This window comes from Arthrobacter rhamnosi (assembly GCF_054510975.1).
In genome coordinates this window covers 339,577-396,812 of record NZ_JBTNDN010000001.1, presented here as the reverse complement: position 1 = coordinate 396,812, position 57,236 = coordinate 339,577, and the positions used below count along the sequence as shown (strand labels likewise).

The 57,236-nt window shown below is 68.4% G+C and carries 53 protein-coding genes and 1 tRNA gene (2 of these 54 only partly in view); 34 read left to right on the top strand and 20 right to left on the bottom strand.

All coding sequences use genetic code 11. The annotated features are described in order from the left end of the window. From ACX80J_RS01835 to ACX80J_RS01810, 6 genes are all read left to right on the top strand, one after another. Window positions 1–900 carry the 3' portion of an ATP-dependent DNA ligase gene (locus ACX80J_RS01835; protein ID WP_459346628.1) on the top strand. 150 nt of this gene lie to the left of the window's left edge, so 900 of the gene's 1,050 nt are visible here — the last part of the coding sequence; the start codon falls outside the window, past its left edge; it ends in the stop codon at window positions 898–900. Window positions 901–953: 53 nt separating this feature from the next. Further along, window positions 954–1,919: a DUF2797 domain-containing protein gene (locus tag ACX80J_RS01830; protein WP_459346627.1), complete on the top strand. Its 966-nt coding sequence runs from the start codon at window positions 954–956 to the stop codon at window positions 1,917–1,919. A gap of 35 nt (window positions 1,920–1,954) precedes the next feature. Further along, window positions 1,955–2,185 (top strand): hypothetical protein, encoded by a 231-nt coding sequence (locus ACX80J_RS01825; protein WP_459346626.1) that lies wholly within the window; start codon window positions 1,955–1,957, stop codon window positions 2,183–2,185. 82 nt (window positions 2,186–2,267) lie between these two features. Continuing rightward, window positions 2,268–2,717, top strand: a complete 450-nt coding sequence (locus ACX80J_RS01820) for an FAS1-like dehydratase domain-containing protein (protein ID WP_459346625.1) — start codon at window positions 2,268–2,270, stop codon at window positions 2,715–2,717. Window positions 2,718–2,719: 2 nt separating this feature from the next. Further along, window positions 2,720–3,160 (top strand): MaoC family dehydratase, encoded by a 441-nt coding sequence (locus ACX80J_RS01815; protein ID WP_459346624.1) that lies wholly within the window; start codon window positions 2,720–2,722, stop codon window positions 3,158–3,160. Between the two features lie 8 nt (window positions 3,161–3,168). Continuing rightward, on the top strand, window positions 3,169–4,248 hold the full coding sequence (locus ACX80J_RS01810) for a UDP-N-acetylmuramate dehydrogenase (protein ID WP_459346939.1): 1,080 nt from the start codon (window positions 3,169–3,171) through the stop codon (window positions 4,246–4,248). A 43-nt stretch (window positions 4,249–4,291) separates the two neighbouring features. Here ACX80J_RS01810 and ACX80J_RS01805 read toward each other — a convergent pair whose 3' ends face one another. Continuing rightward, the gene (locus ACX80J_RS01805; RefSeq protein WP_459343886.1) at window positions 4,292–4,720 is read right to left on the bottom strand and encodes a hypothetical protein; all 429 of its coding nucleotides are present in this window, start codon (window positions 4,718–4,720) and stop codon (window positions 4,292–4,294) included. Window positions 4,721–4,893: 173 nt separating this feature from the next. On the opposite strand from ACX80J_RS01805, the gene ACX80J_RS01800 reads away from it, so the two are divergent. Further along, complete coding sequence (locus ACX80J_RS01800; protein ID WP_459346623.1) at window positions 4,894–5,706, top strand: ANTAR domain-containing protein; 813 nt, start codon at window positions 4,894–4,896, stop codon at window positions 5,704–5,706. On the opposite strand, the gene asd is transcribed toward ACX80J_RS01800, so the two are convergent. The 8 genes from asd to ACX80J_RS01760 form a co-directional block, all read right to left on the bottom strand. Continuing rightward, entirely contained in the window at window positions 5,703–6,842 is a 1,140-nt protein-coding gene (gene asd, locus ACX80J_RS01795) for an aspartate-semialdehyde dehydrogenase (protein WP_459346622.1), read from the bottom strand. The two genes, ACX80J_RS01800 and asd, sit on opposite strands and share 4 nt — an antisense overlap. An 87-nt stretch (window positions 6,843–6,929) precedes the next feature. After that, a complete protein-coding gene (locus tag ACX80J_RS01790) occupies window positions 6,930–7,511 on the bottom strand; it encodes a dihydrofolate reductase (protein WP_459346621.1) in 582 nt (193 codons plus the stop codon). After that, window positions 7,508–8,287, bottom strand: coding sequence for a thymidylate synthase (locus tag ACX80J_RS01785; RefSeq protein ID WP_459346938.1), 780 nt, complete (start codon window positions 8,285–8,287; stop codon window positions 7,508–7,510). Before ACX80J_RS01785 ends, ACX80J_RS01790 begins: the two co-directional genes overlap by 4 nt. A gap of 96 nt (window positions 8,288–8,383) precedes the next feature. Beyond that, window positions 8,384–9,163: a MerR family transcriptional regulator gene (locus ACX80J_RS01780; protein ID WP_459346620.1), complete on the bottom strand. Its 780-nt coding sequence runs from the start codon at window positions 9,161–9,163 to the stop codon at window positions 8,384–8,386. Between the two features lie 64 nt (window positions 9,164–9,227). After that, window positions 9,228–10,196, bottom strand: a complete 969-nt coding sequence (locus tag ACX80J_RS01775) for an NUDIX hydrolase (protein ID WP_459343881.1) — start codon at window positions 10,194–10,196, stop codon at window positions 9,228–9,230. After that, window positions 10,196–12,418, bottom strand: coding sequence for an RNA degradosome polyphosphate kinase (locus ACX80J_RS01770; protein WP_459343880.1), 2,223 nt, complete (start codon window positions 12,416–12,418; stop codon window positions 10,196–10,198). Before ACX80J_RS01770 ends, ACX80J_RS01775 begins: the two co-directional genes overlap by 1 nt. Window positions 12,419–12,493: 75 nt before the next feature. Further along, window positions 12,494–13,465, bottom strand: coding sequence for a mycothiol synthase (gene mshD / locus ACX80J_RS01765; protein WP_459346619.1), 972 nt, complete (start codon window positions 13,463–13,465; stop codon window positions 12,494–12,496). Window positions 13,466–13,697: 232 nt separating this feature from the next. Next, entirely contained in the window at window positions 13,698–14,405 is a 708-nt protein-coding gene (locus ACX80J_RS01760) for a winged helix-turn-helix transcriptional regulator (RefSeq protein ID WP_087076965.1), read from the bottom strand. Window positions 14,406–14,589: 184 nt separating this feature from the next. Here ACX80J_RS01760 and ACX80J_RS01755 point away from each other — a divergent pair, with 184 nt between their 5' ends. The 4 genes from ACX80J_RS01755 to ACX80J_RS01740 all read left to right on the top strand — a co-directional run bounded on the left by ACX80J_RS01755 (window position 14,590) and on the right by ACX80J_RS01740 (window position 17,826). Continuing rightward, the gene (locus tag ACX80J_RS01755) at window positions 14,590–15,342 is read left to right on the top strand and encodes a hypothetical protein (protein ID WP_459346618.1); all 753 of its coding nucleotides are present in this window, start codon (window positions 14,590–14,592) and stop codon (window positions 15,340–15,342) included. A gap of 207 nt (window positions 15,343–15,549) precedes the next feature. Next, window positions 15,550–16,149, top strand: a complete 600-nt coding sequence (locus ACX80J_RS01750) for a heme-binding beta-barrel domain-containing protein (RefSeq protein ID WP_459343877.1) — start codon at window positions 15,550–15,552, stop codon at window positions 16,147–16,149. Window positions 16,150–16,261: 112 nt separating this feature from the next. Beyond that, a complete protein-coding gene (gene ygfZ / locus ACX80J_RS01745; RefSeq protein ID WP_459343876.1) occupies window positions 16,262–17,350 on the top strand; it encodes a CAF17-like 4Fe-4S cluster assembly/insertion protein YgfZ in 1,089 nt (362 codons plus the stop codon). Beyond that, window positions 17,347–17,826: an ankyrin repeat domain-containing protein gene (locus ACX80J_RS01740; protein ID WP_459346617.1), complete on the top strand. Its 480-nt coding sequence runs from the start codon at window positions 17,347–17,349 to the stop codon at window positions 17,824–17,826. The genes ygfZ and ACX80J_RS01740 overlap by 4 nt, the downstream gene beginning before the upstream one ends. A 16-nt stretch (window positions 17,827–17,842) precedes the next feature. On the opposite strand, the gene ACX80J_RS01735 is transcribed toward ACX80J_RS01740, so the two are convergent. The 3 genes from ACX80J_RS01735 to ACX80J_RS01725 all read right to left on the bottom strand — a co-directional run bounded on the left by ACX80J_RS01735 (window position 17,843) and on the right by ACX80J_RS01725 (window position 20,042). Then, window positions 17,843–18,211: a DoxX family protein gene (locus tag ACX80J_RS01735; RefSeq protein ID WP_459346616.1), complete on the bottom strand. Its 369-nt coding sequence runs from the start codon at window positions 18,209–18,211 to the stop codon at window positions 17,843–17,845. Window positions 18,212–18,289: 78 nt separating this feature from the next. Further along, window positions 18,290–19,009, bottom strand: coding sequence for a GNAT family N-acetyltransferase (locus ACX80J_RS01730; protein ID WP_459343873.1), 720 nt, complete (start codon window positions 19,007–19,009; stop codon window positions 18,290–18,292). A 7-nt stretch (window positions 19,010–19,016) separates the two neighbouring features. Beyond that, window positions 19,017–20,042 carry a 6-phosphofructokinase gene (locus ACX80J_RS01725; protein ID WP_459346615.1) on the bottom strand — a complete coding sequence of 342 codons (1,026 nt, stop codon included), beginning with the start codon at window positions 20,040–20,042 and terminating at the stop codon, window positions 19,017–19,019. Between the two features lie 233 nt (window positions 20,043–20,275). On the opposite strand from ACX80J_RS01725, the gene ACX80J_RS01720 reads away from it, so the two are divergent. From ACX80J_RS01720 to ACX80J_RS01710, 3 genes are read left to right on the top strand one after another with little or no spacing between them, the layout of a single operon-like run. Beyond that, window positions 20,276–21,142: a UbiA family prenyltransferase gene (locus ACX80J_RS01720; protein WP_459346614.1), complete on the top strand. Its 867-nt coding sequence runs from the start codon at window positions 20,276–20,278 to the stop codon at window positions 21,140–21,142. Further along, window positions 21,139–22,566 (top strand): phytoene desaturase family protein, encoded by a 1,428-nt coding sequence (locus tag ACX80J_RS01715; protein ID WP_459343870.1) that lies wholly within the window; start codon window positions 21,139–21,141, stop codon window positions 22,564–22,566. Before ACX80J_RS01720 ends, ACX80J_RS01715 begins: the two co-directional genes overlap by 4 nt. A 35-nt stretch (window positions 22,567–22,601) precedes the next feature. Then, entirely contained in the window at window positions 22,602–23,309 is a 708-nt protein-coding gene (locus ACX80J_RS01710; protein WP_459346613.1) for a DUF305 domain-containing protein, read from the top strand. A gap of 106 nt (window positions 23,310–23,415) precedes the next feature. Here ACX80J_RS01710 and ACX80J_RS01705 read toward each other — a convergent pair whose 3' ends face one another. The 5 genes from ACX80J_RS01705 to ACX80J_RS01685 form a co-directional block, all read right to left on the bottom strand. After that, complete coding sequence (locus tag ACX80J_RS01705) at window positions 23,416–24,219, bottom strand: carotenoid biosynthesis protein (RefSeq protein WP_459346612.1); 804 nt, start codon at window positions 24,217–24,219, stop codon at window positions 23,416–23,418. A 148-nt stretch (window positions 24,220–24,367) separates the two neighbouring features. After that, window positions 24,368–26,638 carry a phytase gene (locus tag ACX80J_RS01700; RefSeq protein WP_459346611.1) on the bottom strand — a complete coding sequence of 757 codons (2,271 nt, stop codon included), beginning with the start codon at window positions 26,636–26,638 and terminating at the stop codon, window positions 24,368–24,370. Window positions 26,639–26,892: 254 nt separating this feature from the next. Next, window positions 26,893–27,135: a PspC domain-containing protein gene (locus tag ACX80J_RS01695; protein ID WP_459343867.1), complete on the bottom strand. Its 243-nt coding sequence runs from the start codon at window positions 27,133–27,135 to the stop codon at window positions 26,893–26,895. 106 nt (window positions 27,136–27,241) lie between these two features. Continuing rightward, the gene (locus ACX80J_RS01690; RefSeq protein WP_459346610.1) at window positions 27,242–27,496 is read right to left on the bottom strand and encodes a hypothetical protein; all 255 of its coding nucleotides are present in this window, start codon (window positions 27,494–27,496) and stop codon (window positions 27,242–27,244) included. Beyond that, window positions 27,493–29,145: a PspC domain-containing protein gene (locus ACX80J_RS01685; protein ID WP_459346609.1), complete on the bottom strand. Its 1,653-nt coding sequence runs from the start codon at window positions 29,143–29,145 to the stop codon at window positions 27,493–27,495. The genes ACX80J_RS01690 and ACX80J_RS01685 overlap by 4 nt, the downstream gene beginning before the upstream one ends. 124 nt (window positions 29,146–29,269) lie before the next feature. Here ACX80J_RS01685 and ACX80J_RS01680 point away from each other — a divergent pair, with 124 nt between their 5' ends. Further along, window positions 29,270–30,577 (top strand): ATP-binding protein, encoded by a 1,308-nt coding sequence (locus tag ACX80J_RS01680; RefSeq protein WP_459346608.1) that lies wholly within the window; start codon window positions 29,270–29,272, stop codon window positions 30,575–30,577. A gap of 96 nt (window positions 30,578–30,673) precedes the next feature. Further along, window positions 30,674–31,354 (top strand): LuxR C-terminal-related transcriptional regulator, encoded by a 681-nt coding sequence (locus ACX80J_RS01675; protein WP_459346607.1) that lies wholly within the window; start codon window positions 30,674–30,676, stop codon window positions 31,352–31,354. An 8-nt stretch (window positions 31,355–31,362) separates the two neighbouring features. On the opposite strand, the gene ACX80J_RS01670 is transcribed toward ACX80J_RS01675, so the two are convergent. Next, complete coding sequence (locus tag ACX80J_RS01670) at window positions 31,363–32,598, bottom strand: pyridoxal phosphate-dependent aminotransferase (protein WP_459346606.1); 1,236 nt, start codon at window positions 32,596–32,598, stop codon at window positions 31,363–31,365. 304 nt (window positions 32,599–32,902) lie between these two features. Between ACX80J_RS01670 and ACX80J_RS01665 the strand changes: the two genes are divergently transcribed. The 8 genes from ACX80J_RS01665 to rplL all read left to right on the top strand — a co-directional run bounded on the left by ACX80J_RS01665 (window position 32,903) and on the right by rplL (window position 38,317). Then, window positions 32,903–32,975: transfer RNA gene (locus ACX80J_RS01665), tRNA-Trp, on the top strand. A 153-nt stretch (window positions 32,976–33,128) separates the two neighbouring features. Then, the gene (gene secE / locus ACX80J_RS01660; RefSeq protein WP_225437453.1) at window positions 33,129–33,386 is read left to right on the top strand and encodes a preprotein translocase subunit SecE; all 258 of its coding nucleotides are present in this window, start codon (window positions 33,129–33,131) and stop codon (window positions 33,384–33,386) included. Between the two features lie 104 nt (window positions 33,387–33,490). Then, window positions 33,491–34,414: a transcription termination/antitermination protein NusG gene (gene nusG / locus ACX80J_RS01655; protein ID WP_459346605.1), complete on the top strand. Its 924-nt coding sequence runs from the start codon at window positions 33,491–33,493 to the stop codon at window positions 34,412–34,414. 123 nt (window positions 34,415–34,537) lie between these two features. Further along, window positions 34,538–34,969: a 50S ribosomal protein L11 gene (gene rplK, locus ACX80J_RS01650; RefSeq protein ID WP_087030133.1), complete on the top strand. Its 432-nt coding sequence runs from the start codon at window positions 34,538–34,540 to the stop codon at window positions 34,967–34,969. A gap of 147 nt (window positions 34,970–35,116) precedes the next feature. Then, window positions 35,117–35,821 (top strand): 50S ribosomal protein L1, encoded by a 705-nt coding sequence (gene rplA, locus ACX80J_RS01645; RefSeq protein ID WP_459311669.1) that lies wholly within the window; start codon window positions 35,117–35,119, stop codon window positions 35,819–35,821. 101 nt (window positions 35,822–35,922) lie between these two features. Then, window positions 35,923–37,014, top strand: a complete 1,092-nt coding sequence (locus ACX80J_RS01640; RefSeq protein ID WP_459346604.1) for a GNAT family N-acetyltransferase — start codon at window positions 35,923–35,925, stop codon at window positions 37,012–37,014. Window positions 37,015–37,279: 265 nt separating this feature from the next. Further along, the gene (rplJ, locus tag ACX80J_RS01635; RefSeq protein WP_459346603.1) at window positions 37,280–37,879 is read left to right on the top strand and encodes a 50S ribosomal protein L10; all 600 of its coding nucleotides are present in this window, start codon (window positions 37,280–37,282) and stop codon (window positions 37,877–37,879) included. A gap of 57 nt (window positions 37,880–37,936) precedes the next feature. Then, window positions 37,937–38,317, top strand: a complete 381-nt coding sequence (gene rplL / locus ACX80J_RS01630) for a 50S ribosomal protein L7/L12 (RefSeq protein ID WP_133082401.1) — start codon at window positions 37,937–37,939, stop codon at window positions 38,315–38,317. Between the two features lie 105 nt (window positions 38,318–38,422). Here the strand turns inward: rplL and ACX80J_RS01625 are convergent, their stop codons facing one another. Further along, window positions 38,423–39,622, bottom strand: a complete 1,200-nt coding sequence (locus tag ACX80J_RS01625) for an acetyl-CoA C-acetyltransferase (RefSeq protein WP_459346602.1) — start codon at window positions 39,620–39,622, stop codon at window positions 38,423–38,425. Between the two features lie 78 nt (window positions 39,623–39,700). Next, the gene (gene idi / locus ACX80J_RS01620; RefSeq protein WP_459346601.1) at window positions 39,701–40,309 is read right to left on the bottom strand and encodes an isopentenyl-diphosphate Delta-isomerase; all 609 of its coding nucleotides are present in this window, start codon (window positions 40,307–40,309) and stop codon (window positions 39,701–39,703) included. Between the two features lie 126 nt (window positions 40,310–40,435). Here idi and ACX80J_RS01615 point away from each other — a divergent pair, with 126 nt between their 5' ends. From ACX80J_RS01615 to rpsJ, 10 genes are all read left to right on the top strand, one after another. Beyond that, window positions 40,436–41,497 (top strand): polyprenyl synthetase family protein, encoded by a 1,062-nt coding sequence (locus tag ACX80J_RS01615; RefSeq protein WP_459346600.1) that lies wholly within the window; start codon window positions 40,436–40,438, stop codon window positions 41,495–41,497. Beyond that, entirely contained in the window at window positions 41,498–42,397 is a 900-nt protein-coding gene (locus ACX80J_RS01610) for a phytoene/squalene synthase family protein (RefSeq protein ID WP_459346599.1), read from the top strand. Beyond that, entirely contained in the window at window positions 42,394–44,013 is a 1,620-nt protein-coding gene (crtI, locus tag ACX80J_RS01605; protein WP_459346598.1) for a phytoene desaturase family protein, read from the top strand. Before ACX80J_RS01610 ends, crtI begins: the two co-directional genes overlap by 4 nt. Before the next feature lie 312 nt (window positions 44,014–44,325). Beyond that, window positions 44,326–47,835, top strand: a complete 3,510-nt coding sequence (rpoB, locus tag ACX80J_RS01600) for a DNA-directed RNA polymerase subunit beta (protein WP_301226152.1) — start codon at window positions 44,326–44,328, stop codon at window positions 47,833–47,835. A gap of 187 nt (window positions 47,836–48,022) precedes the next feature. Then, window positions 48,023–51,916 carry a DNA-directed RNA polymerase subunit beta' gene (locus ACX80J_RS01595; RefSeq protein ID WP_301226153.1) on the top strand — a complete coding sequence of 1,298 codons (3,894 nt, stop codon included), beginning with the start codon at window positions 48,023–48,025 and terminating at the stop codon, window positions 51,914–51,916. A 365-nt stretch (window positions 51,917–52,281) separates the two neighbouring features. Continuing rightward, window positions 52,282–52,656 carry a 30S ribosomal protein S12 gene (gene rpsL / locus ACX80J_RS01590; RefSeq protein ID WP_087076907.1) on the top strand — a complete coding sequence of 125 codons (375 nt, stop codon included), beginning with the start codon at window positions 52,282–52,284 and terminating at the stop codon, window positions 52,654–52,656. 1 nt (window position 52,657) lies between these two features. Further along, window positions 52,658–53,128, top strand: a complete 471-nt coding sequence (gene rpsG / locus ACX80J_RS01585; protein ID WP_087076905.1) for a 30S ribosomal protein S7 — start codon at window positions 52,658–52,660, stop codon at window positions 53,126–53,128. A gap of 87 nt (window positions 53,129–53,215) precedes the next feature. Continuing rightward, window positions 53,216–55,330, top strand: a complete 2,115-nt coding sequence (fusA, locus tag ACX80J_RS01580; RefSeq protein WP_459343853.1) for an elongation factor G — start codon at window positions 53,216–53,218, stop codon at window positions 55,328–55,330. Between the two features lie 202 nt (window positions 55,331–55,532). Then, window positions 55,533–56,723, top strand: a complete 1,191-nt coding sequence (tuf, locus tag ACX80J_RS01575) for an elongation factor Tu (RefSeq protein WP_087076901.1) — start codon at window positions 55,533–55,535, stop codon at window positions 56,721–56,723. A 500-nt stretch (window positions 56,724–57,223) separates the two neighbouring features. Further along, on the top strand, window positions 57,224–57,236 hold the beginning of the coding sequence (gene rpsJ / locus ACX80J_RS01570) for a 30S ribosomal protein S10 (RefSeq protein ID WP_026531952.1). The gene runs 296 nt beyond the window's last position; 13 of the gene's 309 nt are visible here — the first part of the coding sequence; the start codon lies at window positions 57,224–57,226; its stop codon lies beyond the right edge, outside the window.

Below are 57,236 nucleotides of genomic sequence, written 5' to 3'. Positions count from 1 at the left end.
ATCGGGAGCCGCGGCTCGAAGATGCTCACCCGCTACTTCCCCGAACTCGTCGACGCGCTGCTCGAGAACCTCCCCGGGCGCTGCGTCGTCGACGGTGAGATCGTGGTGCGCCAGGGCGAGCACGGCGCGGAGAGGCTGGACTGGGAGGCCCTGTCCCAGCGCATCCACCCGGCGGAGAGCAGGGTACGCCTCCTCGCGGGGCAGACGCCGTCGTCGTTCATCGCCTTCGACCTCCTCGGCATCGACGACAACGACCTGACGGGCGTGCCCTTCAGCCGGCGGCGAACGGCGCTCGAAGGCATCGGGGAATCCTTCTCCGCGCCGGTCCACCTGTCGCAGGTCACGCACGACGTCGAACTCGCCCGGCGCTGGCTCGTGGAGTTCGAGGGCGCCGGACTGGACGGTGTCGTGGCGAAGCCCCTCGCGGCGGCGTACGGGCCGAACAAGCGGCTCATGCTCAAGGTCAAGCACCATCGCAGCGCCGACGTCGTGGTACTCGGGTACCGGGTGCACAAGTCCGGCCAGGGTGTCGGCTCCCTGCTGCTCGGCCTGTTCGACGACGGCGGCGAGCTGCGGAACGTGGGCGGCATCTCGGCCTTCTCCGACAAGCGGCGCCTGGAGCTCGTGGACGAGCTGGAGCCCGACGTGATGCGTGACGACACCGGCGAGGTGCAGCTCGGCGCGACCGAGCGCAGCCGTTTCGCCTCCGCGAAGGACGTGTCCTACATCCGGCTGGAGCCCCGGCGGGTCGTCGAGGTGCGGTACGACCAGATGGAGGGCGACCGCTTCCGCCACACCGTCCAGTTCGAACGGTGGCGGCCCGACCGCGAGGCGCGCTCCTGCACCTTCGAGCAGCTCGAGATCCCCGCGGCCTACGACCTCAGCAAGGTGCTCGCCTGAGCCGCCCGGGTTCCGCGGACCGCACCGCCGCTCCGCCTCTCTAGGCTGGAGGGATGAACCCCACCCACCTCTGCAGCGGCGTCGCCTGGCACGCCGCGGGTCCCGTCCTGTCGCTGCACCCGGTGCCTCCGGAGAAGGGGCCCGAGGAACCGTCCGGGGCGCCCGCGGACGGCGGAGCGCGCGGCGACGGGCGATGGGACCTCGACCTCCCCGGGAGGAAGCTGGCCTTCGAGGTTTCGGAGGAGGGGAGGTTCTGCCTGGGGTTCCAGCGCGTCCATGGACGCGACGACCGCACCCGGGTGCCCTGCGCGGACCAGGCGCGGGCCGAACGCGGTTACCAGTGCATCCGGTGCCTCGCCCAGGACGACGTCCGTTTCATGCACGACATCCATCGCTCCGGCATCGCTCCGGCCGGGCTCAAGCGGTACCTCGATCAGCCGCACTGGCTGTACGTCGCGACGTTCGCGGATGGTTCGAGCAAGGTCGGCACGGCGTCGGATCCGCGGAAGCGGGCGCGCCTCGTGGAACAGGGCGCCATTGTCGCGCAGTTCGTCGCCCATGCGGCCGACGGGCGGATCGTCCGGATCCTCGAGGACGAGGTGACCCGCACGGTCGGCCTGCAGCAGGCCGTGAGGTCCGGGACCAAGGCGGCATCCCTGTGCGCGCCGCTGCCCTTCGCGCGGCTCGAATCCATCAACGACGGCTTCGCCCTGGCTGCCCGGGGGCTGCTCGAGGCCGGAATGGGCATCGATGGCTTCGAGGTGGTGCACGAGGAGTTCGACCCGCCGCCGTCGTGGTCCGCCGTCCTCGGCCTGACTGGACTGCAGCCGTACCCGCAGCCCCTCGGGACCGGGCAGCACGGGTTCATCATCCGGGAGGTGGTCGGCCCGTCGGCCCTGGTCTCGATCGAGGGCACGGATCTGGTGTTCGTCGCGGACCTCGCCCGGCTCAAGGGCAGGCGGCTGCGCCTCGGGGACTTCAGCACACCGGTACCCGCCGTGCAGGAAGCCCTCTTCTGAGCAACGCGCCCCACCGCCGGCAGTAGAATCGGATCATGCTGAATACGCCCTGGGAGACCGGCTCGGACCTGTACCGACGGCTGGTGGTCTCGGCACTGGTGACCACGGCGATCGGCATCCTCATCGCCGTGGTCGGTGCCGCGACGGACCGGCCCGGTCTCGTCGTCACGGGCATCCCGATCATCGTGGTCGGCATGGTGTGCCACCTCGCAGGCATGGTCGTCCGCGCACGCGACGTCCGACGCCGCAGGACGGACACGCGCTGACCGGAGCGCCGATCGACGCCGACCCCCAGATTCCGCACCAGGCCTACCCGCAACGCCCGACCCCGCTTCCACCGGAGGATCCATGACCATCGACCCAGACCTGCAGGGACGCAGCTATCCCGCGGGAGACACCTACTCCGTGGGACGCGAGGCCATCCGCGACTTCGCCCGGGCCGTCAAGGCCACCCACGCGGCGCACTACGACGTCGACGCCGCGGCAGCGCTCGGGTACCGGGACCTCGTGGCCCCGCCCACGTTCGCCATCATCGTGGCCCAGCGTGCCGACGCCCAGCTCATCAGTGATCCGAGCGCGGGCATCGACTTCACCCGCGTGGTCCACGCCGACCAGCGCTTCGTCCACCACCGCCCCATCCTCGCCGGGGACGAACTCGTCGCCGAACTGCACGTGGACTCCGTGCGCTCCATGGGCGGCGGAGCGATGATCACCACGCGCGCCGAGATCTCGACCGTCGACGGCGAGCCGACGGCCACGTCCACCTCATCCATCCTCGTGCGCGGAGAGGACCAGTAACCATGGCAGTATCAGCAGCTTCCCTCGAGGTCGGCCAGCAGATCGGCTCCACCACGATCGGCATCACCCGGCAGGACCTCGTGCGGTATGCCGGTGCCTCCGGAGACCTCAACCCGATCCACTGGAACCAGTCCTTCGCGGAGGGCGTCGGGCTTCCCGGCGTCATCGCGCACGGGATGTTCACGATGGGTGCGGCGGTGCAGCTCGTGACCGACTGGAGCGGCGACCCGGCCGCCGTCGTCGACTACCAGACTCGCTTCACCAAGCCGGTGATCGTCGAGGACACGACGGCGCAGCCCGGCGAGCCCGGCGCGGTCGTCGAGGTGACCGGCGTGGTCGGTGCGATCGATACCGAACGGTCGACGGCGCGCATCGACCTCACCGTGACGTTCGCCGGGCAGAAGGTCCTCGTCAAGGCCCAGGCCGTGGTGAAACTCCCGTGACCGTCCCCGTGACGGGCACGCGCCTCGCGGACCTCACGACGGCCCGCGTGGGAGGGCCTGCGCGTACTCTCGTGGAAGCGTCGACGGAAGCCGAGATCGTCGAGGCGGTCCGCGCCGCCGATGCCGCGGGGGAGCCGCTCCTGATCGTCAGCGGGGGCTCGAACCTCCTCATCGGTGACGACGGTTTCGACGGGACGGTCGTCCACATCACCTCCACCGGCTTCACGGTGAACGACGACGACGCCACCTGCGGCGGCGTCATGGTCAAGGTGCAGGCAGGCCAGGACTGGGACGAGCTCGTCCGGTACACGGTGATGCACGCGTTCTCCGGGCTCGAGGCACTCTCGGGCATCCCCGGCTCCACCGGGGCCACGCCCGTCCAGAACGTCGGGGCGTACGGATCGGACGTGTCCCAGACGATCGCCACCGTGCGGACGTACGACCGCGAGACGGACAGCATCAGGAGCTTCACCAACTTCGAGCTGAAGTTCGGCTACCGGGACTCCCTCCTCAAGCAGAGCACCGTCGACGGGTCGCCCCGCTACGTGGTGCTGTCGGTCGAGTTCCAGCTGGGACTGGGCCGCAGGAGCAAGCCGGTCCGGTACGCGGAACTCGCTCGCGCCCTGGGGATCGAGGTGGGCGCCCGAGCCTACGCGAACGACGTGCGCCGCGAGGTGCTGAAGCTGCGGGCCGGCAAGGGCATGGTGCTCGACGCCTCCGACCCCGACACCTGGAGCACGGGATCGTTCTTCACCAATCCCGTCGTCGCCCAGGAGACTGCGGACCGTCTGCCGGCGGAGGCCCCCCGGTACCCGTCCGGCGCCGACGGCCGGGTGAAGCTCAGCGCGGCCTGGCTGATCGAGCACGCCGGGTTCTCGAAGGGCTTCGGCCTGGGCGCCGACGACGGGCACGCTGCGGCAGGAGGGCGGGCATCGCTGTCCAGCAAGCACACGCTGGCCGTCACCAACAGGGGAGGCGCCTCGGCGTCGGACCTCCTGGCCGTTGCAGGGCTCGTGCGGGACGGGGTCGAGCGCACCTTCGGCATCCGGCTGGAACCGGAGCCGCTGCTCATCAACTGCACGCTCTGAGCAGCCCGGCCCACGCCGGCCGGGCCGTTCCGTCCCGGTGCTCCTAGAGCGCGGGGGAGCGTCGTGCCTGCTCAGCGGCGGCGCGCGTGAGGACGACGTCGCCCCAGCTGTCCTCGCGCTGCACGAGCCGCCGCGAGCACAGCCACTGGGCCAGACGGGACGCCACGCTGATCTGGGCGAGGCGATCGTGGAAATCGGGCAGCAGCTGGGGGGCAGCGAGGAAGTCCGGCAGGGCATGCAGCAGTTCCCGGGCGCCCATCACCTGGACGTAGGGGGCGGCTGTGCCGAACTGCCGCTCCAGCTCGAGCAGCTCGCGCTCGTCGGATGCCAGACGGGTGACGGCTCCGTGCTCGAGGTAGTCCCGGAGGTGGCACTGCACCCGCTCGTAGCGCAGGAGGCTCTCCGGGTGCCGCACGTGGCTGCTGCCCGCGAAGAAGCGCTTGAGGATGGTGTCTGCGTTCACGGGGTCCATGCGCACATCCTTCCGCTGCCCACCGACCTTTTCCCGCTCCGCGACAACCGCGGGATGTACCGGCGGGATGCACCGGCGGAATGTCCGGAATACTGGATAGCATCGGATGTTCGTACGACCGCACGTCACGGGACCGGCCCGGTGGACGATCGTCCCGGGCGAGGAGGACTGGAATGGCGGAACAGGGGAGTGGAATGGCCGAGCAGCAGCACGTCGTGCGGCGTCGTCCCGTCGGTGCGGCCGATGCCCTTCGCGCACGTACCTTCGAGGCGACGACCCTGGCCTACTCGCTGATGGACACGGATTTCGTCATCCTGGACGTCAATACGGCGTTCGCGGAGGCGACGGGGATGGCGCGGGATGAACTCGTCGGGCGCCAGGCGTTCGAGGTCTTCCCAGAGAACCCGGTACAGTCCGACGATGCCCCGGCACGCACCATGCGCCAGTCGCTGGAACGGGTCATCTCGACCCGGCAGCGCGACAGCATGCACATCCACCGCTACGACATCCCCGACCCCGACCAGCCGGGCGCTTTCGTGGAGCGCTACTGGAGCCCGGTCAACATCCCCGTGTTCGACGACGACGGGGAGCTGATCGCCATCCTCCAGCAGGTGGAGGACGTGACCGACTACCGTGAGGACCTCGTCAAGGTGCTCGGCTACCTGCAGGAGCCCACGCCGGGAACCTCGAGCGAGACCTCACGCCGCTTCGTGGAGTATGCCGCGACCGCCATGGCGCATTCCAGCCTCTACCACTCGGCCCGCCGTGAGGTGGAGCAGCTGCAGGAGGCGCTCACGTCCCGTGGAGTCATCGACCAGGCGAAGGGCATCCTGATGGTGCGGTACCGGTGCGGGAGCGACGAGGCGTTCCAGCGCCTCAAGCAGATGTCGAACGACAGCAACGTGCGGCTCCGGGATGTCGCCACCGCCCTGATCTACCAGGTGTCCGCGCCGGGCTCTGCGTCCGCTGGAAGCGGGGAGTCCTAGAGGTTCCCGGTGGCGATCATCAGCATCCGGCGGAGCGGTTCCGCCGCGCCCCACAACAGCTGGTCGCCCACCGTGAAGGCGCTGATGTAGTCCGGGCCCATCTCGAGCTTGCGGACGCGCCCCACGGGGATCTCCAGCGAGCCCGTCGCGGCGATCGGCGTCAGACCTGCGAGGGTGTCCGTCTTGGTGTTCGGGATGACGCGCACCCACTCGTTGTCCGCGGCGATGATCGACTCGATCTCGCTGACCGGCAGGTCCTGGGTCAGTTTGAGGGTCAGGGCCTGGGAGTGGGACCTCATGGCGCCCACACGGACGCACAGGCCGTCGAAGGGGATGCGGGTGTCGGTGCCGAGGATCTTGTTGGTCTCCGCACCGGCCTTCCACTCCTCCTTCGACTGGCCGTTGCCGAGGTCGCTGTCGATCCAGGGGATCACGGACCCGGCGAGGGGTACACCGAACTGGGTTGCCTCGAGGCTCGGGTGCCGCTGCTTCGTGAGGATGGCGCGGTCGATGTCGAGGATCGCGGACGCGGGGTCGTCCAGGTTGATGGCCACCGTGCTGTGGAGGGCGCCGAACTGCGTGAGGAGTTCGCGCATGTGGCGGGCACCGCCACCCGAGGCCGCCTGGTAGGTCATGGACGTGCCCCACTCCACGAGCCCGTTGCGGAAGAGCCCGCCCAGGCCCATGAGCATGCAGGAGACCGTGCAGTTGCCGCCGATGAAGTCGCGGATGCCACTGGCGAGGCCGGCATCGATGGCGGACCGGTTGACCGGGTCGAGCACGATGATGCTGTCCTGCTCCATGCGCAGGGTGGATGCGGCGTCGAGCCATAGCCCGGACCAGCCGGAGTCGCGCAGCTTGGGGTACACCTCGGAGGTGTAGTCGCCGCCCTGCGCGGTCACGATGATCGGCAGCTTGGCGAGCGTCTCGACGTCGTACGCGTCCTGGAGCGTCCCGGCGCCCTCGGCGAACGAGGGAGCGGCGCCACCGGCGGCGGACGTCGAAAAGAACACGGGGTTGATGCGGGCGAGATCGCCCTCGTCCTGGAGTCGCTGCATGAGGACCGAGCCCACCATGCCGCGCCATCCCACGAATCCGACGGATGGCAGGGCGGAACTCTCGGGTACTGAAGTCATGCCCTCCAGTTTAGGGGCGAGGATCCCGTCCGGTCCCCTTTGTGACTGAGGCCTCCCTCACGCCTGCCGGGCGCCTCGGTCCGGCAGTCACCGGCCGGCCGGAGCCGGCTGGCCCTGCCGCACCCAGAGGCTGATCCGGTACCGGGTCCCGTTCGACGATTCCAGCCACCCGGACTCCGGGGTCAGCGCGGCGAGCGCCCAGTCGGTTCCGAGGGCGGGAGCCACGGTGTCGCCGTCCACGGAGGACTCGACCACGGTGACGAGGGCGGCGTTGGCGCGGTGCAGGGCGTCGGCGTACACCCGGCCGCCGCCGATGACCCAGATCTCCTCGGCTCCCGGGCTGGCCTGTGCGGCCTCGAAGGCGGCATCGAGCGAATCGACGACGATCGCGCCCGGCAGGTCCGCGGACCCGGCACGGGAAAGGACGATGTTGGTGCGGTCCGGCAGGGGCCGGAACTTCTCGGGGAAGGACTCCCAGGTGCGGCGGCCCATGATCACGGGATGCCCCGTCGTCGTGGCCCTGAAGTGTGCCATGTCCTCCGGCAGGTGCCACGGGATCCCGCCGTCCCTGCCGATGACGCCGTTCTCGGTCTGGGCCCAGATCATGCCGACCACCGGGCGTGACCCGACGGCGTCGGGCACGCTCAGGGGGGCGGGGGCCTCACTCATACCGCCACCGGAGCCTTGATGGCGGGGTGGTGCTGGTAGTCGACCACGTCGAAATCCTCCAGGGTGTAGTCGAAGATGCTGGCGGGTTTCCGCTTCAGGTGGACGCGCGGGTACGGGTACGGCTGGCGGGACAGTTGTTCGGTGACCTGCTCCACGTGGTTGTCGTACACGTGGACGTCGCCGCCGGTCCAGATGAACTCGCCCGGTTCCAGGCCGGTCTGCTGCGCGACCATCAGGGTCAGCAGTGCGTAGGAGGCGATGTTGAAGGGGACGCCGAGGAAGGTGTCCGCGGACCGCTGGTACAGCTGGCAGGACAGACTGCCCGGACCGCCGTCGGCGCCGGGGGTCACGTAGAACTGGAAGAAGACGTGGCAGGGAGGCAGCGCCATGTCGGAGATCTCCGAGACGTTCCACGCCGAGACGAGGTGCCTGCGCGAGTCGGGATTCGTCTTCAGCCCTTCGACGACCTGGGCGATCTGGTCGATGTGCCCGCCGTCGGGCGTCGGCCAGGACCGCCACTGGACGCCGTAGACAGGGCCGAGTTCGCCGTCGTTGTCCGCCCACTCGTCCCAGATGGATACGCCGCGCTCCTGCAGCCAGCGCACGTTCGAGTCACCGCGGAGGAACCAGAGCAGTTCGAGGGCCACGGACTTGAAGTGCACGCGCTTGGTGGTGATGAGCGGGAAGGACTCGCGGAGGTCGAACCGCAGCTGCCGGCCGAAGACGCTCCGGGTTCCGGTGCCCGTCCTGTCGCTCTTGGCTGCGCCGTTCGCCATCACATCGCGCAGCAGATCCTCGTAGGGGGTGGGGATGGGGGTGCTCACCCGGCCAGTCTACGCAACCGAACCGAGCCCGGATCGTCGGGGTCCCTGCTACGCGGGGTGGCTTCCTGCGAATGCTCGGATGGCGTCCCGTACGAATTCCGCGCCGGGGATGCCCCCGTAGTTGCGGGCGAACCGTTCGTCGGTGGCATACATGTCGCCGTAGCTCGTGAAGTGTTCGGCCGAGACCGGCGCCCCGGTTGCTGCAGCGGACAGGTTGAGCCAGTCGAGGTGTCGTGACACGATCGCCTGCACCACGTCGCTGTCCGGTGATAGACCCGCGTCGCGTGCGGCGCCATAATCCTGCGCGATGCGGCGGTGCTGCTCCGCGAAGGCCTTCTTCTCGGTGTCCGTCTTCGACCGCCACCATCGGTCTCCTGAGGCATAGGCTTCGCTGCCCCATCGTTCCTCGACCTCGTCCCTGTAGAGGGTGTGGTCGAACCCGTCGAACATGTCTTCCGGCATGATGTGCCTGCCCTCTTCCTGTGCAGCGATGGTGGTCCGGACCGACCGTATCTGTCGTTCGATCCGCTGTTGTTCCTGGGTCAGCCATGCGAGGTGGGAGCGGAGCGCCGGCACTGCCTGATCCTGATGCTCCAGGACCCGCGCGATCTCGGGGAGCCCGAGCCCGAGCTCCCTCAGCATGAGGATGCGTTGGAGGCGAACGAGGGCATCCCGGTCGTAGTAGCGGTAGCCGTTGGGACCCAGACGGCTCGGCCTCAGCAGTCCGAGCTGGTCGTAGTGACGCAGCGTTCGGCTGGTCGTGTTGGCAAGCCGCGCTAGCTCATGGATCGGCCAATCCACGGGAACCGGAGAGTCGAGAGCGGTCATGCCACCAGTTTCGACCTTGCCGTAGCGTCAAGGTCAAGAGGGCGCGAGACCCGCCCGGCGCCGGTCAGTCGTCGTAGGCGCGGAACTGCTCCACCGAGACGATGCACCCGGCGTTGAAGCTGCTGACCTGGCAGATCACGGCCTCGCCCGGCGCCAGGTAGGGGTCGTCGGCGGGGAGGAGCTTCCGTAGCCTGCTCGTCATGTGGCTGCCGAGGACCGAGAACACGAGCGGGAGCACCGGTCGGTGCGTGCAGACGGCGACCGGGCGGCGCTTGTCGAAGACCCGCTCGACGGCGTTCCGGGTGCGGCCGGGCCTGCGGGCGGCGTCGTGCTCGGTGAGGGCGTCCACGAGCTTCAGTTTCGCGCTGCGCTGGTGCACGTAGGGGGAGATGGTCTGCACGCAGCGCTCCCAGGGGCTGCTCACCACGCGTTCGGGGCTCCAGGCCTGCAGCAGCCGGCTGACCGCGACGGCCTGCCGGCGGCCGGTCGCGGCCAGCGGCCGCTCGCCCTCGGCCCTGCTCCACGAGGACCGGGGTTTCGCCTTCGCGTGCCGGACGACGATCAGCGGCCAGGTCTGCAGGTCCTTGGCCCGGTGCGCCTCGAGGAGGGCGTCGAGGGGTTCGATGTCGGACGGATTGGACAGCAGTTCACGCGCCTTCTCCGGCGACACCCACTCGGCCCGATCCACTTCCTTGCCGTCAGGGGCAGCGATCAGCCGTTCGGCCCGGGCCGCCCAGTAGTGCACCACCTTGTCGCGGGAGGACACCGGGTAGCTGATCGTGGCGAGCGGGATGCCCAGCGTGACGCTCAACCCCACCTCCTCGAACGTCTCACGGACGGCGCACTCCGGCGTCGTCTCGCCCGGATCGAGCTTGCCCTTCGGCCAGGACCAGTCCTTGTACCGGGGCCGGTGGATGATGAGGAGCTCGAGTTCGCCTTTCCCGAGCCGCCAGCAGAGCGTTCCGGCAGCCACCACGGCGGCACCGCTTGCCTGCACCGCGGCGGCGGGGGCGACTTTCGTGGGCGCGGCCATCAGCGGCGCGACACCGCACGCTGGCGGGCCCGGGAGGCGAGCAGCCAGGACTGGATGTCCTCGAGCGGCGCGCCGTCGTCGTCCTTGTGGTGGCGCGTCCAGCAGCCGGTCTCGTCGAGGTGCCAGCTGGAGACCGCGGGGTTCATGTAGCGGTCCATGAGCGTCATCAGGTAGGAGATGTCCTCCGGCGAGCTCAGCTGCACGAGGGCCTCGACGCGGCGGTCCAGGTTGCGGTGCATCATGTCGGCCGAGCCGATGAAGACCGCCGGTTCGCCGCCGTTCGCGAACGCGAACACGCGGGAGTGCTCCAGGAAACGGCCGAGGACGGAGCGGACGGTGACGTTCTCGCTGAGGCCCGGGACGCCCGGCCGCACCGAGCAGATGCCGCGGACGATCACGTCGACCTGGACACCCGCCTGGGATGCGCGGTACAGCGAGTCGATGATCGCCTCGTCCACCATCGAGTTCACCTTGATCACCACGCGCGCCGCGAGGCCCGCGTGCTTGTTGGCGATCTCACGCTCGATGCGGTCGATCAGGCCCGAGCGCACGGAGCGCGGAGCGACGAGGAGCCGCTTGAAGGTGGACTTCGGTGCATACCCGGAGAGCTGGTTGAACAGCCGCGACAGGTCCTGGCCCACCTGCTCGTTGGCCGTGAGCAGTCCCAGGTCCTCGTAGTACCGCGCCGTGCGCGGGTGGTAGTTGCCGGTGCCGATGTGACAGTAGCGTCGCAGCCCGTCGATTTCCTGCCGCACCACGAGCGAGAGCTTGCAGTGCGTCTTGAGGCCCACGATCCCGTAGACCACGTGCACGCCGGCCTGCTCGAGCTTGCGGGCCCAGGAGATGTTGGCCTGCTCGTCGAAGCGGGCCTTGATCTCCACGAGCGCGAGGACCTGCTTGCCCGCCTCTGCGGCGTCGATCAGGGCGTCGACGATGGGGGAGTCGCCCGACGTCCGGTACAAGGTCTGCTTGATGGCCTGCACCTTCGGGTCGGCGGCGGCCTGCTCCAGAAAGGCCTGGACCGACGTCGAGAACGAGTCATACGGGTGGTGCAGCAGGATGTCCCGGCGGCGCATCGCCGCGAAGACGTTCGCCGCCTTGGAGGTCTCGCTCTCGTTGAGGTACCGGCTCGTGTGCGGGACGTGCTTCGGGTAGTGGAGGTCGCCCCGGTCGATGCCGGCGATGACGCTGAGCCCGCGCAGGTCCAGGGGCGCGGGCAGGTTGTAGACCTCGTCCTCCTCGACGCCGAGTTCGCGGGACAGGAGCGCCCGGATGCTCGGGTTGATGTCCGTGGTCACCTCGAGGCGCACGGGCGGGCCGAAGCGGCGGCGCAGCAGCTCCTTCTCGAGGGCCTGCAGGAGGTTCTCGGCGTCGTCCTCCTCGACCTCGAGGTCCTCGTTGCGTGTGACGCGGAACAGGTGGTGTTCCAGGACCTCCATGCCCGGGAAGAGCTGATCCAGGTGGACGGCGATGACCTCCTCCAGCGGGATGAAGCGGGCGACGCGTCCGGCGACGTTGCCGGCGCGGGGTCCGTCGACGGACATCAGGCGCGGCAGCTGGTCGGGCACCTTGACACGCGCGAACAGCTCCTTCTCGCTGATCGGGTTGCGCACCACGACGGCGAGGTTCAGGGACAGCCCGGAGATGTAGGGGAAGGGGTGCGCGGGGTCCACGGCGAGGGGCGTGAGGATCGGGAAGACCTTCTCGGCGAAGATCTTGTGGAGCTCGGCCCGGGCGGGCTCGTCGAGCTCCTCCCACGTGGTGAGGTGGATCTGCTCCCGGGCGAGGGCCGGCCGGATGTGCTCGGCGAAGACGGCCGCGTGGCGCTGCTGCAGCTGGTAGCCGTCCTGCATGATCTTCTCGAGCTGCTCGATGGGGCTCAGGCCGGCCGCGGAGGGGACTGCGAGGCCCGTGGCGATCCGGCGTTTCAGTCCGGCGACGCGGACCATGAAGAACTCGTCCAGGTTGGACGCGAAGATGGACAGGAAGCTGACGCGCTCGAGGAGGAAGAGGTCGGGGTCCTCGGCGAGTTCGAGGACGCGGGCGTTGAAGTCGAGCCAGCTGATCTCGCGGTCCAGGAAGCGGTCCGGCCGGATGTCGCCGGACGGCAGGAGGCTGGGAGCGAAGTCCGGGATGTCGATGCGGTCCTGGGTCGCCCTGGCCGGCGCCGTCTCGGAAGATCCGTACAGTGACGCTCCCCGGCGTTTTGTCTCTGAATCCATTGCGTCTCCTGCGGCGTGGGCGGGCGTTAGCGAGCGCGCCGCTCGGACCAGCCGGGGGGCGCCTCGAAAATAACCTTACAAGGTGGGTTGCGGCGCCTTGCCCGCGTACATCACGTCCACGTCCCAGCGGGTGAAGCCGAGCTTCCGGTACAGGGCGACGGCGGCGGTGTTGTCGGCGTCGACGTACAGCATGATGGCCTGCAGTCCCTTGCCGTGGAGGTACTCGATCCCGGCGATGGTGAGGGCCTTTCCGAGGCCCATGCCCTGGGCTTCCGGCGTGACGCCGACCACGTACACCTCGCCCATGGGCGGGTGGGCGCCGATCCCGGGATGGATCTTCGTCCAATGGAAGCCGAGCAGGGTGCCGTCCTCCTCGCGCACCGCCAGCAGGAACCCGTCGGCGTCGAACCAGTCCTCGTCCATCCGTGCCTCGAGGTCGGCGCGCGTCGTGGCGCCCTGCTCGGGGTGGTGGGCGAACGCGGCCGCGTTGGCGGCGAGCCACGCCTCCTCGTCCTGGCCGCGGACGAACGCCCGCAGGGCCACTCCCTCGGGAAGTTGCAGTGCGGGGACGGACTGTTCGACGGCGGCACGCGTCAGGCGCATGCGCCACAGCTCCCGCACGGGTTCGAACCCGAAGCGCGCGGCGAGGTCGGCGGCAGCGGAGTGGTTCCCGTGCGACCAGCCCCGGAGGTTGGGGATGCCCTCGGCCAGGACGGCCTCGATGAGCGCGGTTCCGGCGCCCTCGCCGCGGCCGTCGGGTGCGACGACGAGTTCGAGCACCGCGCCGTCCTCGGCGCCGCGGGTGATGACGGCGACGCCCGCCAGTTCACTCTCCTGCTGCCCGGAGGTCCGTGCCGTGACGACCAGCAGCCGGTCCCCGGCGTCCTGCGCCCGGAGGGTCACCAGGGTCTGTTCGGACAGCGGCGGATTCCCGTCCGCCTCGGTGGCGGCCGATGCGAGGCGGTGGATCTCCTCGAGGGCGGCGGGCGACGGGGCGCCCTCGATCCTGTCGACGGACCAGGTGGGGGCGTGCTGCGCGGCTGTCATGCGCCCAGCCTAGTCCCCGCTCCTTTCCGGCGTTTTGGTCGAGCGGCCGGCGTGGGGTAGTGTCGGTAACTGCTCGAGGGGGATGCACCAGTGGGGTGCCCGCGATACGTTCGACCCGTATGTCCTCCACCAGGGTCCGGCCCCCAGGACCGGATACGCGAAAGCCCCCTTCACCAGCAGGTGGAGGGGGCTTTCGCGTGGTGTCGGGTCGTGGTGTCGCCGAGGTGCCGTGTCAGGCGTCCTGGTTGACCGGGCTGCGGTCCTCCGGCAGCCGCGTCAGCGTGAAGCGGTAGCCGACGTTCCGCACCGTCCCGATCAGCTGCTCGTGGTCCGCTCCCAGCTTCGCCCGGAGGCGCCGGACGTGGACGTCGACGGTGCGCGTGCCGCCGTAGTAGTCGTAGCCCCATACCTCGTGCAGGAGCTGGTCCCGGGTGAAGACGCGGCCCGGATGCTGCGCCAGGTACTTGAGGAGCTCGAACTCCTTGTACGTCAGGTTCAGCGGCTCGCCGCCGACCCTCGCCGTGTAGCTGGCCTCGTCGATCACGACGCCGGACGCGTGGATCTCGGTGCTCGTCTCCTCGCTCGCCGCCGTCGACCGCGCGATGACGAGGCGCAGCCGCGCCTCCACTTCCGCCGGGCCGGCCGAATCGAGGACGACGTCGTCCGCCAGCCAGTTGGCCGCCACCGCCGCCATGCCGCCTTCGGTGAGGACCAGGACCAGGGGCGCGCTCAGGCCGGTGGCCTTGAGGAGCTGGGTGAGGGAACGGGCGCCGACCAGGTCCTTGCGCGCGTCCACCAGGACGACGTCGCAGGGTTCGGTCTCGAGGAGTGCCGTGGGCTCGGCCGCCAGGATGTGCACCTTGTGGTTGAGCAGTTCGAGGGCCGGCAGGATGTCGACCGACGAGCCGGTGGTGTTGGTGAGCATCAAGATGTGCGGCATGGGTCCTCCACGGATCGGGTATGCGCATCATCGGGCAGCGGTGCCCTCGTTCCCGGAACCGGTGGCGAGGGCGGTAGAGATTTCGACAAGTATAGCCGCAGCCATGTGATCGGACGCACGTGCGCGGCCTGCCGGCGCGGGCCGGTTTTCCCGTCCGAAGAACCGGTAGGGCAGTATTGCTGGAGTGAAGAGGACGAGCGTGGCCACTGCGGCCGGAGCCGCGGCCGTGGCGGCAGGCGCCATCGTCGCGTCCTCGTACGCCTCCCCGCTCATCACTGCCATCACCGCAGGGGCAGCGTGCGTCCTGGCCGCCATCGGGTGGCCTGCCATCCTTCGTGTCCCCGCCAGGAAGAGCCAGTCGGCGGCCATCGGGCTCAGTGCCCTGCTCGCCATGGTCCTGACGGCCACCGTGCCCGGGCCGGCCTTCCTGACGTGGTTCCCGGCGTCCGTGGCGCTCGGTGTCGGCGCGGTCTTCATGATCCAGCTCCTGCGCGGGACGGGCCAGAGCCACCGCCTGGAGTCCACCCTCGGGGCCAGTGCGGGGGTCATCGCCGTCGGCATGGGCTCCGGCTGGGCCGCGGCGGACCGCCTGGCCGCCAATGCGGCCGATTCCGGCATGATGCTCGTGACCGGGGTCAGCATCCTCGTCGCGATCGCGGTCTCCCTCCTGCCATTCCCGGACCGGCTCGTGGCCCCCGCCGCCCTCGCCCTCGCGGCGCTCGCCGGGCCCCTCGGCGCACTGCTCTTCACCGACGTGCCCGCGCTCGCCGCGGCAGTGGTGGGACTCGCCTGCGGTGCCATCATCGCCGGGACACGACGGCTCCTGGTCGGACGCGAAGCGCCGCTGGACCCTCTCGCGGCCGTGGCGGCAGGCATCACCCCGGTGCTCGCGATCGGCTCCGTGGTCTACTTCCTCGACAAGCTCTTCCTGTCCTGAGCACGGATCAGGCCACTCGTGCCCTCCCATGCTGCGTCCTGTGCCGTCCGGAGCGGGCGTTAGGATGGAAGCATGTCCATCCTTGCTCTTGAAATCTTCTTCATCTCGCTGCTGGTCGTCGCCGGTCTCGGCATGGCGGGTTTCGCAGCCCTCGTCATCACGCGCCTGTACAAGGGCCAGAAGTAGCCGACTGACCCCGGAGTACCCATGTCGATTGACCTGCCCACCGACCTGACGCCCGAGCTCGTCCCACTGTCGTGGCTCCTCGGAACCTGGGAGGGGACCGGGATGCTCGGTGAGGGCACCGCCGACTCGGAGCGCTTCTCGCAGCGCGTCGTGTTCTCCCAGAACGGCCTCCCGTACCTGCAGTACAGCGCCGAATCGTGGCTCATCGACGAGCAGGGCGCGCAGTTGCGCCCGCTCTCGGTCGAGACGGGCTTCTGGGCGCTCGACCGCAAGCTGAACGACGCCGACGTCGGCCCCGGCCTGAGCCCCGCGGACATCGTCCCGGCCCTCAAGACCGCCGACGAGGTCGAGCAGTTCCGCAACGACGCCGGTGGCTTCGACATCACGGCCACCATCGTCCACCCCGGCGGTATCGCCGAGCTCTACTACGGGAGCATCAAGGGCCCGCAGATCCAGCTCAGCACGGACCTCGTGATGCGCGGCCAGCACTCCAAGGAGTACACCGCCGCCACCCGCCTGTTCGGCCTCGTGGAGGGCAACCTGTACTGGCGCTGGGACGTCGCCGCGGACGGCAACTCGCTCGAGGCGCATGCCTCCGCCATCCTGAAGAAAGCCTCCTGACCGCGGAGCACCCGGCCGTCGCGTCCCCGCGGGGTCGCGTACCTCCGCGCGGCCACGCCGCACTTCATCAGCTGACGCAGGAATAGTCCTGCCCGGAAGGCGTTATACCGTCATGATCCCAAGCCCGCTCCTGAGCCGTCCCGGTGCCGTCGAGGGTGGCGGACCGGACGCCGGCGTCGCCGCCCACTACGGCGACCCCTTCCGTGAACAGCGTCTCCTCGCCGACGGTCAGGCAGTCGTCGACCTCTCGCACCGCGGCGTCGTGACGGTCTCCGGTCCCGACCGCCTCAGCTGGCTCAACACACTGTCCTCGCAGCTGCTCCTCGGCCTCCGGCCCGGACAGAGCTCCGAGACGCTGCTCCTCACCGTGCAGGGCCGCATCGAGCACTCGGTCCATGTCGTGGACGACGGCGCCGTCGCCTGGCTCATCACCGAGGGGAGCGAGGCGGCGCCGCTCGCCGCCTGGCTCGAGCGCATGAAGTTCATGCTCCGCGTCGAGGTCACGGACGCCACCGATGCCTGGGCTGTCCTCGGCGCGACCCGGGCCCTGCCCGAACTGGGCGATGACGTCCTCGTCTGGGACGATCCCTGGCCCTCCACCGGGGCCGGTGGCTATGCCTACTCGACGGTCGACGACGCCGGACACCCCGGACGGGAACGGCCCTGGTTCGAGTACCTCGTGCCGCGCGACGGTCTGGAAGCGGCAGTCGCCTCCTCGGGGCTCGCCCTGGCCGGTTCACTCGCGGCCGAGGCCCTGCGCATCGCCGCCTGGCGGCCCCGGCACGGCTTCGAGACGGACGAGAAGACGATCCCCCACGAACTCGACCTCCTGCGCACCGCCGTGCACCTCGCGAAGGGGTGCTACAAGGGGCAGGAGACCATCGCGCGCGTCCACAACCTCGGTCACCCGCCACGCCGGCTGACCTTTCTCCACCTCGACGGCAGCCAGCACACGCTTCCGGCCGTAGGGAGCGCCGTCCTCAGCGAGGGCCGCACCGTGGGCCGCGTGACGTCGGTCGGCCACCACTACGAGATGGGGCCCATCGCCCTCGCCGTGCTCAAGCGCTCCGCCGACGCGTCCGCCGACCTCCTGGTGCAGGACGGCGAGGAGCTGTACGCCGCCGGCCAGGAGGTCATCGTGGCACCGGATGCCGGGCAGGTCGTCGGGCGGGCCACCGGATTCCTGAGGGGGCCGCGATGAGCGCCGGGAACGACGGCGGTGCGGGCCCGAACGGTGACGCCGTCGTGCACACCGACAGTAGGGACGGCGACGCGGGACCGGATGGTACCGGCGACGACGCGGGGGCGGCGGCCGCGATCGCCCTGGCCCACGCGCTGTTCGATGCTGCACGCCAGGGGGACAGCGGGCTCCTGGCGCGGTACCTCGACGCAGGAGTGCCGGTCACGCTGACCAACACCGCCGGCGACAGCCTGCTCATGCTCGCCGCCTACAACGGGCACCCGGCCATCGTGCGCGACCTCCTGGGCCGCGGCGCCGATGCCGACCAGGCCAACGACCGCGGGCAGACACCCCTGGCGGGCGCCGTCTTCAAGGGGCACACGGACGTGGTCCGGCTCCTTGTGGACGCCGGAGCGGACCCCGACGCGGGGACTCCGTCCGCCCGTGCCGCTGCCGAGATGTTCGGCCGGACGGAGCTCGTCGAGCTGTTCGGCTAGCTGTACCGACCGCTGCCTACAGGGCCCACCCGGTGGCGCGTCCCCAGGCCACGAACAGCGCGAGCAGCAGAGCCACGATGTTGATGGTGAATCCCTTCTCGCCCCGCGAGAGGTGGAACGCGATCGACAGCGCCATGATCAACGCCAGCCCGATTGCTGCCGCCGGGATCAGGAACGTGGCCACCCGGAAGATGCCGGGGAGGATCAGCCCCAGAGCACCCAGGATTTCGAACACACCAGCGGTGCGCGCGTAGCCCGGCTTGTCCTTCGCCCACGTCAGCCCCTGGGACACCAGCTTGTCGATGGGCTGGAAGGTCTTCATGGCACCGGCAGCGAGGAAGAAGGCTGCCAGGACGCCGGCCACGATCCACAGTGCGATATTCATGACTTCTCCTCCCGAAGCCCCGACAGGGTAAGCATGCTCCCCTCGGGCTGCCTTGGCTACAGTTTCGCCCGGAGCGGGTCAGCGATCGAGCAGCACCGACGTCTGCGTCCCGGCGAAGGCGAACCCCGCACGGCGGGCGGTCCGCTGGGATGCGGTGTTGTCGGTCCTTGCGCGCCACTGCGGGACCAGTCCTGCGGCCATGGCCTCCTCGACGGCCACGGCGGTGATGCGCCGGGCGTGGCCCTTCCGTCGATGCTCGGGCGGCGTGAGGACCGCGAGATGGGCCAGGATGCCCTCCCAGATGTCGTAGCCCGCGCCGGCCAGGGGAGTCGGTTCGTCCGACTCCTGGTCGCCCTCGTCGACGAGGACGAACGGGTGCTCCAGGCCGCTGAGGTCCGCCTCCGCGACGTCGTCGGGCGGGCACAGCCGCTCGAGCGCCCGGACGAGGCCGGCCTCGCTGGACACGACGGCCGACGGACCCTCGAACGCGGGCAGGGCGTCGCAGAAGTAGAGCTGCGCCTCGCCGAGGCCGCGCCCGCCATGGTTCCGGCTGAGCGTGAGCAGGGTCGAGGAGCTGCGCAGTTCCAGGGCTGGTAGGTGCCTCCCCGCGTCGACGGCCCACGCTGGGCCCCGAAGGACCTCCCGGCCGAACAGTGTCACGAACGTCAGGACGGAGGCGTCGTCGTCGATGCTGTACAGGCGATTCTCGCCGCCGTCGGCGAGCGCGCCGTCGTCGAGCCCCAGCAGACGCGACCAGGCGAGCTGGATGATCGAGACCGTGCCGGGGTCGAGTTCCACGGGGACCTCAGCCGAACAGGATCGCGGCTTCGTCGTAGCGGTGCTGCGGAACCCGCTTGAGGTTGCCGAGCGCCGCCTCGAAGCCGACATGCGCGATCTCGGTGCCGTGGAGGGAGACCATGGTGCCCCACAGCTCGTCCTTCACGGAGTCGACGGCGGCCATCCCGAGGCGGGTGGCGAGCACGCGGTCGAACGACGTCGGGACGCCGCCGCGCTGGATGTGGCCGAGGATGGTCGCGCGGGTCTCGATGCCCGTGCGTGCTTCCAGCTCCGGCGCGAGCTGGTCGGCGATGCCGCCCAGACGAGGCCGGCCGAACGTGTCCAGGCCGCGCTCGGAGTGCGCCTGCTCCATGTGGGAGGGCACGAAGCCCTCGGCGACGACGACGAGGGGCGCGCGTCCTCGGGCGTTCGCGGTGGCGACCCACTCGGCGATCTGCTCGATGCTGGTCTGCTGCTCGGGGATCAGGATGGCGTGGGCGCCCGAGGCCATGCCGGCGTGCAGGGCGATCCAGCCCACGTGCCGGCCCATGACCTCGGCGATCATGCAGCGGCTGTGCGACTCGCCGGTGGTGCGGAGCCGGTCGATCGCCTCGGTCGCGATCTGGACAGCTGTGTCGAAACCGAAGGTGTAGTCGGTGGCATCGAGGTCGTTGTCGACCGTCTTGGGGACTCCGACGATCTTCAGGCCGAGGTCCGTGAGCCGCTTCGCCGCGGCGAGGGTGCCTTCGCCGCCGATCGCGATCATCGCGTCGATGCCGAGGCGCGCCATGTTGTCCTTGATGGCCTCCGCGCCGCCCTTGCCCTCGAAGGGGTTGGTGCGCGAGGTGCCGAGGATCGTGCCGCCCTGCTTGGAGATGCCGCGCACGGCGTGGCGGGGAAGGTCGATGATGTCGCCCTCGACGACGCCACGCCAGCCATCCCGGAATCCGACGAACTCCTGCTCGTGCACCTTGATGCCCTTGAGCACCGCGCCGCGGATGACGGCATTCAGCCCGGGGCAGTCGCCGCCGCTGGTGAGGATTCCGATCTTCATGTGGCTGGGGTTCCTTCGACGAGGGGTGGATGGTCCTTGAGGAGCACGCCGTCGGGCCCAGCTATGATTCTAGACACACCGCGGAAGCCCACCCGACTGCGTCACATCGGTCTCCGGCCCGCACCCCTCGATGCGTCGCGCCCGTCCCGGAAGCACGTAGGCTGGGGGCACCCGGCGCACGAGCGGCCTCCACCCGTCCGTTGCGCCCCCGCCGGTCCGAGGAGGACGCAGCAGTGCCCCAGGCAGGTTTCGCGCCAGCGGCGCTGCGCATGGTCCATATCTCCCGACCGGTCCTCTGGATCAACACCCTGGGCACCGGTGTCGTCGGCATGTGGCTCACGGACGCTTTCTGGGACGGGGAGGTCCTCGCCCTCCTGGCCTGGCTCACGCTGCCGTTCAACCTGCTCATCTACGGCGTGAACGACATCTTCGACCAGGAAACGGACGCCCTGAACCCGCGCAAGGGATCGCTCGAGGGCGCCCGGATCCGGGCCTCCGAGGTCCGGGCGATCTGGCTCTGGGTCCTCGTCACCAACGTGCCGTTCCTCGCCTGGTTCGCGGCGACGCTGCCCCCGGCGGCACTCGCCTGGCTCGCGCTGTACGCGCTCGTCTTCGTCTTCTACTCCGCGCCTCCACTGCGCTTCAAGGCCCGGCCCTACCTCGATTCGATCAGCAACGCCGCCTACGCCTTCCCCCTGGTCTTCGTGCCCTACGCCCTCGGCGACGAGCCGGTCTGGGCCGCCGCGATCGGCCTGATGGCCTGGAGCGCGGCCAAGCACACCTACGACGCCGTCCAGGACATCGACGAGGACAGGGGAGCGGACATCACGACGACGGCGGTCAGGCTGGGCGCTCGCGGCGTGGTGGCCTGGAGCGGCGCGTGGTGGGCTGCGGCGACGGTGTGCTTCGCGCTCGTCAACATCCCGGTCGCCGTCATCAACGCGCTCATCGCCGGCTGGCTGCTCCTGGGCCTGTACCGCGACCCCCGCCCCGAAACGGGCCACCGGCTGTACCGGTACTCGATCGCCTTCCCCTACGTGGCCGGGACCGTGGCGGGCGTGCAGCTCGTGGCCGCCCTGACGCTGGGCCTCTACCGGTGAGCCGCGTCGTCGTCGTCGGGGGCGGGATCGGCGGGCTGACCGCCGCCGCGCTGCTCGGACGGGCGGGCCACGGCGTGACCCTGCTCGAGGCCGCCGGGCACGTGGGCGGGAAGAGCCGTCGCGTGGAGGTGGCGGGACAGCGCATGGACACCGGTCCGTCCCTGTTCACCTTCCCGGGTGTCTGGGAGGAACTCCTGCGCCGGCTCGACGCCGTCGCACCGTCCGGTGCCGCGAGCGCTGCGGACGTCGCGGCCCTCCGCCTGGAGCGGCTGCCGGAGGTCGGCACCTACTACTACCGGGGCGAGGAGTGCGCCCTGCCCGTTCCGGAGGGGCACCCCTGGCACGCGGCGTGGGAGCGTTTCGCCGCCGAGCACGGCATCCTCGGCGGCGACATCTCGCGCCTGCTGACCACGGGACCGCTGGAGCAGGCCGCGTATCCCGCACTGGCAAGGCTGGCCGGACTGTACGGACGCCGGCTCACCACGCGGAGCTACCTCGACAGCCTGCCCTGGCTGCCCGAGGGGCTGCGCGAGGTCATCGCGATCCACACCCTCAACGCCGGCGTCAGCCCCACCCGCACGCCCGCGCTGTACGCGAGCATGCCCGCCATCATGGCGAACGACGGCGTCTGGATCCCCGAGGGCGGCGTCTATGAGCTGGTGCTGGCCCTGGAGCGGCTGGCCGTCGACGCCGGCGTGGAAATCCGCACGGGAGAGCCGGTGCAGCGCATCGGACGACGGCGGGTGGTCACCGCAGCCGGGACCTACCCGGCCGACGCCGTCGTCAGCGGGCTCGATGCCTCCCGGCTCACCGGCCTGCTGGCGGGCCGGCGCCCGCGCACACCGAGGAAGCTCACCTGCTCGGCCGTCGGGATCTACGCCGTCCTCGCCGAACCGCTCCCGGAGGGGACCGCGCGCCACGGCGTGATCCTGCCCGACGATCCCGCTGCGCTCTACGCCAGCCTCGAAGCCGGGGACGAACCGGAGCAGACCATGGCCTTCGCCAACTACTATCCGGCCCACGGCGTCTACCCGAATGCGTCGGCGACCCTCGCGCTGCTCCTCACCGCGCCGGCGAACGGCAGGAGCTACTCCCTCGAGGATCCCTTGGTGCGCCGCGAACTGGACCGGACCACACAGGTGCTGGGGCTGCCCGTGCCCGTCGAGCAGTACTTCGATGCCTACGAGATCCTGGATCCCGGCTACTTCGGCGAGCACGGTTCCGCGGGCGGTGCGCTCTACGGGGCCGTCCATCCGGCGTGGCTGAGCGGCCCCTTCCACGTCCCGGGGTACTCGGATCCGCTGCGGCCGTGGCTCTGGCGCGTCGGCGCCTCGGTCCACCCCGGGGGTGGGCTGCCGGCAGTCCTCGGCGGGGCGATGATGTCCACCCAGAAGCTGCTGGCCCGCCTGGGGTCTCCCGCCTGACCGCTCCACCCGAGTACCGAAGGATCCGATACACCATGAAGCGCCGCGTCCCCCTGTCCGCACTGGCCCTCGCCACGGCCCTCGCCCTTACCGCCTGCGGCTCCTCGGGCGGCAGCGACACCCACACCGGCCACACCTCCGACGCCTCTGCTCCGACCTCCGGCGCCTCTGCTCCGACCTCCGGCGCGGACGGTGCCACCTCCGGCGCGGACGCTGCGCCGGAGGAGCACAACGACGCGGACGTGATGTTCGCGCAGATGATGATCCCGCACCACCGGCAGGCCGTCGGGATGAGCGACATGATGCTGTCGAAGGACGGCATCAGCACGGAGGTGCTGGACCTCGCGACTGCGATCAGGGACGCCCAGGAGCCGGAGATCGCGACCATGACCGGCTGGCTCGAGGCGTGGGGCGAGCCCGTCGAAGCCGGAGGGAGCATGGAAGGCCACGCCATGGACTCCGGCTCGGACTCCGGGCCGGACTCAGGCTCGGACCCTTCCGCCGGATCGATGGACGGCATGATGAGCGAGGACCAGATGTCCGAACTCGACGCCGCCGAGGGAGATGAGGCATCACGCCTGTTCCTCGAATCGATGACCGCCCACCACGAGGGCGCGGTCGCCATGGCGCAGGACGAGATCGACAACGGCCGGGACCCGGACGCCATCCGGCTGGCCGAGACCATCGCCGAGACGCAGCAGGCCGAGATCGATCAGATGGCCGGCCTCCTCGAGGACCTCTGATCGGTTCCGCACCTCCTGTCGGCAACGGTGGAGGTAACCCCCGTCCCTAAGGGGGGGCGGCCGTTCCGGGGCGCCTGCTCGGTGGCGCCTGCTCAGGGGCGCCTGATCAGTGGCGCGGCGCTGCGAGTCCTGTCGTGCCGCGAGGCACAGGGTCGACCGCATGCGCGAGCTGCAGGCGTCGGCGGACCAGCAGGATGATCAGTCCGGCGGCGAGCACGGCGGGGAAGACGAGCCCCGAGAAGATGCAGACACCCAGCCAGAGGAACATCGAGACGAGCAGGCTGTCGAGCAGGCCCGGCTGCAGCGCGCGGTCGGTGAGGCGACTCCCTCCGATCCACGTGACGAGCGCCGAGGCGATGATCCCCGAGAGGAGCCAGCCGCCGTAGTTCGAGAGTGGCACGCCGTAGTAGGGACCGCCGCCCTCCCAGATCCAGAAGCCGAGGGCCACGGCTCCCGGATCCAGGACACCGTCGATTACGACCAGCAGCAGTCCACCGAGGACGATCCTGCGCAGGGCCGTTCCGGTGCCCGACACCACGGCCACCGCGCCGATCACCAGCGGGACGTACGAGAGCGGCAACAGGTACGGCACGAGGCCGAGGATCGTGGGACCCAGCGGATCCCCGTAGTGGAAATCGCCGTAGGGCACGCCCGTCGCGACGCCGAATCCTTCGATCAGGTAGCCGAAGACGGACACCGCCACCAGCGCTGCCGCGCCGCGGGCGCTACCCAACTGCCGTACCAGTGCGACGAACGCCGGCAGCGCGATCAGCAGGTTGAAGCCGTAGGACGCATAGCTCGCGCCGTCCACGTCCGGGAACCGCACCACGAAGTAGCCGGAGACGAAGAGGAACGCGCAGGACGCGATGAGCAGGCGGGGGAAGCTGCGGGGGGTGGAGGTCTTCGGCACGGCATCCATCCTTGCAGGTACACCACCGTCCCGCAGGCTCTCGCTGCTGTGCCGCTACTCCGGAAACGAGGCGGTCCGCCGCCCTTGCTCCTATCCTGCTCGCCGTGCGCTCGTTCCTGCCTCGCCCCGCAAATCGGTCCGAGGGGAGTTAAGGGGTCGTCGGTCGAAGCGCAACCAACCAACCGGCCCATTCGCGGACGGCGCTGAAGCTCCACGTCTTCGCCCCGCTTGACCCAGCGCTGGGTTGACTTTCGTCGGCAATCTCGAAACGGCGTGCGCCGGTCTCGACTGCCTGTGCCATCCCGCCCGGCGAGGTGAGGGTAACCGAACCGGAGTTGACGCTCATGCATCCGACGAGCATCGCGTTCGCGGTCGTGCTGGTCACTGCTGGGACGGTTCCCGAGGATGCTGCCGTGCCGGTTGCGGACGTTGCAGCGGTGTCAAGCCCTGAGGCGCCGGAGTACCTCGCGATACCTCCTCCGCTCGTCGTCGAAGTTGTCGTCCAGGAATAACTTGCCGGTTCGGACGCAGTGGCCACCTTGTAGTAGCCGTAGACCTTCGGGTTTGCGATGATGGTCACTGCTGCCAGCCGTGTCCACCCGGCCGGGGCACCAGTCGTGGCGATGCTACCGCCGTTCAGGGAGAGGCAGCTGACGAGGAGATTTCCTTGGGCGACGTTGGCCGGTTTGGGGATGGTGAGCGTGGTGCTCGCTGTGGTGTTCGCGGCTTCGCTCACCGACTCCCGGACGATGCTGCTGCCGCCCGTGCCGATCGGGCCGACGCTCCAGGACTGTGCCGCTGCTGTCGGGTCTGTATTTCCGGCTGCGTCGGTGCCCCAGACACTGAAGGTGTGGGAACCGATGGACAGCCCGGTGTAGGTTCGGGGCGAGGTGCAGGCGACGCGCGACGCTCCATCCAGGCTGCACTGGAAGGTCGAATTGGCTTCGCTCGAGGTGAATGCGAAGGAGGCGCTGGTCGACGTCGTCGTCGCGGGTGGTCCCGACGTGATCGTCGTCTCCGGGGGCGTGGTGTCGGTCGCCGGAGGTGTCGTGCCAACGGTCCACGTATAGCTCGCGGGGGTGGGGTCAGCACCGTTCTGGTCAGAGGCACGCACCTGGAAGGTATGCGAGCCACTCGACAAGCCAGAGTAGGAGACCGGGCTTACGCAACTGGTGAACGGCGTCGCGTCGAGCGCGCAGGCGAAGGTCGCACCCGTCGACGTCGACGTGAAGCCGAATTGGGCCGAGGTGGAGGTCGTGGGGTTCGCCGGTTTGCTCGTGATGGTGGTGTCAGGCGGAGTGGGAGAGGCGGTGCCGGCCCCGATCTTCCGCGGGTCGTAGGCCGCATCAACGAGCAAAGCGGGCGAGAAGGCGCCAGCGATGGACTGCCATGGCACCGCTTTGAAGTTCTGGCGTACTTCGTTCGACGTGTCCTGCGTGACGAAGAAGCCCTGGGGGAAGGGCCCGCCAACGCCGAAGTTGGTGACGTCTATCCCGTCCATGCCGGTGACGGCATCGATCCCGTTCCCGGCGGGGATGGCGAACGATCCCAACGGGCGGTTGTCGTCCCGGGCGTAGACGTGGAACCGGTTGGATCCCTGGCTGGCGGCCAGCAGGTAACCGGTACCGCCGCTACCGTAGTAGATGCTGATGCCCTTGATGTCCTGGACGATGTCACCGCCATTCTCAGTGGTGCTGACGACTCTCGTTCCGGCGGTCGAGTCTCCGGGTTCGGCCCCGTAGCGCCAGATCCCGCCGATGTCCTCCTGCGCAATGTAGAGCCGCTTCATCTCATCATCGGCCACCAGGCCCTCGGTGTGGGCGGGACCGCTCATCGTCCAGCTGCGTACGAGCTTGCCGGTGACAGATCCGGTGGAGCCGTCCAGTTCCCACTGCTCCACCTTGCCGACATCGGTGACGAAGGCAAAGTACTTGCCGGTGTCCGGGGAGTGGTAGAACGAGAACCCGCGGGGCGTCGCGATGTTGGCGGTGGGCAGGAAGCTGCCGGCCTTCGTCAGCGAGCCGTCCGCATCGTTGACCTTGTAGAAGTCAAGGCTCCGTTCCCGGTTCGAGACGCCGACCAGGCCTACGCGACTGCCGCCGAGGGGGAAGTTGTAGCGCACGTCGACGTTGTTCATCCGCCCGTCGGGGTAGTAGAACAACTGCCGTCCGGACAGGTCGTAGACGACGAGACCGTGCCCGTCCCTGCTCTTGTCCGTGCCGATGATGGTGCTCTTCGACGGGTCGGTCGGATGGATCCAGACGGCCGGGTCGTCCGCGGCATCCGGCGTTCCGGGTATTGGGGCAGTTTCGACCGTCGCGAGCACCTGCACTACCGCCGCACTGGCGACCGACGTGGCGAGCCCCCCAAGGAGAGCAGTGACCGCCAGCACGACAGCGAACTTGGATTTGAGTGCCACTTCTGCCTCCCAAAGCTTGAAGCCGCATACCCGGCGGCGACGACGGAATGGTGGGGAGCCGTGCGGCGAGGTCAGCGGCCCAGCGTGGCGGCGATGGTGCGCGAGAGTCGGATGACGATGACCCTGGAGGTGGGAATGCAGCGAACGATACTCCGCAATTCGGTGCGCGAATAGAGGTCGGCAAGAGGAAGGGGCATCCGCGGAAGTGCGGATGCCCCTTGCGTTCGTGCAGGACGGTTTCTGCCGGCCGGTCCCTAACGCTGCCTGAGGAGCTGCTCCAGGGCGATGCTGCCGTCGGTCTTGGGCAGCAGGAGCCACAGGACCAGGTAGAGCGGGAGGCCGATGAACGGGAGGAGGAAGCTGAGCAGCATCGCGATGCGCACGTAGCTCACGCGCCAGCCGTACTGCCGGGCGATGCCGGACGCGATGCCGCCGAGGATACCGCCGGGAGCCCGCTTGATGGGGGAGGAGCGGAGGAAGCTGTAGAGGGGTTGCATCGGAGTGCCTTTCGATGGGGACGGAGGTTGGAAAGAGGAAGGGAATCTGGAAGGGACAGGGGAGGAGTAGGGCGAAACGGATGGTGCTGACATGGCCGGTGTCCGCTCAGTATCCCGGAGCGTGGAGCGCGTCGTCGTCCTGGCTGTCGGTCGTCGTGCGGGTCCGCAGGGACAGGATGCCCCCGGCGACGAGCGACACTCCGACGCCGATGAGCAGGCCGAGCGCCACCACCACGGGGTCGATGTCGAGTGCGACGAACTGGCCGAGCAGGACCAGGCCGGCGACCGCGAGGATCAGAGCTCCCCACACGATGGTGACGACGCGCGGGCGGCGTTCCGGTCCGGTGATCGATGTGCTCATGGTGTGTCTCCTGTAGTGGTGGTTCCGGTGCTCTGCGGCGGGAAGGTGCCATCGATGCCGGTACCGGTATCGATGTCGGTCTCGGTTGCGGTGAGGATGGTGACATTGCTCATGGCGCCCCGCACATCGAGGATCAGGGCGGCTCCTGTCGCGTCGGGGTTCAGCTGGCCCCGGCCCAACTGGAGGACGCCTCCGTCGCCCCGGAAGGCGGGCGACAGGGTGTCCGGGTCCGCCGTCGTTCCCAGGGCGTCCGCATTGGCGAGGGCCATCCGGGTGCGTACCTCGACGGGCACGTCCTGCGGAACGATGACGGTGACGTCACTGGCGAGGGAGTTCACCGGAACCACGACGTCCCGTGCGGGTGAGGGCAGGGCGGTGAGGTCGATCGTGGCCTGCGCTGCCATGACGCTGTAGCCGTCGGACGCCGCCTGGAGTGACGCCGGCGTGGTCGTCGTCTCCTGCGCGACGACCCAGGAGCCGCCGACGATCGTGAGGGATGCGATGAGCGCGCCGAGGGTCGCCAGCGCAGCCGTGACGCCCACGAGGCCCGAGCTCCGTCCCCGCACGCCCAGTCCGACGATGCCGAGCGCGAGCACGATGGCGGCTGCTGCGAGCGCCACCGCGGCCGGGTTGGCGACGTCGAGGATGCGCGTGTAGTCCAGCACGAGGAGGACCGCCGCGGTGATGGTCGCCCCGCCGAGAAGGAGGGCCGTCACCGATCCGGAGGGCCGGATGCGGCTGGCCCGGTGGTTCCGGACGGCCTGGGGGACGTTCTCCGGTTCCCCCGCGTACGAGGACCATGCGGCGTCGGCCGCCGGGTAACCGGGCCCCGCGGCCCAGGGCGCCGGCTGGTAGGGCAGGGGATAGGTCTGCGTGAAGGACTGGGGAGAGGGCTGTGGCGAGGGTTCCGGGGACGCATCGGGGGAGCCCTCGGCGGGATCACCGTCGTCGTCTCCGGGATCCGAGAGGGGTGCACGTTCCCCGGGCAATGCGGACGCGCCGGATGCTCCTGACTGTCCGTAGCCGGGCCCGGACGGGCCGCTGGACGGGCCGGGAGCCGGGGGTGCCGGGGGTTCCGCCGGACCGTAGGGCATCGGGCCGAAGGGCTGCGGCTGGCCGGATCCACCGCCGGTGGGGCCCGGGTACGGGCTGCCGGGACGGGCGCCGCCCCTGCCGGACCGATTGGCGATCCAGTAGACGAAGAGGACGACGGCTCCGATCCAGAACAGCGTCCACAGCAGGCCACCGGCTCCGCCGTCATGGGCGGAGACGTCCGGGCGCCACAGGCCGATGGCCACGAGCACGGCGGCTCCCGTCAGCCCGGAGGTCCAGGAGCCCCGCCCGGCCTGCTCGACATGGATGCGCCCATCGGGTTCCGGCAGCAGCGCCCAGGCGAGCCCGTACAGCAGGACGCCGATGCCGCCGAAGACCGCGAGGACCACGATCAGGCCGCGGACGAGGGCCAGGTCGAGGCCGGTGCGGCGGGCGACGCCACCTGCGACACCCCCTACCCAGCGGTCCGGCGTCCGGGTGATGTCGAGGCCCCGGATCCAGCGGAAGAACGAGGACGAGGCGGGACGTTCCGCCTGATGCGATGCGGCCGGTTCATGCTGCCAGGACGGCCCGCCTGGTGAGGGTGCTGAAGTCATGTTCCCATCCTTCCGGTGGCCGCTCGGCGCGGCTATCGGGGCCTACCCTGAGCGGACCCTGATTAGACCCTGATTGGCACCGGGGAACGGCCCCGAGCGCCCGCCGTCGTGCTTGGATGGGGGTATGAGGCCCCCGCTGCTGCGCAGATCCGACGGCGTGATCGCCGGCGTCTGCGCCGGGCTCGCCGTGCACCTCGGGGTCAAGCGCTCCTGGGTCCGCATCGGCATGGCCGTGCTGACCCTGGCGTCCGGCGCCGGGGTCTTCCTGTACGCATGGCTCTGGATCTTTGTCCCGACGGCGGCGGACAAGGCCGCGGAACACGGACGGCCGACAGGCCCGGCCGCCTTCATGCAGGACGTCGGCGCGAAGAACGGGAAGACTCGGCCGGACGCGCGGGCCGGGACAGCCGCATCCCGTCCGGCGGCGGGCCCGTTCGACCCCGAGTCTTGGCGGGAGCGGACGCTGCGCGCCGGGCGGCGGGAGGTCCTCTTCGGTACGGTGCTGCTGGTCGCGGCGGCCGTGATCGTGGTGCAGCTGCTGGGGCTGCCGGTGAACTGGGGCTTCCTCGTCCCGATCGCCGTCGTGGCGACCGGTGCCGCCCTTGCCTGGTCCCAGCTCGACGCCGTGCGTCGGGCCAGGGTGATGAACCGTGCGGGGGCCGGACGGGCGGGTGGGGTGCTGCGCCTGCTCGCGGGCATCGTGCTCGTCATCGCGGGCGTACTCGTCGCACTGTCCAGCAGCGGCTCGTGGACGCTGACCATGGCCACCCTCGTCGCGGTGCTCGCCGTCCTCGCCGGCGTCGTCCTGGTCCTCGCGCCGTGGGGCCTCAAGTTCTGGCGCGATCTCGAGATGGAGCGGGCGGCCCGGGTGCGGGAGACGGAGCGCGCCGAGATCGCGGCCCATCTGCACGACTCCGTCCTGCAGACCCTCGCGCTCATCCAGAACCGCGCGGACTCCGAGACGGACGTGCTGCGCCTGGCGCGTGCGCAGGAGCGGGAACTGCGCCAGTGGTTGTTCGCGGACCCGGCGAGGGATCCCGGCAGCCTCGCCGAACGCCTCCGCGGGATGGCGGGCGAGATCGAGGACCGCTACGGGCACCCCGTCACGGTCGTCGCCGTCGGCGATGCAGTGCTGGGAGCGGGCGAGGACGCCCTGGCGCAGGCAGCGAGGGAAGCGATGCTGAACGCGGCGAAGCACGCGGGAGGGGCCGTCTCCGTCTACCTCGAGGCGGGCCCGGACTCCGTGGAGGTGTTCGTTCGGGACAGGGGCAGCGGCTTCGACCCGGCAGCCGTCCCGGCGGACCGCCTCGGGATCCGGGAGTCCATCACCAGCAGGATGCTCCGCCATGGTGGGTCCTCCGAGCTCCGCAGCGACGGGGACGGCACCGAGGTACGGCTCCGGCTGCCGCGGCAGGCCGGAAGCGCTGCGTAGGCAACCGCCCGGCCACGGCAGGGCATGACAGGGGCGCGACAGAGGGAACAGGCAGAGGGAACAACGGCCGGGGAACGGCCAGGAAGTGGGAGACACGTGGACAGCGAGAACCTACCTGCGGACGCGGCAGTACCGGGAACGGTGTCCGTGGTCATCGTCGACGATCACGGGATCTTCCGCTCCGGCCTCCGGGCCGCGCTCGGGCCCGTGATCCGCGTCCTCGGCGAGGCAGCGACGGTCGAGGAGGCGGAAGCGGTGATCGGTGCCACGGCGCCCGACGTCGTCCTCCTCGACGTCCACCTGCCCGGAGGCCGCGGCGGCGGGGGAGCGGAAGTCATCCACCGCTGCAGCACCCTCGGCACGGCGTTGCGCTTCCTGGCCCTCAGTGTCTCGGATTCCGCCGAGGACGTCGTCGCCGTCATCCGCGCCGGTGCGCGCGGCTACGTCACCAAGACCATCTCCGGCCCCGAGATCACCGACGCCGTGCAGCGTATCGCCTCGGGGGACGCCGTCTTCTCCCCGCGGCTCGCCGGTTTCGTCCTGGATGCATTCGGGACCGCGTCGGTCGCCGTCGACGACGAACTCGACCGCCTCTCGGCACGCGAACTCGAAGTCATGCGGCTCATCGCGCGCGGCTACAGCTACAAGGAGACGGCGAAGGAACTCTTCATCTCCGTGAAGACCGTCGAGACGCACGTGTCGGCCGTGCTCCGGAAGCTGCAGCTGTCCTCGCGGCACGAACTCACGCGCTGGGCGACGGAGCGCAAGCTGCTCTGAGGAGCCGCCTACCGGGCGGAACCGAGGAACTCCTGCAGGCGTCCCACACCCGTCGCGAGGTCCTCGTCGCCGAGCGCATAGGACAGACGGAGGTAGCCGCTCGGCCCGAAGGCCTCACCGGGCACGACGGCGACTTCGACCTTCTCCAGGATCAGCGCGGCGAGCTCGGCGGACGTGGCGGGGGTGACGCCGTCGAAGCTCCGGCCGAGCAGCGGCCGCACGTCCGCGTAGGCGTAGAAGGCGCCGTGCGGGGTAGGGCATTCGACGCCCTCGATCTCGTTCAGGGCCGCCACCATGGCGCGGCGGCGGCGGTCGAAGGCCACCTTCATCTCGTCGACCGCCGTCAGCGGCCCGGAGACAGCGGCGAGGGCCGCCATCTGGGGCACGTTCGACACGTTCGACGTCGCGTGCGACTGCAGGTTCGTCGCAGCCTTGACGAGGTCCTTCGGGCCGACCATCCAGCCCACGCGCCAGCCGGTCATCGCATACGTCTTGGCCACACCGTTGAGGATGACCACCCTGTCCCCGAGGGAGGGAGCTGCCGTCGCGATCGACGTGAAGGGCACGCCGTCGTACGTCAGGTGCTCGTAGATCTCGTCCGTGACGACCCACAGCCCACGTGCAGCAGCCCACTCGCCGATCTCGCGGACCGCGTCGGCGCCGTACACCGCTCCGGTGGGGTTCGAGGGCGAGACGAACAGCAGCACCTTCGTGCGCGGTGTCAGCGCCGCCTCGAGCTGTTCCACGGTCACGAGGTAGCCCTGCTCAGGCCCGGCGAACACCTCGACCGGAACGCCGCCCGCGAGCCGGATGGCCTCCGGATAGGTGGTCCAGAACGGCGTGGGGACCAGGACCTCGTCCCCCGGGTCGAGGAGAGTGGCGAAGGACTCGTAGACGGCCTGCTTGCCGCCGTTGGTCACGAGCACCTGCGTGGGGTCGACGGCGTAGCCGGAATCGCGCAGCGTCTTCTCCGCGATGGCCTGCTTGAGCTCGGGGAGGCCGCCGGCGGGGGAGTAGCGGTGGAAACGGGGCTGGCGGGCGGCCGCGATCGCGGCGTCCACGATGTAGTCCGGCGTCGGGAAGTCCGGTTCGCCGGCACCGAAACCGATGACGGGCCGGCCCGCAGCCTTGAGGGCCTTCGCCTTCGCATCCACGGCCAGCGTTGCGGACTCCGCGATCGAGCCGATCCGCCGGGAGATCCGGGGGAGTGCTGCGCGGGTGGAGTCGTCGGTCGTCGCGTTCATCGGGTCCCGTTCCGTGAGGTCTTCGTGGCAGCTTCCAGCTTAGGCGGTGGCCCCCGCCCGGGACCGCATCGGGTGTCGCCGCGTCGTGGGCCGGGGGTACCCCGGCGGGTCCGTCCGGGGCGGGCTGGCGACTGTTCGGGCACTGTTCGGGGACCGTCCGACCCACTCCGGGGCGCGGTCCGGGTACCCCGGTTCGACGTTCCGGCGGTGATTGCGTAGACTTGATCCTCGGTGTTGAAACACCATGATGGTTCCTGCCCGCACCGGGCCGGCCGGAGTGGACGCTGTATCGGTTTCGAACCAAAGGGTAGTGGCGCAATTGGTAGCGCAGCGGTCTCCAAAACCGCAGGTTGCAGGTTCGAGTCCTGTCTGCCCTGCGCGTGGCCTTCGCGGATTGATCGCGAAGGCCCGGCAGAAACAGATCACGAAGCCCCGGCGCAGGCACAGGCCCCGCGCGGCGGTAAACATGATCAGCTGGGGGCGCCACTGGTGGTCCGGCTGGAACACCACACAGATTGATGAGGTTGACGGTGACCGATACGGCTGCGAGCAGCTCCAAGGGAAGCCCCTCCGAGAAGAAGGCTCCCCAGCGCGGGTTCTTCGGACGCATCATGCTGTTCATCCGCCAGGTCCTCGCGGAACTCGGGAAGGTCGTCACGCCCACCCGCCGGGAACTGGTTCGGTTCACCATCACCGTCCTCGCCTTCGTGGTCATCATGATGCTCCTCGTGACCGCCCTGGACCTCCTGTTCGGGGCCGGCGCGGTGTGGGTCTTCGGCGACAGCTGACGCCGTCCTCCGGGAATGCGGGTTCCGGCACCGCTGTTGACGTGTCGGGCCGAGTACAGGCAAGCAGAACAACTTTCGAAGAATGTCAGAAAGCAGGCGGCTAGGTGTCCGAGCAAGAACTCGAACGGCAGATCACTCCCGAAGATGGTCTGGAGAACGAGGAGTACGGAACGGAGGCGGAGGTCGACGCCTTCGACCCCGACGTGCCTGCGGACGACTCCGACGCGGCTGACCACCCTGCCGCTACCGATGTCGCCGCCGAGGACGGGCTCCTCGCCGACGACGTGGAGGCCGACGAGACCGGCGACGACGTAGACGCGGATGCCGACGACGACGAGATCGAGGCCACCGCCTCGGACGCCGTCGACGATGCCGCCGCATCCGACGCGGACGAGGCCGGGGAGGCTTCGGAGGAAGCTCCCGCCGAGGACCCCGTTGCCGCCTTCAAGGCTCGGCTCCGCCGCCAGGAGGGTGACTGGTACGTCATCCACTCCTACGCAGGCTACGAGAACCGCGTGAAGGCGAACCTCGAGACCCGCATCCAGACGCTGGACATGGAAGATTACATCTTCGAGATCCAGGTGCCGATGGAAGAGGTCGTCGAGATCAAGAACACCACGCGGAAGATCGTCAACCGCGTGCGCATCCCCGGCTACGTGCTGGTCCGCATGGAACTCACCGACGAGTCCTGGGGTGCGGTCCGCCACACGCCGGGCGTCACCGGCTTCGTGGGCAATGCGCACAACCCGGTCCCGCTGAGCCTCAACGAGGTGTTCTCGATGCTCGAGCACACGATCGTCCACACCGACGCCGAGTCGGGCAAGCCGGTCCAGCCCCAGTTCACCCCCGCCACCGTCAACTTCGAGGTCGGCGAGTCCGTCACCGTCAACGAGGGTCCCTTCGAGACCCTCCCGGCGACGATCTCCGAGATCAAGCACGAGTCGCAGCAGCTCGTCGTGCTCGTCTCGATCTTCGAGCGCGAGACCCCGGTCACGCTCTCCTACAACCAGGTCACCAAGATCCAGTAAAGCTTCGACGAATCCCGGCGTGCTTGGCCGGGAACCGTCGTGAAGGCCGTCACGCCATGACGGCCACCACCCTGCGGGACGCTCCTGTCCCGCGGGAACGCAATGCAAGAGAAGGACCCTTTCATGGCCCCCAAGAAAAAGGTCACCGGCCTCATCAAGCTGCAGATCAATGCAGGCGCCGCCAACCCGGCTCCTCCGATTGGTCCCGCACTTGGCCAGCACGGTGTCAACATCATGGAATTCTGCAAGGCATACAACGCCGCCACGGAATCCCAGCGCGGAAACGTCATCCCCGTGGAGATCACGGTGTACGAGGACCGCTCGTTCACCTTCATCACCAAGACCCCGCCGGCAGCCGAGCTGATCAAGAAGGCAGCCGGAGTCGCCAAGGGCTCGGGCACGCCGCACACCGTCAAGGTTGCCAAGCTGACCAACGCCCAGGTCGAAGAGATCGCCACCATGAAGATGGAAGACCTCAACGCCAACGACGTCCAGGCAGCTGCCAAGATCATCGCCGGCACCGCCCGCTCCATGGGCATCACGGTCGAGGGCTAATACCCCTTCCTCCCGCTCCGTCCGGCACTGCCGGACAGGGCACACCACCATTTCACAGCACGACGGCGCCGCATCCCGCGGACGACGGCGTGAGTGGCAGGGCCCGGCGCGGTCCGCAGACCACGACTGCATAAGGAGAACAAGCAGATGGCACAGCGCAGCAAAGCATACAAGGACGCTGCCGCGAAGATCGAGGCGGACAAGCAGTACGCCCCCCTCGAAGCGGTAGTCCTCGCGAAGGAATCCAACCCTTCCAAGTTCGACGCCACGGTCGAGGTGTCCTTCCGTCTCGGAGTGGACCCCCGCAAGGCGGACCAGATGGTCCGTGGCACCGTGAACCTTCCCCACGGCACCGGCAAGACCGCCCGTGTCCTGGTCTTCGCGACCGGCGAGAAGGCAGAGGCGGCCATCGCGGCCGGCGCTGACTTCGTCGGCTCCGACGACATGATCGAGAAGGTCTCCGGCGGCTGGACCGACTTCGACGCCGCGGTTGCAACCCCTGACCTCATGGGCAAGGTGGGACGCCTCGGAAAGATCCTCGGCCCCCGCAACCTGATGCCGAACCCGAAGACCGGTACGGTCACAGCGGACGTCGCCAAGGCTGTCACCGACATCAAGGGTGGAAAGATCGACTTCCGCGTCGACAAGCACTCGAACCTCCACTTCATCATCGGCAAGGTCTCCTTCGACGAGCAGAAGCTGGGCGAGAACTACGCCGCAGCACTTGAAGAGATCCTCCGACTGAAGCCTTCGGCTTCGAAGGGCCGCTACATCCAGAAGGCAACGGTTTCGACCACCTTCGGTCCCGGCATCCCCGTCGACCCGAACGTCACCAAGGTCTTCGCATCCTAAGGCCGACCCTGCAGAAGCCCCGCGGCGCGAGCCGCGGGGCTTCTGCGTTTAAGGGCGTCCGGTCCGGCCGGGACCCCGACCGGTAGGTCTATGCTCGGCGCATGACGGCGATCAGCCTGCTCCGCGTCCCCGAGACCCTCGCCGGGCCCGAGGGGAACGACTTCGCACAGAGTGCCCGAGTGTCAGACGCCGTCGAGCGTGCGATCTGGGGCCACGACGACCACGGCATGGATCCGGCGGAGCGGCTCGCCAGGGACCAGCCGACGGCGGATCGGGAGTTCGTCCTGGCCGTCGCGAGGGATCGCGGCACCGTCGTCGCGAACGTGGGCATCGGCATCCCGCACAGGGACAACCTGCGGAGCGCCGTCGTGCAGATCGCGGTCCTGCCGTCCCACCGGAGGCAGGGGATCGCCACCGCGCTCCTTGCCTTCGCGGAGCAGGAGATGGCGGACCGGGGCCGCTCCATCGCGATGGCCTGGAGCGACGCGCGTGCCGATGAGGGGCCGGAGGCCGGTCCCGTCCTCATGCCGGCCTCGGGCGCCGGCTCGTTCCCGGCAACCGATCCGTCAGCCATCCTTGCCATGCGCTCGGGATTCGAGCTTGTGCAGGTGGATCGGCAGAGCGTCCTCCACCTCGCCGCCGTGGAGGGCGGGCGGGACGGCGTCGCCCGGCAGGAGCGCGAGGCGCGCGCCGGAGGGTCGGGGGACTACGACCTCGTGGGCTGGACCGACAGCTGCCCGGAGGACCTTCTCGACGACTATGCGCTCCTGCGCCGGAGGATGAGCACCGATCCGCCGCTCGGCGGCTTCGCCCAGGAGGAGGAGGCGTGGGACGCCGACCGCATCCGGCGGGAGGAGGACCGCTCCCGGACCGCCGGCGCCTCGAGCCTGGTCTGCGCCGTCCGCCACACGGCGAGCGGGCAGCTGGTGGGGCACACCATCCTCGACCGGTCGGAGTCGAAGCCCGCCGTGGTGTACCAGGAGGACACCCTGGTGCTCCGCGGGCACCGCGGGCATCGACTGGGCCTGTGGCTCAAGGCGGCGAACCTGCGGCGCGTGTTCGACGAATGGCCGACGGCACAGCGCATCTACACGTGGAATGCCGAGGAGAACACCTCCATGCTCGGCATCAACGTCGCACTCGGCTTCCGTCCGTCGGGCCGCACGGCCGGCTGGCAGAAGACCCTCGCCTAGCGTGGATTTGGCCGAGTCCGCCGGGTCGCGTACGCTTTAACTACCAAAGACCGTCGGTCGATCCATCTCCACTTTCCTGCAGCGCACTCCTGCGCGGCCCGGAAAAGGAACAGGATCCGAAAGTTCCCGTGAGGGACGGCCTACGCAGGTGAACGAAGCTCCTCTCCACCGGCCTGTGCCCGTGTCGAGCAAAGCCCCGTGCATCTGCGCGGGGCGTTTTTTATTGGAGCTGGAAGACCGGCGCATATTCCCCGGAAGGAGGGTTATGGCAACGCCAACAAAGGTTTCTGCAGTGGACGAGATCACCACCGATTTCAAGGACTCCACCGCGGCTGTCCTGACCGAATACCGCGGGCTCACTGTTGCTCAGCTCAAGGAACTGCGCCGTGCCCTTGGCACGGACACCAAGTTCTCCGTCGTCAAGAACACCTTGACGGGCATTGCGGCAAAGGAAGCCGGCATCGACGCGTTCGATGGCCAGCTGTCCGGACCCACCGCGATCGCCTTCATCAAGGGTGACGCCGTTGCTGCGGCCAAGAGCCTCACGGATTTCGCGAAAGCCAACCCGAAGCTCGTCATCAAGACTGGAATCTTCGAGGGCAAGGCCCTCGACGCATCCGAGGTCGTTGCCCTGGCAGCCCTCGAGTCGCGCGAACTCCAGCTCGCCCGGGTGGCAGGTGTCCTCAAGGCACCGATGTCCGCCCTGGCCCGCACCGTCGATGCACTGCGCATCAAGCTCGAGGAGGGAAGCGGCGCTGCACCTGCAGCCGACGCTGACGCTCCCGCTGCCGAGGAAGCCGCTGCTCCTGCAGAAGCTGCCGCGGAGGCTCCCGCCGAGGAAGCCGCAGCAACCGAAGCGAACTAGTTTCCCTTCGATCCCCACACTCCGGTGCAGTGCACCACTAAAGGAAGGACGCCTCCCATGGCGAAGCTCACCAACGAAGAGCTCATTGAAGCTTTCAAGGAACTGTCCATCATTGAACTCTCGGACTTCGTAAAGCTGTTCGAGGAGACCTTCGATGTCACCGCTGCTGCCGTTGCAGTTGCGGGCCCCGCCGGTGGCGGAGCCGGCGAAGCCGCCGAAGAGGAGCAGACCTCCTTCGACGTCGTCCTCGAGGCTGCTGGCGACAAGAAGATCGCAGTGATCAAGGAAGTTCGCGCCCTCACCTCGCTGGGCCTCAAGGAAGCCAAGGACGTTGTCGACAGCGCCCCCAAGGCCGTCCTCGAGGGCGTCACCAAGGAAGCCGCAGACAAGGCCAAGGAGGCCCTCGAGGCCGCCGGCGCCACCGTCACCCTCAAGTAACACCCGCTGCACCCGCAGCCCGGCGCAGGCCGATGCTGCTGCAGTACACGAAAGAGCCCCGCTTCTCGCGAAGCGGGGCTCTTTCGTGTTCCGGGCCGGACCCGGTCAGCGCCAGAGGAGGAGGGCTTCACCCTGGCCGCCGCCGCCGCAGAGGCTCACGGCGGACCTGCCGGTGCCCCGGCGTGCCAGCTCCAGCGCGGCGTGGAGGGCGAGCCGCGCGCCGGACGCACCGATGGGGTGGCCGAGGGCGATCGCCCCGCCGTGGATGTTGCACTTCTCGAGGGGGTAGTCGAGGTCCTTGAGGGACTGGACGGCCACGGACCCGAACGCCTCGTTGATCTCGATGAAGTCGAGGTCTTCTGCCGTCCAGCCGGCCCGCCCGAGGGCCTGCTTGATCGCCTCGGACGGCTGCGAGTGGAGCGTATTGTCCGGTCCCGCGACCTGGCCCGGCCGTCCGACGACGGCCAGCACCGTCAGGCCGGCTTCCTCCGCGTAGGCGCGCGTGGTCACGACGAGCGCCGCGGCGCCGTCGGACAGGGGCGAGGAGTTGCCCGCCGTGATCGCGCCGTCCGGGTTGAACGCCGGCCGGAGCTTCGCGAGGGACTCGACGGTGGTGGCCGGCCGGATGCCCTCATCGGTGGTGAGGACGACGTCCTCGCCCTTGCGCTGCGGCACCCGGACCGGGACGATCTCCTCGGTCAGCACGCCGCTGTCCGTCGCGGCGGCCGCCCGCTGGTGCGACGCCGCCGCGACCGCGTCCTGGGCCGTGCGGTCGATCTCGAGGCGCACGTTCCCGCGCTCCGTCGACGCTCCCATCGATTCGTCGTCGAAGGCATCGGTCAGGCCGTCGTGCGCCACCGAGTCGAGGGCCGGGATGGACCCGTAGGTCCAGCCCTGGCGGGAGCCGGGCAGCAGGTGGGGTCCGCGGGTCATCGACTCCTGGCCTCCGGCGACGACCACGCGCGCCTCGCCGCCGCGGATCAGGCGGGCGGCGTCGATCACTGCGGTGAGCCCGGAGAGGCAGACCTTGTTGACGGTGACGGCCGGGACGTTCCAGGGGATGCCCGCCTTCATCGCGGACTGCCGGGCCGGGTTCTGGCCGCAGCCGGCCTGGACCACGTGACCCATTATGACGGCGTCCACGGCGGAGGCGGCGACGCCCGCGCGCTCCAGCGCTCCCGTGATGGCCAGTGCGCCGAGCTCGACGGCGGTGAAGGAGGCGAGCTGCCCGTTGAGGCGCCCGAGGGGTGTGCGGGCGCCTCCGACGAGGACGACGTCGTCGGGGGATGGCGTGGGTGTCGCCATGGCGAAACTCTCTTTCGTCGTTGAAATGGTGCCGCTACCAGACTAGGACTTTTCGGTGGCGCTTCCGCCGCGTCGGCGTCAGGGGATGTCGCGGGGCCCGGGGCCGTCGGCGCCCTGCGGGTAGAGCAGGGGCAGCTGCAGGGTGAGCCAGGGACTGAACGCCCACGGCGTCGCGGTGACGGCGTGCACGAGGTCGGGGGCACCGACCCACTGGTAGTCCATGACCTCGGCGGGCAGCGGAGCCACGGGGCCGTCCGCCACGGCCGTGTAGACGGGGCAGATCTCATTCTCGACGATGCCGGAGGCGTCCACGGCGCGGTACCTGAAATCCGGCAGGGCGGGCCGGATGTCCGCGACCCGAAGTCCGAGCTCCTGGGCGGCGCGCCGGTGGACGGCGTTCTCGAACGGCTCGTCGGGTGCCGGGTGCCCGCAGAAGGAGTTGGTCCAGACGCCGGGCCAGGCCTTCTTGCCCAGGGCGCGGCGCGTGACGAGGATGCGCCCGGCGTCGTCGAACACGTGGGTGGAGAAGGCCAGGTGCAGGGGGGTGTCGAGCGTGTGGACGGTCGCCTTGGAGTGCGTTCCGACGGGAGTGCCGTCCTCGGCGAGCAGCACCACGACCTCTGTCTCCGGACCCGTAGCGCCGTCGATGCCCGTCCGCTGCGCCGTGTATCCTGCTTCGCTCGCCATCGTGGCACTCTTTTCGCTGATCGTCCGGGCGGTACGCGGGGTTCGCTCCAGCTGGGCGGCCGCCCGGCTGTATACACCCCACGTGTCGTCAGGGCGCCATATCCGTTGTTTACTTTACCTATGGACATGGACACTCTGCTGGTCGAGCCCGCCGGGCTCGAACAGGTCGAGAGTGCGCTGGAGCGGTTCTTCGAGGAGTCCAAGGCCCGCGCCGCGAGGATCGGACCGGGCTACCACGCCCTCTGGGAGACCCTCGAGCGGTGCACCGCCGGCGGGAAGCGGTTCCGGCCCCGCATGGTGATGTCCGCCTACCAGATGCTCGGCGGCCGCGACCTCGCCAATGCGGCCGAGGTCGGTGCCGCCTTCGAGTTGCTCCACACGGCCCTGATCGTGCACGACGACGTGATCGACCGCGACTTCGTCCGCCGCGGGATCCCGAACGTCTCCGGCCGCTACCGCACCCTCGCCGAGGGGGCAGGCATGTCACCCGAGGGAGCGCACCACGTCGGGCTCTCCGCCGGGGTCATCGCCGGGGATCTGGCGCTCTCCAACGCCTACCGGCTGCTCGAGCGGGTCGAGGCGCCCCCCGCCGTTCGGCGCCGGCTCGGGGACATCCTCGACGAGGCGGTCTTCGCATCTGCCGCGGGGGAGTTCCTCGACATCGAGACCTCCCTGGATCCGGCCATGCCGTCCCTGGAGGCCATCGTCGACATGGCCCGGCTGAAGACCTCCGTCTACTCCTTCGAGGGCCCCCTGCAGGCAGGTGCCGTCCTCGCCGGCGCGGATGAGGAGCTCATCGCCCGCCTCGGCGATTTCGGGCGGGACGCCGGCATCGCCTACCAGATCGCCGATGACCTGCTCGGTGTCTTCGGGAACGAGACTCGCACCGGGAAGACGAACTGGGGCGACCTGCGCGAGGGCAAGCGGACCGCGCTCCTGTCCTACGTCTCCGCGCGGCCGGAATGGGAGGACATCTCGGCCCTCGTCGGCAGTCCCGGGATGTCCGCGGCGGACGCCGACTTCGTCCGGCGCATCCTCGTCGACAGCGGTGCCAAGGACTACTCCTCGGACCTCGCCGCCGAGTACGCCGCACGCGCCCGCACCCACCTCGACTCCGACGTCGTGCCCTCCGCACTGCGGTCCGCCCTCCACCCCGTGGTGACGGCCGTCGTGGACAGGGTGCACTGAGTGGGCGTGAACGATCCGCTCGCACGCTACAACGCGGCAGCGCTCAGGACCTCCGCCGAGGTCATCCAGTGCTACTCGACGTCCTTCGGGATGGCCTCGCGCATCCTCGACCGCACCACGCGCGCCTCCATCGAGTCCGTGTACGCGCTGGTGCGCGTCGCCGACGAGGTCGTGGACGGCGCCGCTGCCGGAGCGGGGCTGTCGGTGGACGAGGTCGGGCGACTCCTCGACGACCTCGAGCGTGACACCGAGACGGCCATGACCACCGGCTACAGCACGAACCTGGTGGTGCACGCCTTCGCCCTCACGGCCCGGGCCACGGGCATCGGCGTCGACCTCACCCGGCCCTTCTTCGCCTCCATGCGCGCCGACCTCACGCGGAGCGAGCACACGCAGGAGTCCTTCGACCTGTACGTCTACGGGTCCGCGGAGGTCGTCGGGCTGATGTGCCTGCGGGCCTTCCTCGTCGGCCGGACCGTGACGCCGGAGGAGGACGCCGTGCTCGTGGACGGCGCGAGGCACCTGGGCGCCGCCTTCCAGAAGATCAATTTCCTCCGGGACCTCGCCGAGGACTTCTCCACCCTCGGCCGCAGCTACTTCCCGGGCGTGCGGCCGGGGAGCTTCACGGAGGCGGACAAGCTCCGCCTCCTGGAGGACATCGACCGGGACCTGCGCATCTCGGCCGCAGCCCTCCCGGGCCTGCCCCCGACACCGCGGCGCGCCGTCACCCTCGCGCAGGGACTCTTCACCGAGCTCGCCGCGAGGCTGCGCCGGACGCCGGCCGAGGAACTCCTCCGGGCGCGGGTCCGGGTCCCCACCCCGGTCAAGCTCCGCATCCTGGCGCAAGCCTTCACCGGTCGCGCGGCACCGGAACTCGCCGCGCAGGAGAGGTCGGCATGACACCCCAGCAGAGTGGACGGACACGCGTGGCAGCCAAGGACGTCGTCGTCATCGGCGGCGGGATCGGCGGGCTCGCGACGTCGGCCCTGCTGGCCCGTGAAGGGCACAGCGTCACCCTCCTGGAGAAGCGCGGACAGGTGGGCGGCCGCGCCGGTTCCTGGGAGCAGGACGGTTTCCGCTTCGACACCGGCCCGTCCTGGTACCTGATGCCCGAAGTGATCGACCACTTCTTCCGGCTGATGGGCACGAGCGCCGCGGAGCAGCTCGACCTCGTGAAGCTCGATCCCGGCTACCGCGTCGTCTTCGAGGAGGGCGGAGCGGTCGACGTCCCCGCGGACCGGGAGGCCGTCACCAAGCTCTTCGAATCCCTCGAGGCCGGCGCCGGCGAGCAGCTGTCGAAGTACCTCGACTCCGCGGAGGACGCCTACGAGATCGCCAAGAAGCGTTTCCTCTACTCGACCTTCCAGTCCTTCCTGCCCTTCGTCCGGCCCGACGTCCTCACCCGGCTCCCGGGGATCGCATCGCTGCTCCTCCAGCCGCTGCAGTCCTTCGTCGAGAAGCGCTTCAAGGATCCGCGCATCCAGCAGATCCTCGGCTACCCGGCCGTGTTCCTCGGCAGCTCGCCCTTCGACGCGCCGAGCATGTACCACCTGATGAGCCACCTCGACCTCGACGACGGCGTGCTCTACCCGATGGGCGGTTTCAGCACCCTCATCGACGGGATGCGCCGGGTCGCGGTGGCCGCCGGCGTCGAGATCCGCACCGACGCCGACGTCGTCTCGATCGACACCGAGCCCCGGACGCCCGGCAGGTCCCCCCTGGACCGCCGGGCCGCGACGGTGCGCGGGGTCACCTACCGCACGGACGGTGCGACGGCGTCGATCCGTGCCGACATCGTCGTGTCCGCCGCCGACCTCCACCACACCGAGACCACGCTGCTGCCGGCGGACCTGCAGACGTACCCGGAAGGGTACTGGCAGAAGCGCGTGCCCGGTCCCAGTGCGCTGCTCCTCTACCTGGGCGTCCGGGGAAGCCTGCCGCAGCTCGAACACCACACCCTGCTGTTCACCACGGACTGGCGCGACAACTTCGGGCGTATCTTCGGCAAGGAGACCTCCGTGCCGTCACCGGCGTCGCTGTACGTGTGCCGACCGAGCGCCACGGACGGATCCGTGGCCCCGGCGGGCTCCGAGAACGTGTTCGTCCTCGTGCCCATCCCGGCGGATGTCACGATCGGCAGGGGAGGGCTCGAGCGCGGGGGAGACGCGAAGGTCGAGGACCTGGCCGACGCCGTCATCGGCCAGATCTCCGACTGGGCGGGTATCCCCGATCTCGCCGAGCGCATCGTCGTCCGCCGCAGCTACGGCCCGCAGGACTTCGCCGACGACCTCAACGCGTGGCGCGGCACGTCGCTGGGGCCGGCCCACATCCTGAAGCAGAGCGCCTTCTTCCGCGGCTCGAACCGCAGCGCGAAGGTCGGTAACCTCTTCTACGCGGGGAGTTCCACGGTTCCCGGCATCGGCATCCCCATGTGCCTCATCAGCGCGGAACTCATCGTCAAGCGGCTGCGCGGCGATACCAGCACGGGGCCGCTGCCGGAGCCGGCCACGGGGTAGGACGGCCCCGGCCGCCGGATGCTACCGGCAGGACGTCGTCCCCACCAGGTGTGGCGGGCTTGACGCGAAGAGGGGAGAGGGGCTATTGGACTTTACGCTGCGCATGCCGTAACGTAGTTCTTTGCGTCTTCCCTCTAAACCTCAGCCTTCATATAGCGGTGGGCTTTGCTCTGCTCTCGTTGTTTAACCTGGCCATACGGTTGGGGTCACGCGGGCGGACACTGGTGGGCACTGAGATCCCCGCAGCATACTGCGGTGGCGGTGCTGAGGCGAATGCGCTGACAAGCCTGACGGTCTGTGGAAGGATCCCTCTTGGTCGCCCCGAGCACCTCTAATAATGCAACCGCTACCAGCCAGGTCGACGCCGACGGCGCCGCACCCCGGCTCTCATTCGCAAAGATTCACGAACCGCTTGAAGTTCCCAATCTTCTCGCCCTCCAGACGGACAGCTTCGACTGGCTCGTCGGCAACGAGCGCTGGAAGGCCCGCGTTGAGGAAGCGCTGGAGAAGGGGCTGCAGGGTGTAGCCACGACCTCCGGGCTGGCCGACATCTTCGAAGAGATCTCCCCGATCGAGGACTTCCAGGGCACCATGTCCCTGAGCTTCTCCGAGCCGGAATTCGCAGACCCCAAGTACACGATGGCCGAGTGCAAGGATCGCGACGCGACCTACTCCGCGCCCCTGTACGTCAAGGCCGAGTTCATGAACAACAACACGGGCGAGATCAAGCAGCAGACCGTGTTCATGGGTGACTTCCCCCTCATGACCGACAAGGGCACCTTCGTCATCAACGGCACCGAGCGTGTCGTCGTGTCGCAGCTCGTCCGTTCACCCGGCGCCTACTTCGAGCGCACCGCGGACAAGACCAGTGACAAGGACATCTTCAGTGCGAAGATCATCCCGTCGCGCGGTGCCTGGTTCGAGCTCGAGATCGACAAGCGCGACCAGGTCGGCGTCCGCCTCGACCGCAAGCGCAAGCAGTCCGTCACCGTGCTCCTCAAGGCCCTCGGCTGGACCGAAGGCCAGATCCTGGAGGAGTTCGGCCAGTACGACTCCATCCGCGCCACCATGGAGAAGGACGCGACGGAGACCCGCGAGGACGCCCTCCTCGACATCTACCGCAAGCTGCGTCCGGGCGAGCCCCCCACGGTCGAGGCTGCCCAGACCCTCCTGGACAACCTGTACTTCAACCCGAAGCGCTATGACCTCGCCAAGGTCGGCCGGTACAAGATCAACCGCAAGCTTGGCATCGACAAGGACCTCACGGACTCCGACGCCTCGGTGCTGAACATCGACGACATCGTCGCGATGATCAAGTTCCTGGTCGCCCTGCACGCAGGTGACAAGACCCTCGGCGGCAAGCGCGACGGCGGGGACGTCGAGCTCCGCGTCGAGGTCGACGACATCGACCACTTCGGCAACCGCCGCATCCGCGCCGTGGGCGAGCTCATCGAGAACCAGGTCCGCACGGGCCTGTCCCGTATGGAGCGCGTCGTCCGCGAGCGGATGACCACCCAGGACGTCGAGGCCATCACGCCGCAGACCCTGATCAACATCCGTCCCGTCGTGGCCGCCATCAAGGAGTTCTTCGGAACCTCCCAGCTGTCGCAGTTCATGGACCAGAACAACCCGCTCGCCGGCCTGACGCACAAGCGTCGCCTGTCCGCGCTGGGCCCGGGTGGTCTCTCCCGTGACCGCGCAGGCATGGAAGTCCGTGACGTCCACCCGTCGCACTACGGACGCATGTGCCCGATCGAGACCCCTGAAGGCCCGAACATCGGCCTCATCGGTTCGCTCGCCTCGTACGGCCGCATCAACGCGTTCGGCTTCATCGAGACCCCGTACCGCAAGGTCGTCGACGGCATCGTCACCGACCAGATCGACTACCTGACCGCCGACGACGAGGTGGAGCGCCTCATCGCCCAGGCGAATGCGCCCCTCGATGCGAACAACACGTTCACCGAGGACATGGTCCTCGTGCGGACGCGTGGTGGTTCCGGCGAGCCCGTGCTCGTCGAGCCCGCCGAGGTCGAGTACATGGACGTCTCCCCGCGCCAGATGGTGTCCGTCGCGACCGCGATGATCCCGTTCCTGGAACACGACGACGCCAACCGCGCCCTCATGGGTGCGAACATGCAGCGCCAGGCCGTGCCCCTGCTCCGTTCCGAGCGTCCCCTCGTGGGCACCGGCATGGAGAAGAACGCGGCCGTCGACGCCGGTGACGCCGTCACCGCGACGAAGGCAGGCGTGGTCAAGGAGGTGTCGGCCGACCTGGTCAGCGTCCTCAACGACGACGGCACCGAGACGAACTACCCGATCATGAAGTTCGCCCGCTCGAACCAGGGCAACGCGTACAACCAGCGCGTCCTGGTCTCCGAGGGCGACCGCCTCGAGTACAACTCGATCATCGCCGACGGTCCGTCCACGGACCAGGGCGAGCTCGCACTGGGCAAGAACATGCTCGTGGCGTTCATGTCCTGGGAGGGTCACAACTTCGAGGACGCGATCATCCTGTCGCAGCGCATCGTCTCCGACGATGTCCTGACGTCGATCCACATCGAGGAGCACGAAGTCGATGCCCGCGACACCAAGCTCGGTGCCGAGGAGATCACGCGTGACATTCCGAACGTCTCCGAGGAGGTCCTCGGTGCGCTCGACGAGCGCGGAATCATCCACATCGGTGCCGAGGTCGAAGCCGGCGACATCCTCGTCGGCCGTGTCACCCCCAAGGGTGAGACCGAGCTGACCCCCGAGGAGCGCCTGCTGCGCGCCATCTTCGGCGAGAAGAGCCGCGAAGTCCGCGACACCTCGCTGAAGGTCCCCCACGGCGAGTCCGGAACGGTCATCGGCGTGCGCATCTTCGACCGCGACAACGACGACGAGCTGCCCCCGGGCGTCAACCAGCTGGTCCGCGTCTACGTGGCACAGAAGCGCAAGATCACCGACGGCGACAAGCTCGCGGGCCGCCACGGCAACAAGGGCGTCATCTCCAAGATCCTCCCGATCGAGGACATGCCGTTCCTGGAGGACGGCACCCCCGTCGACATCGTCCTGAACCCGCTCGGCGTCCCCGGACGCATGAACGTGGGCCAGGTCCTCGAGATCCACCTCGGCTGGGCAGCCAAGCAGGGCTGGAAGATCGAGGGCGAGCCCGAGTGGATGAAGAACCTCCCGAACCTTCCCCGGGAGATCTCCTCGACCACCGTCGCAACCCCTGTGTTCGACGGCGCCACCGAGGACGAGATCGTCGGCCTGCTCGGATCCACGAACGTCACCCGCGACGGACAGCGCCTCATCGGCGAGTCCGGCAAGGCGCGCCTGTTCGACGGCCGCTCCGGCGAGCCGTTCCCGGACCCGATCTCCGTCGGCTACATGTACATCCTGAAGCTCCACCACCTGGTGGACGACAAGATCCACGCGCGCTCCACCGGCCCGTACTCCATGATCACGCAGCAGCCGCTGGGTGGTAAGGCGCAGTTCGGCGGACAGCGTTTCGGTGAGATGGAAGTGTGGGCCCTCGAGGCCTACGGTGCGGCCTACACGCTGCAGGAACTCCTCACCATCAAGTCGGACGACATCCACGGACGCGTCAAGGTGTACGAGGCCATCGTCAAGGGCGAGAACATCCCCGAGCCGGGCGTTCCCGAGTCCTTCAAGGTCTTGATCAAGGAAATGCAGTCGCTCTGCCTGAACGTGGAAGTCCTCTCCACCGACGGCACCACGATTGAAATGCGTGACTCGGATGAAGAAGTCTTCCGGGCCGCGGAGGAACTGGGCATCGACCTCTCACGGGCCGAGCCGAGTTCCGTCGAGGAAGTCTAGGTTCACCCGACCGGTCCAGTCCGGTACCCGGAACGGCGGCAACGAAATTTCTGCGGCCGCTGGGCGGCCTTGAAATATTGAAGCCGCCTTCCTCCGGGCACCTCCCTGGACCGGTAGGGGATTCCACTTCCCGCCGCACCCCACGAGACTTCAAGAATTTAGAGAACAAAGAGAGAACAGGGACCCTATGTCCAGCGAATCCTCCTTCGGCCTCATGCGAATCGGCCTTGCCACCGCGGACGAAATCCGCGGCTGGTCTTACGGCGAGGTCAAGAAGCCGGAAACCATCAACTACCGCACGCTCAAGCCCGAGAAGGACGGCCTCTTCTGCGAGAAGATCTTCGGCCCTTCCCGTGACTGGGAGTGCTACTGCGGCAAGTACAAGCGCGTGCGCTTCAAGGGCATCATCTGTGAGCGCTGCGGCGTCGAGGTGACCCGTGCCAAGGTGCGCCGTGAGCGCATGGGCCACATCGAGCTTGCTGCTCCCGTCACGCACATCTGGTACTTCAAGGGCGTCCCCTCGCGCCTCGGCTACCTCCTCGACCTTGCTCCCAAGGACCTCGAGAAGGTCATCTACTTCGCGGCCTACATGATCACGTCGGTCGACGAGGAGAACCGCCACGCCGAACTGCCGAACCTCCAGGCCGAGCACGACCTCGAGAAGAAGCAGATGACGGACCAGCGCGACTCCGACATCGCCGCGATCGCCAAGGACCTCGAGGACGAGCTCGCCCGTCTCGAGGGCGAGGGCGCCAAGGCTGCCGACAAGAAGAAGGCACGTGACTCGGCCGACCGCCAGATGGCGAACGTCCGCAAGCGCGCCGACGCCGACATCGAGCGCCTCGTCCAGGTGTGGGAGCGCTTCAAGACCCTGAAGGTCGCAGACCTCGAGGGTGACGAAGGCCTCTACCGCGAGCTGCGCGACCGCTACGGCCTGTACTTCGAGGGCTCCATGGGCGCCGAGGCGATCAAGAAGCGCCTCGAGAACTTCGACATGCCCGCCGAGGCAGAGATGCTGCGCGACATCATCCAGAACGGCAAGGGCCAGCGGAAGACGCGTGCCCTGAAGCGTCTCAAGGTGGTCAACGCGTTCCTGACGACGACGAACAGCCCCCTGGGCATGGTCCTCGACGCCGTGCCGGTGATCCCGCCGGAACTGCGCCCCATGGTCCAGCTCGACGGTGGCCGTTTCGCGACGTCCGACCTCAACGACCTGTACCGACGCGTCATCAACCGGAACAACCGCCTCAAGCGCCTGCTGGACCTCGGAGCTCCCGAGATCATCGTGAACAACGAGAAGCGCATGCTGCAGGAAGCGGTCGACTCCCTGTTCGACAACGGCCGCCGCGGCCGTCCGGTCACCGGACCGGGCAACCGTCCCCTGAAGTCCCTCTCGGACATGCTCAAGGGCAAGCAGGGTCGTTTCCGCCAGAACCTCCTCGGCAAGCGCGTCGACTACTCGGGCCGTTCGGTCATCGTCGTCGGCCCGCAGCTGAAGCTGCACCAGTGCGGTCTGCCCAAGCAGATGGCCCTGGAGCTCTTCAAGCCGTTCGTGATGAAGCGCCTGGTGGACCTCAACCACGCGCAGAACATCAAGAGCGCCAAGCGCATGGTCGAGCGTTACCGCCCCCAGGTGTGGGACGTCCTCGAAGAGATCATCACCGAGCACCCCGTGTTGCTGAACCGTGCACCTACCCTGCACCGCCTCGGCATCCAGGCGTTCGAGCCGCAGCTGGTGGAAGGCAAGGCCCTCCAGCTGCACCCGCTGGTCTGTGGTGCGTTCAACGCGGACTTCGACGGCGACCAGATGGCAGTCCACCTGCCGCTGAGCCCCGAGGCCCAGGCCGAGGCGCGCATCCTGATGCTCTCCTCGAACAACATCCTGAAGCCGTCCGACGGCCGCCCGGTCACCCTGCCCTCGCAGGACATGATCATCGGTCTGCACCACCTCACCACCAAGCGTGAGGGAAGTGCCGGCGAAGGCCGCGTCTTCACCAGCGTCGCCGAGGCGATCATGGCGTTCGACATGGGCTCGCTCCACCTCAACTCGGTGGTCCGGATCCGCGTGGACAACTTCGTGCCCAGTGCCGACATCGAGGCTCCCGAGGGTTGGGAGCCCGGTACGCCGGCGCTGATCGAGACCTCGCTCGGACAGGTGCTGTTCAACGAGACGCTTCCCCTGGACTACCCCTGGGTGGAGAAGGTCGCTGACAAGGGCCAGCTCTCGACGATCGTCAACGATCTGGCGGAGCGCTACCCGAAGGTCGTCACGGCGGCAACGCTGGACAACCTGAAGGACGCCGGTTTCTACTGGGCAACCCGCTCGGGCGTCACCGTCGCCATCTCGGACATCTCCGCGCCGATCAACAAGGCCGGCATCATGGAGGGCTACGAGACGCAGGCCGCCAAGGTCCAGTCGCAGTTCGACAAGGGCCTCATCGCCGACGAGGAGCGCCGCCAGGAGCTCATCGACATCTGGAACAAGGCGACCAACGAAGTCGCCGCATCCATGCGCGACGCGATGCCGAAGGACAACACCATCAACCGCATGGTGTCCTCCGGTGCCCGTGGTAACTGGCTGCAGGTCCGCCAGATCGCCGGTATCCGTGGCCTCGTGGCCAACCCGAAGGGTGAGATCATCCCTCGTCCGATCAAGTCCTCGTACCGCGAGGGCCTGTCGGTCCTGGAGTACTTCATCGCGACGCACGGTGCCCGTAAGGGCCTCGCCGACACCGCCCTGCGTACGGCCAACTCGGGTTACCTGACCCGACGCCTGGTCGACGTCTCGCAGGACGTCATCGTCCGCGAGGACGACTGCGGTACCGAGCGTGGCCTGAAGGTCACCATCGCCGTGCCGAACGCCGATGGCGAGCTGGTGCTGCACGAGGAGGTCGAGAACTCGGCGTACGCACGTACGCTGGCCACCGACGTCGTCGATTCCAAGGGGGAGGTGCTCGCTGCCGCGGGCTCCGATGTCGGGGACGTGCTCATCGGTGAACTGTTCGAGGCCGGTATCGCCGAGATCAAGGTCCGCTCCGTCCTCACCTGCGAGTCCAGCGTCGGAACCTGTGCCCTGTGCTACGGCCGTTCGCTCGCGACCGGCAAGACCGTGGACATCGGAGAGGCCGTCGGCATCATCGCCGCACAGTCGATCGGTGAGCCCGGTACCCAGCTGACCATGCGTACCTTCCACACCGGTGGTGTCGCATCGGCGGAGGACATCACCCAGGGTCTGCCCCGTATCCAGGAGCTCTTCGAGGCGCGTACCCCCAAGGGTGTCGCCCCGATCTCCGAGGTCGCAGGGCGCGTCACCATCGAGGATGCCGAGAAGCAGCTTCGCCTGGTGGTCACCCCGGATGACGGCTCCGAGGAGATCGCGTACCCGGTCCTCCGGCGTGCACGCCTCCTGGTCGCCGACGGCGACCACGTCGAGGTCGGGCAGCAGCTCGTCTTCGGTGCGGTCGACCCGAAGCAGATCCTGCGTATCCTGGGCCCCCGCAAGGCGCAGGAGTTCCTGGTGGACGAGGTCCAGCGCGTGTACCGCAGCCAGGGTGTGGGCATCCACGACAAGCACGTGGAGGTCATCGTCCGCCAGATGCTGCGTCGCGTCACCGTGATCGAGTCCGGCGAATCGGACCTGCTCCCCGGTGAGCTGGCCGAGCGTCGCCGCTTCGAGGACGAGAACCGTCGCGTGGTGTCCGAGGGCAAGAAGCCGGCCTCCGGCCGTCCCGAGCTCATGGGTATCACCAAGGCGTCGCTCGCCACCGAGTCGTGGCTGTCGGCCGCTTCCTTCCAGGAGACCACGCGTGTCCTCACGCAGGCCGCCATGGAAGGCAAGAGCGATCCGCTGCTGGGCCTCAAGGAGAACGTCATCATCGGTAAGCTCATCCCGGCCGGTACCGGCCTGGACCGCTACACGAAGGTCACGGTCGAGCCCACCGAGGAAGCCAAGGCGAACCTCTTCACCGGTCCGAGCGCGTTCAGCGACTTCGACTACGCCGGTGTCGAGGGTGGCCTGAGCCCCGAGTTCCACGCCATCCCGCTGGACGACTACGACATGGGCAACAGCGACTTCCGCTGAACCCCGTCGGACGGAAAGGCCCCGGACCCCACGGTCCGGGGCCTTTCCCGTTCACCCCGTGCTCGCCCTACCACAGGGGGAGCGGGGTGCGCGACGGGGCGTGCCGGATCTCTGGTAGACTGAGGACCAATTGTTTGTGTGGCAAAGGATCGGCGTTGCGAAACGTATCTCCGCGTTGTACGTAAGTTGTACAACGAATGCCACATTTTCGCACGCCTACAGTCGTTTCGCGGCAGCTTGTTCGTTGGTGGTGCGCCAAACGACTGATCATCCCGACCTCCGGATGGCGCGGCCCTGCGAAGCGGCCGCAACCGCGGAGTAGGGCGACAGGGATCTCATCTTCTGACATTACGGAGAACACGAAAGTGCCTACGATTAACCAGCTGGTCCGCAAGGGCCGGTCACCTAAGGTCTCCAAGACCAAGGCGCCCGCACTCAAGGGCAGCCCCATGAAGCGCGGCGTTTGCACCCGCGTCTACACCACCACCCCGAAGAAGCCGAACTCGGCTCTCCGCAAGGTCGCCCGCGTGCGCCTCAACGGTGGCATCGAAGTTACCGCCTACATCCCCGGTGTCGGTCACAACCTTCAGGAACACTCCATCGTGCTCGTGCGCGGCGGACGTGTGAAGGACCTTCCCGGTGTCCGCTACAAGATCATCCGTGGCGCGCTCGACACGCAGGGCGTGAAGAACCGCAAGCAGGCCCGCAGCCGCTACGGCGCAAAGATGGAGAAGAAGTAATATGCCTCGTAAGGGCCCGGCCCCCAAGCGGCCGCTCGTACTCGATCCCGTCTACGGTTCGCCCCTGGTCACGCAGCTGATCAACAAGGTGCTCGTCGACGGCAAGAAGTCCACTGCAGAGCGCATCGTCTACGGTGCCCTCGAAGGCGCACGCGCCAAGTCCGGCGGCGACCCCGTGGCAGCCCTCAAGAAGGCCATGGACAACGTGAAGCCGACCCTCGAGGTCCGTTCACGCCGTGTCGGTGGAGCCACCTACCAGGTCCCCGTCGAGGTCAAGCCCGGTCGTTCGACCGCCCTGGCCCTTCGCTGGCTCGTCGGCTACTCCAAGGCCCGCCGCGAGAAGACCATGACCGAGCGCCTCCAGAACGAGATCCTGGACGCGTCCAACGGTCTCGGTGCCGCAGTCAAGCGCCGTGAAGACACGCACAAGATGGCCGAGTCGAACAAGGCCTTCGCACACTACCGCTGGTAGCAGATCTGCCGGCCGGGGCGCGACCCCACCAGGGACGGCCCGGCCGGCGGTCCAGCAGAACTCCATTTTCGTAATAAGGGAGACACCGTGGCACAGGACGTGCTTACCGACCTCAACAAGGTCCGCAACATCGGCATCATGGCCCACATCGATGCCGGCAAGACCACCACTACCGAGCGCATCCTGTTCTACACGGGTGTAAACCACAAGATCGGTGAGACGCACGACGGCGCCTCCACCACCGACTGGATGGAACAGGAGAAGGAGCGCGGCATCACCATCACGTCTGCCGCCGTGACCTGCTTCTGGGAGAACAACCAGATCAACATCATCGACACCCCCGGGCACGTCGACTTCACCGTCGAGGTCGAGCGCTCACTGCGCGTCCTCGATGGCGCCGTCGCCGTGTTCGACGGCAAGGAGGGCGTCGAGCCCCAGTCGGAGACCGTCTGGCGCCAGGCCGACAAGTACGAAGTTCCCCGTATCTGCTTCGTCAACAAGATGGACAAGCTGGGCGCCGACTTCTACTTCACCGTCGACACCATCATCAGCCGCCTGGGCGCCAAGCCCCTCGTGCTGCAGCTCCCGATCGGCGCCGAGAACGACTTCATCGGCGTCGTCGACCTGCTCCACATGCGTGCCCTCGTCTGGCCCGGCGATGCCAAGGGTGACGTGACCATGGGTGCGAAGTACGAGGTCCAGGAGATCCCCGCCGATCTCCAGGAGAAGGCCGAGGAGTACCGTGCGTCGCTCGTCGAGACCGTCGCCGAGTCCTCCGACGAGCTCATGAACAAGTACCTCGAGGGTGAAGAGATCTCCATCGAGGAGCTGAAGGCCGGCATCCGCAAGATGACGATCAACTCCGAGCTCTACCCGATCCTCTGCGGTTCCGCGTTCAAGAACCGCGGAGTGCAGCCGATGCTCGACGCCGTCATCGACTACCTGCCCTCGCCCCTCGACGTTCCCCCGATGATCGGCCACGATCCCCGGGACGAAGAGACCGAGCTGACGCGCAAGCCCAGCACGGAGGAGCCCTTCTCGGCTCTCGCGTTCAAGGTTGCGACGCACCCGTTCTTCGGTCAGCTGACGTTCATCCGCGTGTACTCGGGCCAGGTGTCCGCCGGCACGCAGGTGACCAACTCGACGAAGTCGAAGAAGGAGCGCATCGGCAAGCTGTTCCAGATGCACGCCAACAAGGAGATTCCCGTCGAGGAAGCCCTTGCCGGCCACATCTACGCGGCGATCGGCCTGAAGGACACCACCACCGGTGACACCCTGTCCGACTCGGCGAACCAGATCGTCCTCGAGTCCATGAGCTTCCCGGCTCCCGTGATCTCGGTGGCCATCGAGCCCAAGACGAAGGGTGACCAGGAGAAGCTCTCCACGGCCATCCAGAAGCTCTCGGCCGAGGATCCCACCTTCCAGGTGTCCCTCAACGAGGACACCGGACAGACGATCATCGCCGGCATGGGCGAGCTCCACCTGGACATCCTGGTGGACCGCATGCGCCGCGAGTTCAAGGTCGAGGCGAACGTGGGCAAGCCGCAGGTCGCGTACCGCGAGACCATCAAGCGCCCCGTCGCCAAGCACGACTACACGCACAAGAAGCAGACCGGTGGTTCTGGCCAGTTCGCGAAGATCCAGATCGCGATCGAGCCGATGGAGGTTGAAGAAGGCGTCATGTACGCGTTCGACAACAAGGTCACCGGTGGCCGCGTTCCCCGCGAGTACATCCCGAGTGTCGACGCCGGCATCCAGGACGCACTCAACGACGGCGTGCTGGCCGGTTACCCGGTCGTCGGCATCAAGGCGACGCTGCTCGACGGCGCCTACCACGACGTCGACTCCTCCGAAATGGCCTTCAAGATCGCCGGACGTATGGCGTTCAAGGAAGCCGCTCGGATGGCGCAGCCCGTCCTGCTCGAGCCGCTGATGGACGTCGAGGTGCGCACCCCTGAGGAATACATGGGTGAAGTCATCGGTGACCTCAACTCCCGCCGTGGACAGATGCAGTCGATGGAGGACGCCAGCGGCGTGAAGGTCATCCGTGCCTTCGTTCCGCTGTCCGGCATGTTCGGTTACATCGGTGACCTGCGGTCGAAGACCCAGGGTCGCGCAGTGTACTCGATGCAGTTCAACAGCTACTCGGAGGTCCCGAAGGCAGTCGCCGACGAGATCATCCAGAAGACGCGCGGCGAGTAAGCCCCCTCCCGGCAACGGGATCTCCGGAGAGAGCCGGCCTGTCCAAGGGCAGGTCGGCCCCCTCTCCAGCTGCCGGCCCGGTCGGGCCGGCAGCGCACAGCAATTTCATCAAAACCAAAAGCCCCCAGTAGACTTGCATGAGTTTCAGCTGCGAAAAGCGCGGCTGGGAAGCAATTCTTCTCAAACGTTCTAGGAGGAACCCGTGGCGAAGGCAAAGTTCGAGCGGACTAAGCCGCACGTTAACATCGGCACCATCGGTCACGTCGACCATGGTAAGACCACGTTGACGGCTGCCATTTCCAAGGTGCTGTACGACAAGTACCCCACTCTCAACGAGCAGCGTGACTTCGCGTCGATCGACTCGGCTCCCGAGGAGAAGCAGCGCGGCATCACCATCAACATCTCGCATGTTGAGTACCAGACCGAGAAGCGCCACTACGCACACGTAGACGCTCCCGGCCACGCTGACTACATCAAGAACATGATCACCGGTGCGGCCCAGATGGATGGTGCCATCCTCGTTGTCGCCGCCACCGACGGTCCCATGGCCCAGACCCGCGAGCACGTTCTGCTCGCCCGCCAGGTCGGCGTTCCCTACCTGCTGGTCGCGCTGAACAAGTCCGACATGGTCGACGACGAGGAGCTCCTGGACCTCGTCGAGATGGAGGTCCGCGAACTGCTCAGCTCGCAGGGCTTCGACGGCGACGAGGCTCCTGTAGTCCGCGTCTCCGGCCTCAAGGCCCTCGAAGGCGACCCCGAGTGGGTCAAGTCCGTCGAGGAACTGATGGAAGCTGTCGACAACAACGTGCCGGACCCCGTGCGCGACAAGGACAAGCCCTTCCTCATGCCCGTCGAGGACGTCTTCACGATCACCGGTCGTGGAACCGTCGTCACCGGCCGCGCCGAGCGTGGAACCCTGGCCATCAACTCCGAGGTCGAGATCGTCGGTATCCGTCCGGTCCAGAAGACCACGGTCACCGGTATCGAGATGTTCCACAAGCAGCTCGACGAGGCCTGGGCAGGCGAGAACTGTGGTCTGCTCCTGCGCGGCATCAAGCGCGAGGACGTAGAGCGCGGCCAGGTCATCGTGAAGCCGGGTTCCATCACCCCTCACACCGACTTCGAAGCCAACGTCTACATCCTGGCCAAGGACGAGGGCGGGCGTCACAACCCGTTCTACTCGAACTACCGCCCGCAGTTCTACTTCCGCACCACGGACGTAACCGGTGTCATCACCCTCCCCGAGGGCACCGAAATGGTTATGCCCGGCGACAACACTGAGATGACCGTTGCGCTCATCCAGCCCATCGCCATGGAAGAGGGCCTCGGCTTCGCGATCCGCGAAGGCGGCCGCACCGTTGGTTCGGGACGTGTCACCAAGATCCTGAAGTAGTCTTCGGACTGCCGACGTGATGTTCGGAAGGGCCCCGCTGCTGTTGCAGCGGGGCCCTTCCTGTGTCGATGCTCCAGTGCGAATTGCCCGTTCGTGGTCGGAGGGGGAGCGTCGTCCGGATCGTCGGGTAGGGGAGTGGCAGGGGCTTCCCGATTGGCGTTATCCCGGCGTCTCTGCCACACTGGATAAGTTGTTCAAGCGCTCGCGCGCGCGGTCTGAGACCTTCTCCCGGTCAGGATAATGCCTGATGCAGGGATCTGGTCCGCCGGCACGTGCGGCCCAAATATAATCCACCCCGTTCGGCTCGGCCGGAATTCGCGGACCGTGTGTGTCTAGGAAAAGCGACACGCCCGAGCGCGGGGGTCGGAGCCCTGGCAGGGTGAGGAACCCGGAATTCTTCCGGATTCAGCCTGCGGGGAAGCGTCGCACAACGGACGCAGGAAATGTACGTACGTACCGGAACTGCCCAGGCAGTTATGTAGAGAGAGAGTCGAGACGCCATGGCGGGACAGA

Coding starts and splice junctions, on each gene's coding strand:
- ACX80J_RS01830 (WP_459346627.1), top strand. CDS start 954: ATGAACCCCACCCACCTCTGCAGCGGCGTCGCCTGGCACGCCGCGGGT.
- ACX80J_RS01825 (WP_459346626.1), top strand. CDS start 1,955: ATGCTGAATACGCCCTGGGAGACCGGCTCGGACCTGTACCGACGGCTG.
- ACX80J_RS01820 (WP_459346625.1), top strand. CDS start 2,268: ATGACCATCGACCCAGACCTGCAGGGACGCAGCTATCCCGCGGGAGAC.
- ACX80J_RS01815 (WP_459346624.1), top strand. CDS start 2,720: ATGGCAGTATCAGCAGCTTCCCTCGAGGTCGGCCAGCAGATCGGCTCC.
- ACX80J_RS01805 (WP_459343886.1), bottom strand. CDS start 4,720: ATGGACCCCGTGAACGCAGACACCATCCTCAAGCGCTTCTTCGCGGGC.
- ACX80J_RS01800 (WP_459346623.1), top strand. CDS start 4,894: ATGGCGGAACAGGGGAGTGGAATGGCCGAGCAGCAGCACGTCGTGCGG.
- asd (WP_459346622.1), bottom strand. CDS start 6,842: ATGACTTCAGTACCCGAGAGTTCCGCCCTGCCATCCGTCGGATTCGTG.
- ACX80J_RS01790 (WP_459346621.1), bottom strand. CDS start 7,511: ATGAGTGAGGCCCCCGCCCCCCTGAGCGTGCCCGACGCCGTCGGGTCA.
- ACX80J_RS01785 (WP_459346938.1), bottom strand. CDS start 8,287: ATGGCGAACGGCGCAGCCAAGAGCGACAGGACGGGCACCGGAACCCGG.
- ACX80J_RS01780 (WP_459346620.1), bottom strand. CDS start 9,163: ATGACCGCTCTCGACTCTCCGGTTCCCGTGGATTGGCCGATCCATGAG.
- ACX80J_RS01775 (WP_459343881.1), bottom strand. CDS start 10,196: ATGGCCGCGCCCACGAAAGTCGCCCCCGCCGCCGCGGTGCAGGCAAGC.
- ACX80J_RS01770 (WP_459343880.1), bottom strand. CDS start 12,418: ATGGATTCAGAGACAAAACGCCGGGGAGCGTCACTGTACGGATCTTCC.
- mshD (WP_459346619.1), bottom strand. CDS start 13,465: ATGACAGCCGCGCAGCACGCCCCCACCTGGTCCGTCGACAGGATCGAG.
- ACX80J_RS01760 (WP_087076965.1), bottom strand. CDS start 14,405: ATGCCGCACATCTTGATGCTCACCAACACCACCGGCTCGTCGGTCGAC.
- ACX80J_RS01750 (WP_459343877.1), top strand. CDS start 15,550: ATGTCGATTGACCTGCCCACCGACCTGACGCCCGAGCTCGTCCCACTG.
- ygfZ (WP_459343876.1), top strand. CDS start 16,262: ATGATCCCAAGCCCGCTCCTGAGCCGTCCCGGTGCCGTCGAGGGTGGC.
- ACX80J_RS01740 (WP_459346617.1), top strand. CDS start 17,347: ATGAGCGCCGGGAACGACGGCGGTGCGGGCCCGAACGGTGACGCCGTC.
- ACX80J_RS01735 (WP_459346616.1), bottom strand. CDS start 18,211: ATGAATATCGCACTGTGGATCGTGGCCGGCGTCCTGGCAGCCTTCTTC.
- ACX80J_RS01725 (WP_459346615.1), bottom strand. CDS start 20,042: ATGAAGATCGGAATCCTCACCAGCGGCGGCGACTGCCCCGGGCTGAAT.
- ACX80J_RS01710 (WP_459346613.1), top strand. CDS start 22,602: ATGAAGCGCCGCGTCCCCCTGTCCGCACTGGCCCTCGCCACGGCCCTC.
- ACX80J_RS01695 (WP_459343867.1), bottom strand. CDS start 27,135: ATGCAACCCCTCTACAGCTTCCTCCGCTCCTCCCCCATCAAGCGGGCT.
- ACX80J_RS01690 (WP_459346610.1), bottom strand. CDS start 27,496: ATGAGCACATCGATCACCGGACCGGAACGCCGCCCGCGCGTCGTCACC.
- ACX80J_RS01685 (WP_459346609.1), bottom strand. CDS start 29,145: ATGACTTCAGCACCCTCACCAGGCGGGCCGTCCTGGCAGCATGAACCG.
- ACX80J_RS01680 (WP_459346608.1), top strand. CDS start 29,270: ATGAGGCCCCCGCTGCTGCGCAGATCCGACGGCGTGATCGCCGGCGTC.
- ACX80J_RS01670 (WP_459346606.1), bottom strand. CDS start 32,598: ATGAACGCGACGACCGACGACTCCACCCGCGCAGCACTCCCCCGGATC.
- rplK (WP_087030133.1), top strand. CDS start 34,538: ATGGCCCCCAAGAAAAAGGTCACCGGCCTCATCAAGCTGCAGATCAAT.
- rplA (WP_459311669.1), top strand. CDS start 35,117: ATGGCACAGCGCAGCAAAGCATACAAGGACGCTGCCGCGAAGATCGAG.
- ACX80J_RS01640 (WP_459346604.1), top strand. CDS start 35,923: ATGACGGCGATCAGCCTGCTCCGCGTCCCCGAGACCCTCGCCGGGCCC.
- rplJ (WP_459346603.1), top strand. CDS start 37,280: ATGGCAACGCCAACAAAGGTTTCTGCAGTGGACGAGATCACCACCGAT.
- rplL (WP_133082401.1), top strand. CDS start 37,937: ATGGCGAAGCTCACCAACGAAGAGCTCATTGAAGCTTTCAAGGAACTG.
- ACX80J_RS01625 (WP_459346602.1), bottom strand. CDS start 39,622: ATGGCGACACCCACGCCATCCCCCGACGACGTCGTCCTCGTCGGAGGC.
- idi (WP_459346601.1), bottom strand. CDS start 40,309: ATGGCGAGCGAAGCAGGATACACGGCGCAGCGGACGGGCATCGACGGC.
- ACX80J_RS01615 (WP_459346600.1), top strand. CDS start 40,436: ATGGACACTCTGCTGGTCGAGCCCGCCGGGCTCGAACAGGTCGAGAGT.
- crtI (WP_459346598.1), top strand. CDS start 42,394: ATGACACCCCAGCAGAGTGGACGGACACGCGTGGCAGCCAAGGACGTC.
- ACX80J_RS01595 (WP_301226153.1), top strand. CDS start 48,023: ATGTCCAGCGAATCCTCCTTCGGCCTCATGCGAATCGGCCTTGCCACC.
- rpsG (WP_087076905.1), top strand. CDS start 52,658: ATGCCTCGTAAGGGCCCGGCCCCCAAGCGGCCGCTCGTACTCGATCCC.